This is a genomic window from Vogesella fluminis (genome assembly GCF_014652335.1).
GTDB lineage: Bacteria > Pseudomonadota > Gammaproteobacteria > Burkholderiales > Chromobacteriaceae > Vogesella > Vogesella fluminis.
The window spans coordinates 1-55,773 of record NZ_BMYP01000009.1; the positions used below are offsets into that span (position 1 = coordinate 1).

Annotated in this window: 55 protein-coding genes and 1 tRNA gene (1 of these 56 only partly in view); 15 read left to right on the plus strand and 41 right to left on the minus strand. The window is 64.7% G+C overall.

Annotated features, from left to right (window positions below; all coding sequences use genetic code 11):
• Positions 1–311 (plus strand): hypothetical protein (locus IE083_RS04715; RefSeq protein WP_444545824.1); only part of this gene is annotated, 311 nt, incomplete at its 5' end.
• A 386-nt stretch (positions 312–697) separates the two neighbouring features.
• On the opposite strand, the gene IE083_RS04720 is transcribed toward IE083_RS04715, so the two are convergent.
• From IE083_RS04720 to IE083_RS04735, 4 genes are all read right to left on the minus strand, one after another.
• Positions 698–774 (minus strand) — tRNA-Pro (locus IE083_RS04720).
• A 105-nt stretch (positions 775–879) separates the two neighbouring features.
• Entirely contained in the window at positions 880–1,626 is a 747-nt protein-coding gene (locus IE083_RS04725) for a GntR family transcriptional regulator (RefSeq protein ID WP_189352481.1), read from the minus strand.
• Positions 1,627–1,761: 135 nt separating this feature from the next.
• Positions 1,762–3,189 carry an aldehyde dehydrogenase family protein gene (locus tag IE083_RS04730; protein ID WP_189352482.1) on the minus strand — a complete coding sequence of 476 codons (1,428 nt, stop codon included), beginning with the start codon at positions 3,187–3,189 and terminating at the stop codon, positions 1,762–1,764.
• Positions 3,190–3,328: 139 nt separating this feature from the next.
• Positions 3,329–4,231, minus strand: coding sequence for a dihydrodipicolinate synthase family protein (locus IE083_RS04735; protein ID WP_189352483.1), 903 nt, complete (start codon positions 4,229–4,231; stop codon positions 3,329–3,331).
• Between the two features lie 311 nt (positions 4,232–4,542).
• Here IE083_RS04735 and IE083_RS04740 point away from each other — a divergent pair, with 311 nt between their 5' ends.
• The 3 genes from IE083_RS04740 to IE083_RS04750 all read left to right on the plus strand — a co-directional run bounded on the left by IE083_RS04740 (position 4,543) and on the right by IE083_RS04750 (position 8,084).
• Positions 4,543–5,544, plus strand: a complete 1,002-nt coding sequence (locus tag IE083_RS04740; protein WP_189352484.1) for a 4-hydroxyproline epimerase — start codon at positions 4,543–4,545, stop codon at positions 5,542–5,544.
• 12 nt (positions 5,545–5,556) lie between these two features.
• Positions 5,557–6,801 carry an NAD(P)/FAD-dependent oxidoreductase gene (locus tag IE083_RS04745; RefSeq protein ID WP_189352485.1) on the plus strand — a complete coding sequence of 415 codons (1,245 nt, stop codon included), beginning with the start codon at positions 5,557–5,559 and terminating at the stop codon, positions 6,799–6,801.
• Between the two features lie 134 nt (positions 6,802–6,935).
• On the plus strand, positions 6,936–8,084 hold the full coding sequence (locus IE083_RS04750; protein ID WP_189352486.1) for a branched-chain amino acid ABC transporter substrate-binding protein: 1,149 nt from the start codon (positions 6,936–6,938) through the stop codon (positions 8,082–8,084).
• A gap of 187 nt (positions 8,085–8,271) precedes the next feature.
• On the opposite strand, the gene IE083_RS04755 is transcribed toward IE083_RS04750, so the two are convergent.
• Complete coding sequence (locus tag IE083_RS04755) at positions 8,272–9,060, minus strand: inositol monophosphatase family protein (RefSeq protein WP_189352487.1); 789 nt, start codon at positions 9,058–9,060, stop codon at positions 8,272–8,274.
• Positions 9,061–9,209: 149 nt separating this feature from the next.
• Here IE083_RS04755 and IE083_RS04760 point away from each other — a divergent pair, with 149 nt between their 5' ends.
• Positions 9,210–9,983 carry an RNA methyltransferase gene (locus IE083_RS04760; protein ID WP_189352488.1) on the plus strand — a complete coding sequence of 258 codons (774 nt, stop codon included), beginning with the start codon at positions 9,210–9,212 and terminating at the stop codon, positions 9,981–9,983.
• A gap of 108 nt (positions 9,984–10,091) precedes the next feature.
• On the opposite strand, the gene IE083_RS04765 is transcribed toward IE083_RS04760, so the two are convergent.
• The 8 genes from IE083_RS04765 to dapC form a co-directional block, all read right to left on the minus strand.
• Positions 10,092–10,871 carry an MlaA family lipoprotein gene (locus IE083_RS04765; protein ID WP_189352489.1) on the minus strand — a complete coding sequence of 260 codons (780 nt, stop codon included), beginning with the start codon at positions 10,869–10,871 and terminating at the stop codon, positions 10,092–10,094.
• Positions 10,868–11,164: an STAS domain-containing protein gene (locus tag IE083_RS04770; RefSeq protein WP_189352490.1), complete on the minus strand. Its 297-nt coding sequence runs from the start codon at positions 11,162–11,164 to the stop codon at positions 10,868–10,870. Before IE083_RS04770 ends, IE083_RS04765 begins: the two co-directional genes overlap by 4 nt.
• A complete protein-coding gene (locus IE083_RS04775) occupies positions 11,161–11,769 on the minus strand; it encodes an MlaC/ttg2D family ABC transporter substrate-binding protein (protein ID WP_189352491.1) in 609 nt (202 codons plus the stop codon). The genes IE083_RS04770 and IE083_RS04775 overlap by 4 nt, the downstream gene beginning before the upstream one ends.
• A 44-nt stretch (positions 11,770–11,813) precedes the next feature.
• Positions 11,814–12,317 (minus strand): outer membrane lipid asymmetry maintenance protein MlaD, encoded by a 504-nt coding sequence (gene mlaD / locus IE083_RS04780; RefSeq protein ID WP_189352492.1) that lies wholly within the window; start codon positions 12,315–12,317, stop codon positions 11,814–11,816.
• Between the two features lie 12 nt (positions 12,318–12,329).
• Positions 12,330–13,115 (minus strand): lipid asymmetry maintenance ABC transporter permease subunit MlaE, encoded by a 786-nt coding sequence (mlaE, locus tag IE083_RS04785; RefSeq protein WP_189352576.1) that lies wholly within the window; start codon positions 13,113–13,115, stop codon positions 12,330–12,332.
• Positions 13,115–13,927 carry an ABC transporter ATP-binding protein gene (locus tag IE083_RS04790; RefSeq protein WP_229799612.1) on the minus strand — a complete coding sequence of 271 codons (813 nt, stop codon included), beginning with the start codon at positions 13,925–13,927 and terminating at the stop codon, positions 13,115–13,117. The genes mlaE and IE083_RS04790 overlap by 1 nt, the downstream gene beginning before the upstream one ends.
• Positions 13,928–14,089: 162 nt before the next feature.
• Positions 14,090–14,911: a 2,3,4,5-tetrahydropyridine-2,6-dicarboxylate N-succinyltransferase gene (gene dapD / locus IE083_RS04795; RefSeq protein WP_189352577.1), complete on the minus strand. Its 822-nt coding sequence runs from the start codon at positions 14,909–14,911 to the stop codon at positions 14,090–14,092.
• A gap of 55 nt (positions 14,912–14,966) precedes the next feature.
• Positions 14,967–16,157, minus strand: coding sequence for a succinyldiaminopimelate transaminase (dapC, locus tag IE083_RS04800; RefSeq protein WP_189352494.1), 1,191 nt, complete (start codon positions 16,155–16,157; stop codon positions 14,967–14,969).
• A gap of 47 nt (positions 16,158–16,204) precedes the next feature.
• Here dapC and IE083_RS04805 point away from each other — a divergent pair, with 47 nt between their 5' ends.
• The 4 genes from IE083_RS04805 (at position 16,205) to arsB (ending at position 19,308) form a co-directional block, all read left to right on the plus strand.
• Positions 16,205–17,122 (plus strand): DMT family transporter, encoded by a 918-nt coding sequence (locus IE083_RS04805; RefSeq protein ID WP_189352495.1) that lies wholly within the window; start codon positions 16,205–16,207, stop codon positions 17,120–17,122.
• A gap of 206 nt (positions 17,123–17,328) precedes the next feature.
• Positions 17,329–17,757, plus strand: a complete 429-nt coding sequence (locus IE083_RS04810; protein WP_189352496.1) for an ArsR/SmtB family transcription factor — start codon at positions 17,329–17,331, stop codon at positions 17,755–17,757.
• Positions 17,750–18,244: an arsenate reductase ArsC gene (locus IE083_RS04815; RefSeq protein WP_189352497.1), complete on the plus strand. Its 495-nt coding sequence runs from the start codon at positions 17,750–17,752 to the stop codon at positions 18,242–18,244. Before IE083_RS04810 ends, IE083_RS04815 begins: the two co-directional genes overlap by 8 nt.
• Positions 18,241–19,308, plus strand: coding sequence for an ACR3 family arsenite efflux transporter (gene arsB / locus IE083_RS04820; protein WP_189352498.1), 1,068 nt, complete (start codon positions 18,241–18,243; stop codon positions 19,306–19,308). The genes IE083_RS04815 and arsB overlap by 4 nt, the downstream gene beginning before the upstream one ends.
• A gap of 476 nt (positions 19,309–19,784) precedes the next feature.
• On the opposite strand, the gene rpoD is transcribed toward arsB, so the two are convergent.
• The 9 genes from rpoD to gmk all read right to left on the minus strand — a co-directional run bounded on the left by rpoD (position 19,785) and on the right by gmk (position 28,572).
• Positions 19,785–21,713, minus strand: coding sequence for an RNA polymerase sigma factor RpoD (rpoD, locus tag IE083_RS04825; protein ID WP_189352499.1), 1,929 nt, complete (start codon positions 21,711–21,713; stop codon positions 19,785–19,787).
• Between the two features lie 57 nt (positions 21,714–21,770).
• Complete coding sequence (gene dnaG / locus IE083_RS04830; RefSeq protein WP_189352500.1) at positions 21,771–23,576, minus strand: DNA primase; 1,806 nt, start codon at positions 23,574–23,576, stop codon at positions 21,771–21,773.
• A gap of 10 nt (positions 23,577–23,586) precedes the next feature.
• Positions 23,587–24,033, minus strand: coding sequence for a GatB/YqeY domain-containing protein (locus IE083_RS04835; RefSeq protein WP_189352501.1), 447 nt, complete (start codon positions 24,031–24,033; stop codon positions 23,587–23,589).
• A 105-nt stretch (positions 24,034–24,138) separates the two neighbouring features.
• Positions 24,139–24,351, minus strand: coding sequence for a 30S ribosomal protein S21 (gene rpsU, locus IE083_RS04840; protein WP_047967786.1), 213 nt, complete (start codon positions 24,349–24,351; stop codon positions 24,139–24,141).
• Positions 24,352–24,480: 129 nt separating this feature from the next.
• Positions 24,481–25,275 (minus strand): thiazole synthase, encoded by a 795-nt coding sequence (locus IE083_RS04845; protein ID WP_189352578.1) that lies wholly within the window; start codon positions 25,273–25,275, stop codon positions 24,481–24,483.
• Between the two features lie 22 nt (positions 25,276–25,297).
• Entirely contained in the window at positions 25,298–25,501 is a 204-nt protein-coding gene (thiS, locus tag IE083_RS04850) for a sulfur carrier protein ThiS (RefSeq protein WP_189352502.1), read from the minus strand.
• 2 nt (positions 25,502–25,503) lie between these two features.
• The gene (locus IE083_RS04855; protein WP_189352503.1) at positions 25,504–27,666 is read right to left on the minus strand and encodes a RelA/SpoT family protein; all 2,163 of its coding nucleotides are present in this window, start codon (positions 27,664–27,666) and stop codon (positions 25,504–25,506) included.
• Between the two features lie 8 nt (positions 27,667–27,674).
• Positions 27,675–27,881 carry a DNA-directed RNA polymerase subunit omega gene (gene rpoZ / locus IE083_RS04860; protein WP_189352504.1) on the minus strand — a complete coding sequence of 69 codons (207 nt, stop codon included), beginning with the start codon at positions 27,879–27,881 and terminating at the stop codon, positions 27,675–27,677.
• Between the two features lie 64 nt (positions 27,882–27,945).
• On the minus strand, positions 27,946–28,572 hold the full coding sequence (gmk, locus tag IE083_RS04865) for a guanylate kinase (protein WP_189352505.1): 627 nt from the start codon (positions 28,570–28,572) through the stop codon (positions 27,946–27,948).
• A 164-nt stretch (positions 28,573–28,736) separates the two neighbouring features.
• On the opposite strand from gmk, the gene IE083_RS04870 reads away from it, so the two are divergent.
• Positions 28,737–30,032 (plus strand): NCS2 family permease, encoded by a 1,296-nt coding sequence (locus IE083_RS04870; RefSeq protein ID WP_189352506.1) that lies wholly within the window; start codon positions 28,737–28,739, stop codon positions 30,030–30,032.
• 12 nt (positions 30,033–30,044) lie between these two features.
• Positions 30,045–30,602, plus strand: coding sequence for an adenine phosphoribosyltransferase (locus IE083_RS04875; protein WP_189352507.1), 558 nt, complete (start codon positions 30,045–30,047; stop codon positions 30,600–30,602).
• Between the two features lie 107 nt (positions 30,603–30,709).
• On the opposite strand, the gene IE083_RS04880 is transcribed toward IE083_RS04875, so the two are convergent.
• The 6 genes from IE083_RS04880 to IE083_RS04905 all read right to left on the minus strand — a co-directional run bounded on the left by IE083_RS04880 (position 30,710) and on the right by IE083_RS04905 (position 36,822).
• On the minus strand, positions 30,710–32,692 hold the full coding sequence (locus IE083_RS04880) for a methyl-accepting chemotaxis protein (RefSeq protein WP_189352508.1): 1,983 nt from the start codon (positions 32,690–32,692) through the stop codon (positions 30,710–30,712).
• 212 nt (positions 32,693–32,904) lie between these two features.
• Positions 32,905–34,164, minus strand: coding sequence for a UDP-N-acetylglucosamine 1-carboxyvinyltransferase (murA, locus tag IE083_RS04885; RefSeq protein WP_189352509.1), 1,260 nt, complete (start codon positions 34,162–34,164; stop codon positions 32,905–32,907).
• Positions 34,165–34,173: 9 nt separating this feature from the next.
• Complete coding sequence (locus IE083_RS04890; RefSeq protein WP_189352510.1) at positions 34,174–34,419, minus strand: BolA family protein; 246 nt, start codon at positions 34,417–34,419, stop codon at positions 34,174–34,176.
• Positions 34,420–34,473: 54 nt separating this feature from the next.
• Positions 34,474–35,229, minus strand: a complete 756-nt coding sequence (locus IE083_RS04895; protein ID WP_189352511.1) for an ABC transporter permease — start codon at positions 35,227–35,229, stop codon at positions 34,474–34,476.
• Positions 35,229–36,131: an ABC transporter ATP-binding protein gene (locus IE083_RS04900; protein WP_189352512.1), complete on the minus strand. Its 903-nt coding sequence runs from the start codon at positions 36,129–36,131 to the stop codon at positions 35,229–35,231. The genes IE083_RS04895 and IE083_RS04900 overlap by 1 nt, the downstream gene beginning before the upstream one ends.
• A gap of 40 nt (positions 36,132–36,171) precedes the next feature.
• Positions 36,172–36,822 carry a TetR family transcriptional regulator gene (locus IE083_RS04905; RefSeq protein WP_189352513.1) on the minus strand — a complete coding sequence of 217 codons (651 nt, stop codon included), beginning with the start codon at positions 36,820–36,822 and terminating at the stop codon, positions 36,172–36,174.
• 263 nt (positions 36,823–37,085) lie between these two features.
• On the opposite strand from IE083_RS04905, the gene IE083_RS04910 reads away from it, so the two are divergent.
• Genes IE083_RS04910 through IE083_RS04920 form a run of 3 tightly spaced genes read left to right on the plus strand, consistent with a single transcriptional unit; the run spans position 37,086 to position 42,777 of the window.
• Positions 37,086–38,261 (plus strand): efflux RND transporter periplasmic adaptor subunit, encoded by a 1,176-nt coding sequence (locus IE083_RS04910; RefSeq protein WP_229799606.1) that lies wholly within the window; start codon positions 37,086–37,088, stop codon positions 38,259–38,261.
• Between the two features lie 15 nt (positions 38,262–38,276).
• Entirely contained in the window at positions 38,277–41,405 is a 3,129-nt protein-coding gene (locus IE083_RS04915) for an efflux RND transporter permease subunit (protein ID WP_189352515.1), read from the plus strand.
• On the plus strand, positions 41,395–42,777 hold the full coding sequence (locus tag IE083_RS04920) for an efflux transporter outer membrane subunit (protein WP_189352516.1): 1,383 nt from the start codon (positions 41,395–41,397) through the stop codon (positions 42,775–42,777). The genes IE083_RS04915 and IE083_RS04920 overlap by 11 nt, the downstream gene beginning before the upstream one ends.
• Before the next feature lie 90 nt (positions 42,778–42,867).
• Here the strand turns inward: IE083_RS04920 and fnr are convergent, their stop codons facing one another.
• Positions 42,868–43,614, minus strand: a complete 747-nt coding sequence (gene fnr, locus IE083_RS04925) for a fumarate/nitrate reduction transcriptional regulator Fnr (protein ID WP_189352517.1) — start codon at positions 43,612–43,614, stop codon at positions 42,868–42,870.
• A 111-nt stretch (positions 43,615–43,725) separates the two neighbouring features.
• On the opposite strand from fnr, the gene hemN reads away from it, so the two are divergent.
• Positions 43,726–45,135 carry an oxygen-independent coproporphyrinogen III oxidase gene (hemN, locus tag IE083_RS04930; protein WP_189352518.1) on the plus strand — a complete coding sequence of 470 codons (1,410 nt, stop codon included), beginning with the start codon at positions 43,726–43,728 and terminating at the stop codon, positions 45,133–45,135.
• Between the two features lie 163 nt (positions 45,136–45,298).
• On the opposite strand, the gene IE083_RS04935 is transcribed toward hemN, so the two are convergent.
• The 12 genes from IE083_RS04935 to IE083_RS04990 form a co-directional block, all read right to left on the minus strand.
• Positions 45,299–46,720 (minus strand): alanine/glycine:cation symporter family protein, encoded by a 1,422-nt coding sequence (locus tag IE083_RS04935; protein ID WP_189352519.1) that lies wholly within the window; start codon positions 46,718–46,720, stop codon positions 45,299–45,301.
• Positions 46,721–47,070: 350 nt separating this feature from the next.
• The gene (locus IE083_RS04940; protein WP_189352520.1) at positions 47,071–47,520 is read right to left on the minus strand and encodes an Rrf2 family transcriptional regulator; all 450 of its coding nucleotides are present in this window, start codon (positions 47,518–47,520) and stop codon (positions 47,071–47,073) included.
• A gap of 53 nt (positions 47,521–47,573) precedes the next feature.
• Entirely contained in the window at positions 47,574–48,782 is a 1,209-nt protein-coding gene (hmpA, locus tag IE083_RS04945) for an NO-inducible flavohemoprotein (RefSeq protein ID WP_189352521.1), read from the minus strand.
• Positions 48,783–49,063: 281 nt separating this feature from the next.
• Positions 49,064–49,678 carry a uridine kinase gene (gene udk, locus IE083_RS04950; protein WP_189352522.1) on the minus strand — a complete coding sequence of 205 codons (615 nt, stop codon included), beginning with the start codon at positions 49,676–49,678 and terminating at the stop codon, positions 49,064–49,066.
• Positions 49,679–49,815: 137 nt separating this feature from the next.
• A complete protein-coding gene (locus IE083_RS04955) occupies positions 49,816–50,451 on the minus strand; it encodes a glutathione S-transferase family protein (protein ID WP_189352523.1) in 636 nt (211 codons plus the stop codon).
• A 272-nt stretch (positions 50,452–50,723) separates the two neighbouring features.
• On the minus strand, positions 50,724–50,918 hold the full coding sequence (iscX, locus tag IE083_RS04960) for a Fe-S cluster assembly protein IscX (RefSeq protein WP_189352524.1): 195 nt from the start codon (positions 50,916–50,918) through the stop codon (positions 50,724–50,726).
• Positions 50,919–50,945: 27 nt separating this feature from the next.
• Positions 50,946–51,287: an ISC system 2Fe-2S type ferredoxin gene (gene fdx / locus IE083_RS04965; protein ID WP_189352525.1), complete on the minus strand. Its 342-nt coding sequence runs from the start codon at positions 51,285–51,287 to the stop codon at positions 50,946–50,948.
• A 52-nt stretch (positions 51,288–51,339) separates the two neighbouring features.
• The gene (gene hscA / locus IE083_RS04970) at positions 51,340–53,199 is read right to left on the minus strand and encodes a Fe-S protein assembly chaperone HscA (RefSeq protein WP_189352526.1); all 1,860 of its coding nucleotides are present in this window, start codon (positions 53,197–53,199) and stop codon (positions 51,340–51,342) included.
• 68 nt (positions 53,200–53,267) lie between these two features.
• Positions 53,268–53,813, minus strand: a complete 546-nt coding sequence (gene hscB / locus IE083_RS04975) for a Fe-S protein assembly co-chaperone HscB (RefSeq protein WP_189352527.1) — start codon at positions 53,811–53,813, stop codon at positions 53,268–53,270.
• An 87-nt stretch (positions 53,814–53,900) separates the two neighbouring features.
• Positions 53,901–54,224, minus strand: coding sequence for an iron-sulfur cluster assembly protein IscA (iscA, locus tag IE083_RS04980; RefSeq protein ID WP_047966865.1), 324 nt, complete (start codon positions 54,222–54,224; stop codon positions 53,901–53,903).
• 47 nt (positions 54,225–54,271) lie between these two features.
• Positions 54,272–54,655: a Fe-S cluster assembly scaffold IscU gene (gene iscU, locus IE083_RS04985; protein WP_047966864.1), complete on the minus strand. Its 384-nt coding sequence runs from the start codon at positions 54,653–54,655 to the stop codon at positions 54,272–54,274.
• A gap of 62 nt (positions 54,656–54,717) precedes the next feature.
• On the minus strand, positions 54,718–55,773 hold the 3' portion of the coding sequence (locus IE083_RS04990; RefSeq protein WP_229799607.1) for an IscS subfamily cysteine desulfurase. 162 nt of this gene lie beyond the right edge of the window; only the last 1,056 of its 1,218 coding nucleotides appear in the window; the start codon falls outside the window, past its right edge; it ends in the stop codon at positions 54,718–54,720.

The window sequence follows — 55,773 nt, forward strand, 5'->3', positions numbered from 1 at the left end:
TCATCTCACCCCCATCCTCCAGACCTGCCCGCCGTTGCACTTACTCCCTGAATTCGCCAACCGAAATCGTCCGCCGTGTCGAAACGCTGTTCGCCTTTGCCGACCGCCTCGAAGCGCGCCTCGCCAGCGCCAGCGCCGCAGCCGAGCGGCTGACCCCGTCGCTGCTGGCCAAGGCCTTCCGCGGAGAACTCGTCCCGCAAGACCCGAACGACGAGCCGGCCAGCGAGCTGCTCAAAAGGTTGGCCGCAAGCCGTGAGTCGGCCGCGACAGCGCCAAAAGCAAAACGCGGTCGCAAACCGGCGGCAGCGTAGGGCACGGTCACCCCGCAGGGGCGACGTGCCGATGCCGGAGGGGAATGCCGTTCGCGGCGCGGTGTCGTTGGCGGCGCTAGCCGCCCTGGCCTGCCGTGGCGAGCTGGTGGTGCAAGGCCGGCCAGCGAGCGGCTCAAGCGCCTGACTTCGTCGTTCTGGCGGCTCTCGATGGACGACATGGTTCGCACGCCACAGGGTGAAGGCGCACGGTATAGGGCGGGGGAGTGGCGATGATGTTCCGCATGGTGCGGTGCTGGCGACAAGCGCCTGCAAATAGCGGGCAAGCTTTTTCCGCATGGGCAGCGGTGGCAAGTTGCCACGGATTTGCCACGGTTGGCGCAAAAAAAACAGCGGGTTAAGAAACCCGCTGTTTTTAAAGGAAATTCTGGTCGGGGTGAGAGGATTCGAACCTCCGGCCTCTACGTCCCGAACGTAGCGCTCTACCAGGCTAAGCTACACCCCGAATGCTGCGCATTTTAACCAGCTTGCCGCCTAAAGAAAAGCCCCTGCCGCAAGCTGGCCTCGCCCGGGAGTGCGCCGTATTTGCCGGCGGCAGGGTTTATTGCAGTCAAAACAAGGTCTTGTCCGTGTCCTTGTGGCCGGGTTCGGGCAGTGATTTTTTTTTGCGACGGGATGTTTTTTGCTGGCCGGCCTGGGCGCGATACCATGCTTCCAGTGCTTCTTCGGCGTTCATGATGTGCTGGCGCAGAAAAGCCGCCGCGCTGATGGCGTCCTTCTGCTTGCACAGCTCCAGCAGCCGGGTGTGCTCGTGGTGGGCGCGGTCGTTGAAGCCGGTGAGCAGGATCTGCATCCGCGTGTAGCGGTCGGTGCGGTTGTGCAGCTGCTCGATGATGGCCAGCGTCTGGTCACGCCCGGCGGCGCGGTACAGCGCCATGTGGAACTGCGCGTTGAGTATGCCCCAGGCGCTGATGTCCTTGTCGCGCAGCGCGATCTCGAACTTGGCCAGCAGCGCCTCGGCTTCGGCGATGTCGGCGCTGCTCTGGCGCGGGATGGCCTCCAGCAGCACGTCGCACTCCAGCAGCACGCGCACGCGCAGCAGCTCGACGATTTCCGGCAGCGACAGCTGTGACACCACCGCGCCCTTGTTGTCCTCGATATTGACCAGCCCTTCCGCTTCCAGCTGGCGCAGTGCCTCGCGCACCGGCACCCGGCTCATGCCCAGCTCGCGCGACAGCGCTTCCTGGCGCAGCTGGCTGCCGTCCGCCCATTCGCCGGCCAGGATGCGCTGGCGGATGGCGTCGGTGGCGATGGTGGTGAGTGACAGCGGTGCGCTGTCCTTGCTTTCCTGACTCATGGTGACCTCTTTCATGCAGGCGCTACCTTACCATAGCTGGCCGGCCGGCCACGCGCCTGTCATGGCTGGCGGTGACAAAAAAGCGCCCCGCAGGGCGCAAGGTGCAGTCAGGAGCGGCTGCACGCAGAGCAAGCATTACAGGCCGAGATAGGCGGTCTTGACCGTGGTGTAGAACTCCGCGGCGTAACGGCCCTGCTCACGCGGGCCGTGGCTGGAGCCTTTGCGACCGCCAAACGGCACGTGGTAGTCCACGCCGGCGGTGGGCAGGTTGACCATCACCATGCCGGCCTCGGCATGGCGGCGGAAGTGCGTGGCCAGTGCCAGCGACCGGGTGCAGATGCCGGCGGCGAGGCCAAATGGCGTGTCGTTGGCCAGCTGCAGCGCGTGCTCGTAGTCGTCGGCGCGCAGCACTGCCGCCACCGGGCCGAAGATTTCCTCGCGGCTGATGGTCATCTCAGGCGTGCAGCCGGCAAACAGCGCCGGCGACTGGTAATAGCCGCGCGTCGCCAGCTGCAGGCGCTCGCCGCCGCACAGCAGGCTGGCACCCTGGGCCTGGCCTTTTCCCACGTAGTCAAGGTTGGCCGCAAGCTGCGGCTCGCTGGCCACCGGGCCGATCTGGCTGGCGCTGTCCAGCGCGTGACCGACGCGCAGCGCCGCCGTGCGCTCGGCCAGCCGCGCGACGAAGGCATCGTGGATGCCATGGCAGACGATAATGCGGCTGCTGGCGGTGCAGCGCTGGCCGGTGGAATGGAACGCGCCGTTGATCGCGCACTCTACCGCCTGCTCCAGCTGGGCATCGTCAGCCACCAGCAGCGGGTTCTTGCCGCCCATTTCCAGCTGCACCTTGATGCCGCGCACCGCGCAGTCTGCGGCCAACCTTTGTCCGGTGGCCTGCGAGCCGGTAAAGCTCAGCGCGGCTATGCCGGCATCCAGCAGCGCCGGCCCCAGCACGCGACCGCTGCCCATCACCAGGTTGAACACCCCGGCCGGCAGGCCGGCGCGGTGCAGGATGTCGGCCAGCGCCCAGGCCGAGCCCGGCACCAGTTCCGCCGGCTTCATCACCACGCAGTTGCCGAAGGCCAGCGCCGGTGCGGCTTTCCACGCCGGAATCGCGATCGGGAAGTTCCACGGCGTAATCAGGCCCACCACGCCCACCGGCTCGCGGCTGATCAGCACCTCCACGCCCGGGCGTACCGAATCCAGCAGCTCGCCCTGCTGGCGCAGCGCCTCGCCGGCAAAGAATTTGAAGATATGCCCGGCACGGGTCACCTCGCCGATAGCCTCCGGCAGGGTCTTGCCTTCCTCGCGCGCCAGCAGCGTGCCCAGCTCCTGCTTGCGCGCCAGGATTTCGTTGCCGGCGGCGTCCAGAATGTCGGCGCGCTGCTGCGGCGTGGTGCGCGACCAGGCCGGAAAGGCCGCGCGGGCGGCAGCTACCGCCTCGCGCATGTCGTCGGCAGAGGCGCTGGCGTATTCGCCCACCACGTCATCGAGGTCGGACGGGTTGCGGTTGACGATGGCCGGCTGCCCGCCGCGCCATTCGCCGTTGATGAGATTGCAATGCATGGTGACTCCTGCTGGCTGCCGCGGGCACCCCCTGTCGCGCAGCCGAAAAAAATGGCCCTCCCGCCGCGGGGGCGGGGCGGGAAGGCATCGAGTGCGGTCAAGGTTGGCCGCAAGATCGGGGAGAGTACTGCGGTGATGCTTACACCGCCGGTAGTGCTGGACGGCTGGCGAGACCGGCCTTAATCACGGCGGCCACGCGCTCGCGCTCGGCGCCGGCCAGCGGCAGACGCGGGGCGCGCACATGCTCGGTGCCTACGCCAACCATGGCTTCGCACAGCTTCAGGTTCTGCACCAGCTTCATCGATACATCCAGGTGCAGCAGCGGCGCGAACCAGCGGTAGATGGCGCGGGCCTCTTCCAGGCGGCCGGCCTTGGCCAGTTTGTAGATGGCCACGGTCTCTTTCGGGAACGCCACCACCAGGCCGGCAACCCAGCCGTCGGCACCCATCACAATGCTTTCCAGCGCCAGGTCATCCACGCCGCTGAAGATGGCGTAGCGGTTGCCCACCGCGTTGATCACGTTGGTCAGGGTGCGGATGTCGCCGCTGGATTCCTTGATCGCCACGTACTTCGGCTCTTTCGCCATCTCTACGTACATTTCCGGGGTGATGTTCACGCCGTAAGCGATCGGGTTGTTGTAGATCATGATCGGCAGCGGGCTGGCATCGGCCACACGCTGGTAGTGATTGATGGTCTCGCGCTCGTCGGACACGTAGCGCATGGCCGGCAGCAGCATGATGCCGTCGGCGCCGGCGGCGTGCGCGGCCTGGGCCAGCGCGGCTGCGGCACGGGTGCTGTCTTCGGCCACGGTCAGCAGTACCGGCTTGCTGCCGGCCACTTCCTTGGCGGCCTTCAGGATGGCGATTTTCTCGTCGGCGGTGAGGGTGGAGGCTTCGCCCAGCGAACCACACACGATGATGCCGTCGGCGCCGCATTCCAGCTGCCACTCGATGTGCTTGACGGTGCCGGCCAGATCCAGCGATTCGTCAGCGTTGAACTTGGTAGTAACGGCGGGGAAAACGCCAGTCCAGAGATGTGCCATGAAGTGTGCTCCTTGCGGGTGTGCTGCAGCCGGGTGCTGCGTTCGGTTCCCATGCTAGGACTTTTTGTATCCAATCCTCAAGCTTTTTTGTATGCAATGTTTGCATTTTGTCGCGATGGAAAAATGCTGCACTGCGGCTGTGTTTTTTTGCGACAACGGCTGTAAGTGTTGATTTTGTTGGCGATGTGCCAGTTTTGTGTGAGTGGTGGTAGCGGACGGTGACTGTGTCATTTCGGCACAATGCATTCAGTTATTGCATTCAAAACGTCAAAATCCTACAGTGGGTTCAACGCAAGCAAGGAGCAAACGTGATGGCAGTAACAGAATTTGAATGCATAGACGGCCACACCTGCGGCAACCCGGTGCGGCTGGTCACCAAGGGCGCCCCGGAACTTACCGGCAATACCCAGGCCGAGCGCCGGCTGGATTTCCTGGCACGCTACGACTGGATGCGCACCGGCCTGATGGATGAGCCGCGCGGCCATGCGCAGATGTCCGGCGCCTTTCTGTACCCGCCCACCCGCGACGACTGCGACGTGGCGGTGCTGTACATCGAAACCAGCGGCTGCCTGCCGATGTGCGGCCACGGCACCATCGGCGTGGTCACCATGGCCATCGAGCACGGCATCGTTACCCCGAAAACCCCTGGTGTGCTGAACCTGGACACCCCGGCCGGCAAGGTGGTGGCCGAGTACACGCAGGTTGGCCGCAAGGTGCAGTCGGTGAAGCTCACCAATGTGCCGTCCTTCCTGTACATGAAGGACGTGGAGGTGGAGATCGCCGCGCTGGGCAAGCTGAAAGTGGATATCGCCTACGGCGGCAACTTCTACCCCATCGTGGAAGCGCAGCAGAACTACCGCGACATGGCCGACTACACCCCGGCGCAGCTGGTGGCGATGGGCAACGAGCTGCGCGATTACCTCAACGCGCACTTTGACATCGTGCACCCGCTGGATGCCAATATCCGCGGCGTGCGCCACGTGCAGTGGACCGGCGCGCCGAAAACGCCCGGCTCGCATGCGGCCAACGCGGTGCTGTACGGCGCGGCGGCACTGGACCGCTCGCCATGCGGCACCGGCACCTCGGCGCGGCTGGCGCAGCGCTACGGTCGCGGGCTGATGCAGGCCGGCGACGTGCTGGTGCACGAGAGCATTATCGGCAGCCAGTTCACCGGCACCATCGAGGCGGAATGCGAGGTAGCCGGCATCCCGGCCATCATCCCCGGCGTGGCTGGCTGGGCGATCACCACCGGCTACAACCGCATCCTGCTGGACGATGCCGATCCGTATGTACACGGCTTCGTGGTGGGTTGATTCGAGGTTCCCATGAGCAAACACGTCATCGTGGTCGGCGCCGGCGTGGTGGGCATCGCCACCGCGTTGCAGCTACGGCTGGCTGGCTGCCGCGTCACCCTGCTGGACCGCGGCGAGCCGGCAATGGAAACCAGCTACGGCAATGCCGGCGCCTTTGCGGTAAGCGACATCATTCCGCTGGCCGAGCCGGGGGTGCTGCGCAAGGTACCGGGCTGGATGTTCGACCCGCTGGGGCCGCTGGCACTGCGCTGGCGCTACCTGCCCAGCCTCACGCCGTGGCTGCTGCGCTTCCTGGCCGCCAGCCGCCCGCGCAAGGTGGCCGAGCTGACCACACAGCTGAACGCGCTGCTGTCGCGGGTGAATGCTGACTACGCGCCGCTGATCGCCCGCGCCGGGCTGGAGCCCATGTGGCGCCGCCACGGCAACCTCACCCTGTACCGCAGCGAAGCGGAATTCCGCGCCGCTACCGGCGCCTGGCACAGCAAGCGCCTGCACGGTGTGGAATGGCGCAAGCTGGCGCGCGCCGAGCTGGCCGCCCTCGCGCCGCAGATAGCCGACGAGTGGCAGGTGGCGGTGCAGGTGCCGCAGTGGTCGCATGTCGATGACCCCTATTTGTTCAGCCGCGGCCTGTTCGATGCCTTCATCCGCGAGGGCGGCCGTTTCATCCGGGACGAGGTGCTGGCCACCGCGGCCAGCGTTGGCCGCATCGTCGGTGTCGACACCGACGGTAACGGTCGGCTGCCGGCGGACACGGTGGTGATCGCCTGCGGCGTGTGGAGCGACCGCTTTGCCCGCCAGCAGCGCTGCCGCCTGCCGCTGGAGAGCGAGCGCGGCTACCACGTCACCCTGCCGCATGCCGGCGTGGCGCTGCATCACTTCATCCAGTGCGCCAGCGAAAGCTTCGTGATTCTGCCGATGGCGAACGGCGGCCTGCGCCTGGCCGGCACTGTGGAGCTGGCGCACCGCGACGCGCCGCCGAACTGGCAGCGCGCCCACATCCTGATCGAGCGCGCCCGCCGCATCGTCGGCGACTTCAGCACCGAGGGCATGAGCGTGTGGATGGGCAACCGCCCGTCGCTGCCGGACACCATTCCGGTGATCGGCCCGGCACCGGACAGCCCCGGCCTGTATTTCGCCACCGGCCACGGCCACCTCGGCCTGACGCTGGCGGCCACTACCGGTGCGCTGCTGACCGAGCAGATCTGCGCACTGGCGCCCAGCATGGACGCCAGCGCCTATCGGCCGGACCGTTTTTGAGGCATTTCCCGGCGCGGTATGCGCCGGGCTTTGTAGTGGCAAGCACGCGGCAGCAAGACCGCAAGACAGACCTTGGGCAATAAACAGCCGCCCCTGCGGCCAACCTTCAGTCGTGAACACAAAGGAGAAACAGCATGAAGCATTCCATCGCACCACGCGCACTGCATCTGGTCCTGGCCCTGGGCGGCATGATGGCCCCGTTCGCCATCAGCGCGGCACAGGCCGACACCGTGGTGAAACTCGGCTTTTCCTCGCCGCTGTCCGGCCCGCAGGCGCACTATGGCAAGGACAACGAGAACGCCACCCGCCTGGCCATCGACGACCTCAACGCCAGGCCGATCACCATCGGCGGCCAGAAGGTGAAGTTCGAGCTGGTGTCCGAGGATGACCAGGCCGACCCGCGCGTCGGCACCCAGGTGGCACAGCGGCTGGTCGATGCCGGCGTCAAGGCGGTGATCGGCCACTTCAACTCCGGCGTGTCGATCCCGGCCTCGCGGCTGTACGCCGACGCCGGCATCCCGCAGCTGTCGGTCGCCACCAACCCGGCCTACACCGCCGCCGGTTACAAGACCGCCTTCCGCCTGGTGGGCAGTGACAGCCAGATTGGCGGCGCGCTCGGCCGCTACGCGGTGATGCAGCTGAAAGCGCAGCGCATCGCGGTCATCGACGACCGCTCCGCCTATGGCCAGGGCATCGCCGATGAATTCATCAAGTCCATTGCCGGCATGGGCAAGAAGCCGATCAGGCGCGAGTACACCAATGACAAGGCCACCGACTTCACCGCCATCCTCACCGCGCTGAAGGCGCAGAACCCGGATGTGGTGTTCTACGGCGGCGCCGATGCACAGGCGGCACCGATGGCGCGCCAGATGAAGCGCCTGGGCATCAACGCGCGGCTGATGGGCGGCGACATGCTCAGCACGCCGACCTTCATCAAACTGGCAGGTGCCGATGCTGCCGGTCACTTCTCGGCGGTCGCCGGTGGCGAACTGGGCGCACGCCCGGCCGGCAAGGACTTCGAAAGCCGCTACAAGGCGCGCTTCAAGCAGGAGGTGGTGCTGCTCGGGCCGCAGTTCTACGACGGCGTGATGATCGTGGCCGACGCGATGAAACACGCCAACTCCACCGAGCCGGCCAGGTTCCTGCCGCTGATCGCCAGGACCGGCTACAAGGGCGTCACTGCCGACTTCAGCTTCGACGGCATGGGCAACCTGAAGAACGCGCCGGTGACCATCTCGGCGGTGGAAGGCAACGACTGGAAGGTGAAGTCCGTCGTGCAGTAGGCATGGCAGGCACTGGGCCTGACCCGGCACCGGCTGTTTTTGATGGAGCCACAGGGCAGGGACACACCGCTGCCATCGGGGAGCGCCGGTGGCAAGCCGGCGCACACGGCGGTACAAAACAAGACACCCCCGGCCGTGAGGCGCGGGGGTGTCTTGTGCTTGCGGCCAAGGTTGGCCGCAACGGGGATTACTTGACGTGCTTGCCGATGATGGGCAGCAGTTGGCCCAGCACTTTCGGCGGCGCAGCCACGATGTCGCCGCTTTCCAGCCAGGTTTGCTCGCCGAGCATGTCGGTGACGATGCCGCCTGCTTCTTGCACGATCAGGCTGCCGGCGGCGATGTCCCACGGCTTGAGATTGAATTCGAAGAAACCGTCAACGCGGCCGCAGGCCACGTTGCACAGGTCCAGTGCGGCAGAGCCTTCGCGGCGCGCGCCGGCGGTCTTGCCCAGCACGTCCTTCAGGATGGCGAAGTGGGTGTCGAGCATGCTCTGGTCCACCACCGGGAAGCCGGTGGCAATCAGGCATTCGTTCATGTTGATGCGTTTGGAAACGCGGATGCGGCGGTCGTTGAGGAAGGAGCCCACGCCGCGGCTGGCGGTAAACAGGTCGTTGCGGTTCGGGTCGTAGACCACGGCTTGCTGGATCTGGCCGCGATGCGCCATCGCGATGGAGATGCAGTATTGCGGGTGGCCGTGCAGGAAGTTGGTGGTACCGTCCAGCGGGTCGATGATCCATTCGTATTCGGACTCGCCGATGCCTTTGGCGCCGGACTCTTCTGCTAGAATCGCGTGCTTCGGATAGGCTTCCATGATCACATCAATGATCGCTGCTTCGGCGGCACGGTCTACGTCGGAAACAAAGTCGTTGTGCTTCTTGTTTTCGACACGAACGGATTCCATGTTCAGCGATGCTCGCTGGATGATGTTGCCCGCACGGCGTGCTGCTTTGATGGCGATGGTGAGAATTGGATGCATTGATAGCCTCTGAATGAATCATCTGGGCAGGCGCGCGGGCGGGGTCGCCACGGCGCGGCTGCCATATCACTGGTCGATGTTAAGGAACAAAAAAACCCCGCGCGGTGCGGAGTTTTTGAATAAACCGCGATTCTACGCAAAAGCAGCCAATGAATAAACCCCAAGTACCTGATTTTTTGAAGAACATTCGCGTCGTGCTGGCGCGTCCCAGCCATCCGGGCAATATCGGCTCGGCGGCGCGGGCGATGAAAACCATGGGCCTGACCCGGCTGTATCTGGTCGAGCCGAAGGCCTTCCCGCACGAGGAGGCCAATGTGCTGGCCTCCGGCGCGGTGGACGTGGTGGAAAACGCCATCGTGGTGTCCAGCCTGGCCGAGGCGCTGGCCGATGTCAGCGTTGCCTGCGCGCTGACCAGCCGCCGCCGCGAACTGTCCACCCCGCTGTCCACCCCGCGCGAGACCGCGCCGGAGCTGATGGCACGGGCGCGCGACGGCGAGCAGGTGGCGCTGGTGTTCGGTAACGAGACCTTCGGCCTGTCCATCGACGAGGTGGAGCAGTGCAACCGGCTGGTGACGGTGCCGGGCAATCCGGACTATTTCTCGCTCAATCTGGCGATGGCGGTGCAGGTGATGACCTACGAGCTGTTCAGCCACAGCGGCGTCAGCGTCGACTACCTGAAGCCGGAAGACCGGACCGCGACGCTGGGCGAGGTCGACAGCTTCTGCGGCCACCTGGAGGCGGCGATGGCCGACGTCGGCTACCTGGAGCACCGCAACAGCGAGCGCCTGCTGCGCCGCATGCGCACGCTGTTCCACCGCGCCGCGCTGCAGCGCGAGGAGATCGACATCCTGCGCGGCTTCTTCAAGCAGGCGCAGCGCTTTGCTGACGGCACGCTGCCGCCGCGCAAGAAAAGCGGCGACTGACATGCTTGCGGCCAACCTTGGCCGTGGCGGCGGACCGCACGGCGCCAGGCTGAGGCAAGGAAAAAGCCACCGCAGTAGTCGGTGGCTTTGCTTGTAGCGGGGGCCGGCTCAGGACGCGCTGGCGGTGCCGGTGTTGGCGTCGTTCGCCACTGGCGCGCTGGCATCCGCGTCGTTGACCAGATCGTCGATGTTCAGGTCTTCTTCCTGCTGCTGCTTGCCCTGCGGCAGGCCCAGCTGGTGGGCACGCATTTGCAGGAAGCCGTCACGCATATAGCTGTAGCTGTCCAGTGCCGCGCCGTTGACCACGTCCTCCAGTCCCAGCAGCCTTTCGCGGGTGTTGACCGCATTCAGCACCCGCGCCGCAGTGGCCTGGGTGTGGGTCTGGAACACGCCGGTGGCCGGCTCCAGCGAGTTGCTGATCAGCATGCCGCTGCCGTCGCGCACCGTGGACGGCCCCAGCAGCGGCAGCACCAGGTAGCTGCTGTCCTGCCAGCCGTAGTGGGCGAAGGTGTCGCCCAGCGTCGCCTTGCTGCTCTTCAGCCCCATCGGCGTGGCGATGTCGATCAGGCCGAACAGGCCGAAGGTGCTGTTGAACGACACGCGCAGCACGTCGGTGAGTGCCAGTTCCGCCTTGCCCTGCAGGGTGTTGTTGGCGGCGCTGTACACGTCGAGCAGGTTGTCGAAGAAGTTGCCGACCCCGGTACGCACCGGCTGCGGCGTCACCTTCCGGTAGGCCTGCGCCACCGGCTTCAGCACCGCCTTGTCCGCGGCGTCGTTGAAACGGTAAACGGCGCGGTTCAGCGGCTCCAGCGGGTCCTGCGGATGGCTGGGGGTACTGGCACAGGCGGCCAGCAACAGGCAGCAGCCGACGACAAGCAGACGTTTCATGATCGGTTTTCCGGGGGCAGTTCCAGCAGCGGGGTCAGTTCGTAGAGCCGGGCGAGGCCGTACAGGCTGGCCGGGATGTGGCTCAGCTTGATGTTGCGCGCGTCCTTGCGCCGGCGCAAGGCCAACAGCAAGGCCAGTGCCGCGGAGTCGCAGTGGCTGACGCCGGAAAAATCCAGCGTCATGGCACCGTTGACCAGCATCCTGTCCAGCTGCAGCTGGGTGTCGGCGACGCTGTCCATGGTCAGCGCGCCGTCAAGGCGCACCACGCCGCTCTGGGTTTCAGACAGTTTCATGCCGCTTTGGCACCGCTGTTCTTGTCCTGCAGCGACTTGATCAGGCCGTCGATGCCGCTCTTGCGCACCTGTTCGCCGAACTGGTTGCGGTAGATGGTGACCAGGCTGCCGCCTTCAACGGTGACGTTGAACACCTTCCAGCCCTGTGGCGTCTTGTACAGGGTGTAGTCGACGTTGATCGGCTTCTTCTCGGCCGAGCCCGGCAGCGTCACTTCCGACTTCACCACCGCCTCGCGGCCTTCGTTGTTGAGCAGCGCGTTCGGCTTGATGTCGATCTGCGCGTTCTTGAAGCGGGTCATGGTGGCGGAGTAGGTGCCGACCAGCAGGGTCTCGAATTCCTTGGCCAGCTGCTGTTTCTGCGCCGGGGTAGCGGCGCGCCAGTCCTTGCCGACGGCCAGTGCGGTCATGCGCTGGAAGTCGAACTTCGGCGTCACCATGCTGATCAGCTGCTCGCGAACCTTGGCGCTGTTCTTGCCATTGTCCTTGCTCAGCATTTCCAGCGCCTGGCGCGAGGTGTCACGGACCAGATCCACCGGGGTATCGGCGGCGTGGGCCACGCTGCTCAGGCCGAACAGCAGGGCAAAACAGGCAAACAGCTTTTTCATGATGGTTTTCCGTATCTCGGGTAACAAGGGCTTGGAGGGTTTTTTCAGGGCGCAGTTTCCGCAGCGGCGGCATCGGCCGCGGCGGCTTTGTTGTTGCCTTCGGCAAAGCTGGTCATGAACTTGCCGATCAGCTGTTCCAGTACCAGTGCCGACGAGGTCAGCTGCACGCGGTCGCCGGGCTTCAGGTTTTCTTCCTCGCCGCCCTGTACCAGGCCGACGTACTGTTCGCCGAGCAGGCCGGCGGTGAGGATTTCGGCACTGGTGTCGCGGCTGAAGTGGAACTGGTCGTTCAGGGTCAGCGTGGCGCGGGCGACGTAGCGCTGGGTGTCCAGCTCGATATTGCTGACGCGGCCGACCACCACGCCGGACGACTTCACCGGCGCCTTCACCTTCAGGCCGCCGATATTGTCGAATTCGGCGATCAGGGTGTAGCTGTTGTTGTCGCCTTGCGGCGTCAGGTTGGCCACTTTCAGCGCGAGGAAGGTCACCGAGGCGAGACCGATGGCGACGAAGATGCCGACCCACAAATCAATGATGGAGCGTTTCATGATGACGTATTCCTAAAACATGAAGGCGGTCAGGACAAAGTCCAGCGCCAGGATAACCAGGGCCGAGGTCACCACGGTACGGGTGGTGGCAGAAGAGACGCCGGCGGCAGTGGGCGTGGCGTCAAAGCCTTCGAACACCGCGATCAGCGTCACCGCGATGCCGAAGAACAGGCTCTTGATCAGGCCGTTGATCACGTCGAAGTGCAGATCCACGTTGTTCTGCATCTGCGACCAGAAGGTGCCTTCGTCCAGGCCGATCATCACCACGCCGACCAGATAGCCGCCGAAGATGCCCATCACGTTGAACAGCGCGGCGAGGATGGGCATCGAGATCACGCCGGCCCAGAAGCGCGGCGCCACCACACGGGCGACGGGATCGACCGCCATCACGCTCATCGCCTCCAGCTGCTCGGTGGCCTTCATCAGGCCGATCTCGGCGGTCATCGCACTGCCGGAGCGGCTGGCGAACAAGAGCGCGGCCAGCACCGGGCCCAGTTCGCGCAGCAGCGACAGCGCCACCAGCGCGCCCAGCGCGTCGGCGGAACCGAAGCGCGACAGCGTGTTGTAGCCCTGCAGGCCCAGCACCATGCCGACGAACAGGCCGGATACCACGATGATGATCAGCGACAGCACGCCGGCGAAGTACACCTCGCGGATGGTGAGCTGGAAGCGCAGCAGGCTTTGCCCGGAGTGGGCGAGGATGGCCAGCAGGAAGCGGCTCATCATGCCCAGCTTCCAGATGGCGTTGATGGTGCTGTGGCCGAGGTGGCGCAGCGGGGCGAGCAGATTGTCCAGCATCATGCGCCCTCCAGGCCGAAACTGCCGGCGAGGCTCTGCTGCGCCGGGTAGGCGAAGTGCACCGGGCCGTCGGCCTCGCCGTGGATGAACTGGTGTACCCACGGCGAATCGGAGGCGCGCACCTCGTCCGGGGTCCCGGCGGCGGCGATCTTGCCGCCGGCGATGAAGTAGACGTAGTCGACGATTTCCAGCGACTTGTGCACGTCGTGGGTGACCATCACCGCCGAGGTGCCCAGCGCGTCGCTGAGTTTCTTGATCAGGAGCGCGATGGTGGCCAGCGAGATCGGGTCCAGGCCGGTGAACGGCTCGTCGTAGAGCATGATTTGCGGGTCGAGCGCGATGGCGCGCGCCAGTGCGATGCGGCGCGCCATGCCGCCGGACAGTTCGGCCGGCATCAGCGCCTCGGTGCCGCGCAGGCCGACGGCGTGCAGCTTCATCAGCACCAGGTCGCGCACCATCTGCGGGCTCAGCGAGGTGTGCTCGCGGATCGGGAACGCCACGTTGTCGAATACCGGCAGGTCGGTGAACAGCGCGCCGAACTGGAACAGCATGCCCATGCGGCGGCGGTGCTGGTACAGCTCGCGCTGGTTCATGCGGCCAACGTCGCGGCCATCGACCAGTACCTGGCCCTCTTGGGCGCGGATCTGGCCGGAGATCAGCCGCAGCAGCGTGGTCTTGCCGCTGCCGCTGCCGCCCATGATGGCGACCAGCTGGCCACGGTCGATTTTCAGCGAGATGTCCTGCAGGATGAGACGGTCGCCGTAGCCGAAGCTGACGCGCTTGAATTCGATGAAACTGTCGTTTTGCACGATGTGGTGGCGAGTCCTTGGGGGGAACAGGTAAGGGGATCGTATCCACGATCCCCTCTGCTTTGCCCTGCCATTGTACCCGCCTGTGCTGCATGGCGCAAAAAGGCGGCGCCATGACGTGTGCAACTGTGGCGGGCCGGTGCACAGTGCGGCACCGGCGCCAGCTTACACGCCGCGCAGCAGTTCGTTGATGCTGGTCTTGCTGCGCGTCTGCGCGTCCACCTTCTTCACGATCACCGCGCAGTACAGGCTGTGGCTGCCGTCTTTCGATGGCAGGTTGCCGGACACCACCACCGAGCCTGGCGGAATGCGGCCGTAAGTGACTTCGCCGGTTTCACGGTCGTAGATCTTGGTCGACTGGCCGATGTAGACGCCCATCGAGATCACCGAACCTTCGCCGACGATCACGCCTTCCACCACTTCGGAGCGCGCGCCGATGAAGCAGTTGTCTTCGATGATGGTCGGATTGGCCTGCAGCGGCTCCAGCACGCCGCCAATGCCGACGCCGCCGGAGAGGTGCACGTTCTTGCCGATCTGCGCGCAGCTGCCGACGGTGGCCCAGGTGTCGACCATGGTGCCTTCGTCAACGTAGGCGCCGATGTTCACGTAGGACGGCATCAGCACGGTGTTCCTGGCGATGAAGCTGCCCTTGCGCGCCACGGCGCCCGGTACCACGCGGAAGCCGGCGTCCTGGAAGCGCTGCTGGTTCCAGTCGTTGAACTTGGTGTCGACCTTGTCGAAGTAGCGGCTCACGCCGTCGTCCAGCACTTCGTTGTCGCGGATGCGGAACGACAGCAGCACCGCCTTCTTCACCCACTGGTTGACCACCCAGTCGCCGTCGATTTTCTCGGCGACGCGCAGGCTGCCGCTGTCCAGCTCGTTGATGACCTGTTCGATCGCCGACTTCAGCTCGACGGAGACGGTGGCCGGGGTGATGTCGGCGCGTTTTTCAAAAGCTTCTTCGATGAGGGCTTGAATCGGGTGCATGTGGCTCAGTCCTTTGGCAAGGTGGATTTCAGACATGATGGGTCTTCTATTTGGTTTAGTTGTAATGCTGCAAAAACTGTTCGATGCGCGCGGCGGCGGCGACGCAGTCCGCCAGCGGCGCCACCAGCGCCAGGCGCACGCGGCCGGCACCGGGGTTGACGCCGTGCGCGTCGCGGGCGAGGAAGCTGCCGGGCAGCACGGTGATGTGCTGCTGCGCGAACAGCTCGCGGGCGAAGCGGGCATCGTCACCGCCGGGCACCGCCGCCCACAGGTAGAAGCCGGCGTCCGGCCGCGTGACGTCCAGCACCTGCGCCAGGCGCGGGGTGACGGCGTCGAATTTGGCAGTATACGCGTCACGGTTGGCCGCAACATGCTCTTCGTCGTTCCAGGCGGCGATGCTGGCCTGCTGGATGGTGACGCTCATCGCGCTGCCATGATAGGTGCGATACAGAAGGAATTTTTCCAGCACTTTGGCATCGCCGGCGACGAAGCCGGAGCGCAGCCCGGGAGCGTTGGAACGCTTGGACAGGCTGGTGAACATCACCAGCCGCTCGAAGCCGCGGCCGAGCTGTTGCGCCGCCTGCAGCCCGCCCAGCGGCGGGGTGCCCAAGTGGATCTCGGAGTAGCACTCGTCGCTGGCGATGATGAAGCCGTAGCGGTCGGACAGCGAGAACAGTGTGTTCCAGTCGGCAAGCGACATCACCGCCCCGGTCGGGTTGCCCGGACTGCATACTACGACCACCTGCGTGCGCTGCCAGATGGCCTCCGGCACCGCCGTCCAGTCCGGCTGGTAACGGTTGGCGGCCAGGCAATTGACATAGTAGGGTTCGGCCCCGGCCAGCAGCGCGGCGCCTTCGTAGATCTGGTAGAACGGGTTGGGCGAGATCAGCACCGGCTTCTGTTCACCGCGCGCATCGATCACCGCCTGCACGAAGGAAAACAGCGCCTCGCGGCTGCCGCACACCGGCAGGATTTCGCGGGCGGCGTCCACGGTGACGCCGTAGCGGCGCTGCAGCCAGCCGGCGCAGGCGCCGCGCAGCGCGTCGCTGCCCAGGGTGGCCGGGTAGGCGGCCAGGCCGTCGAGGTTGGCGACGAGCGCCTGCTTCACCACTTCCGGCGTCGGGTGCTTCGGCTCGCCGATCGACAGGTTGATGTGCGACAGGTCGGCGGGAGGCGTCACGCCGGCCAGCAGGCCGCGCAAACGCTGGAACGGGTAGGGCTGCAACAGTTCGAGGTGGGGATTCAACGCCGCTTCCTTGCAATGCAACAAAACGACAAGTGTAAGAAAAGACTATGAATCTGGCAAAACAAAAGCTGCTGGCGGTGAGCTGTGCACTGACCACGGCCCTGGTGTGGGGGCTGATGTGGTTCCCGTTTCGCGCGCTGCACGAGGCCGGTTTTTCCACCGCCGCCACCTCGCTGACGGTGTACCTGGTCGCCGCCGCGCTGGGTGTGGTGCTGTTCCGCGAGGTATTCCGCCGCGAGGCGCGCTTCGAGTTCGTCCTGCTGCCGCTGGCGCTGCTCTATGGCTGGTGCAACTTCAGCTACACCTGGGCGGTGTCGGAAGGGCAGGTGATGCGCGTGCTGCTGCTGTTCTATCTGTCGCCGTTGTGGAGCGCGCTGTTCTCCTGGTTGCTGCTGCACGAGCGCCTGAGCCGCATCGGCTGGCTGGTGATCGCCATGTCGCTGGGCGGCATGATGGTGATCCTGTACCGGCCGGGGCTGTTCAGCGGCGACTTCTTCTCCAGCCGCGCCGACTGGCTGGCGCTGTCCGGCGGCATCAGCTTCGCGCTGGGCAACGTGCTGTCCAAGAAGGCGCACGCGCTGCCGGTGGCGCTGAAGTCGGCGATGGTATGGCTGGGCGTGGCCATCTGCGGCCTGGCCTCGCTGCTGTGGCAAGGCCAGCTGGGTGCGGAACTTATGCTGCTGCACGGCGAGGTGCTGCTGATCGTGCTGGTGCTGGGCGTCACGCTGCTGGCCACCAGCATCATCTCCATGCACGGGCTGTCCATCCTGCCGGCGACGCAGGTGATGACGCTGATGCTGATGGAGCTGCTGTTCGCCGCCATCTCCGCCTACCTGCTCGCCGGCGAGCGCATGCAGCTGCAGGAGTGGATAGGCGGTGCGCTGATCGCCAGCGCCAGCCTGCTGTCCGGGCATATCGTCGCCAGGCCTAAGCCGGCGGCACCGCCGCTGCCGCAGGCGGCGTAAAGACCTTGAACAGGTTCTAAGACAAGGTTGGCCGCAGGCCTTGCGGCCAACCTTGTGCCGGTTCATTCCGCCATTTCACGCCAGCCCGGCACGCGGCGCCTGTGTTGTCGTGCTGCCACTTACTTCCCCGAGTTGCCTCCTTCGCCACTTGTGTTTCGTCGCAGCCTTGGCGATAATCAATTCAATATTTCAACGATTGTCAAAATATGGAAACGAAATCTGCCGTCAGGATGCTGGCCGCGCTGGCGCAGGAGACCCGCCTCGCGGTGTTCCGCCAGCTGGTGGAGGCCGGCCCCGCCGGTCGCGCCGCCGGCGAGCTGGCCGAGGCGCTGGGCTGCGCGCCGGCCACGCTGTCCTTCCATCTGAAAGAACTGTCCAACGCGGCGCTGATCGAGGGCCGTCAGGATGGCCGCTTCGTGATCTATGCCGCCAACTTCGCCGCCATGAACGGCCTGCTGGGCTATCTCACCGAAAACTGCTGCCAGGGGCAGGCAGTGGCCGAGTGCGGCGGGCCGCCGCACTGTGAGCCGGCGCCTGCCGTACCCGCCGCAGAAAAGAAACACCCCTCCGGCCTGCTGATCGGCCGCAGGAACATCGAAGCCATTGTTTCCAGGGAAAGGAAGTCCCGTGACTGACAAGGTCTACAACGTACTGGTGCTGTGCACCGGCAACTCGGCGCGCAGCATCCTCGGCGAAGCGCTGGTCAACCATCTTGGCCACGGCCGCTTCCGGGGCTACAGCGCCGGCAGCCGGCCTGCTGGCGAGGTCAACCCCTACGCGCTCAAGACGCTGCAGAAGCACGGGCTGGACTCAGCCGGCTACCGCAGCAAGAGCTGGGACGAGTTTGCGCAGCCGGATGCGCCGCAGATGGATTTTGTGTTCACCGTCTGCGGCAGCGCCGCCGGCGAGGCCTGCCCGGTGTGGCCCGGCCACCCGATGCGCGCACACTGGGGTGTGGACGATCCGGCTGGCGTCGGCAGCAACGACGAAGAGGCGATGGCGGCATTCGCCAAGGCGTTCATGATCCTCAAGCGGCGCGTCGAGCTGTTCATGTCGCTACCGGTGGACAAGCTGGATGCGCTGGCGCTGAAGCAGCAACTGGCGGAGATCGGTCAGCAATGAGCCAGACACAAACCATCGCGCAGCCGGCGCCGCAGGGCGGCATCGGCAGCTTCGAGCGCAATCTGACCTGGTGGGTGCTGGGCTGCATCGTGGTCGGCATCGGCGCTGGCCAGCTGGCACCGGATGCCTTCCAGGCACTGGGCGGCCTGAAAGTGGCCGAGGTCAACCTGCCGGTGGCGGTGCTGATCTGGCTGATGATCATCCCGATGCTGGTGAAGGTGGATTTCGCCGCCATGGGCGAGGTGATGCGCCACGCGCGCGGCATCGGCGTGACGCTGGCGATCAACTGGCTGGTGAAACCGTTCTCGATGGCGTTGCTGGGCTGGATCTTTATCCGTCACTTGTTTGCCCCGTACCTGCCGGCGGCGCAGATCGACAGCTACATCGCCGGCCTGATCCTGCTGGCGGCGGCGCCGTGCACGGCGATGGTGTTCGTGTGGAGCGGGCTGTGCCGTGGCGATGCCAAGTTCACCCTCAGCCAGGTGGCGATCAACGACCTGATCATGCTGTTCGCCTTCGCCCCCATCGTCGGGCTGCTGCTGGGGCTGTCCAGCATCAGTGTGCCGTGGGACACGCTGGCGGTGTCGGTGCTGTTGTTCATCGTGGTACCGGTCGTCATCAGCCAGCTGCTGCGCCGCGTGTTGCTGGCGCAGGGCGGCGAGCCAAGGTTGGCCGCAGTGATGACGAAGATCGGCCCGCTGTCGCTGGCGGCGCTGCTGCTGACACTGGTGCTGCTGTTCGCTTTTCAGGGGCCGCAGATCATCGCCCAGCCGCTGGTGATCGCGCTGCTGGCGGTGCCGATCCTGATCCAGGTGTACTTCAACTCGATGCTGGCCTACTGGCTGAACAAGCAGCTGAAAGTGGCGCACTGCGTGGCCGGCCCGTCGGCGCTGATCGGTGCCAGCAATTTCTTCGAGCTGGCGGTGGCCACCGCCATCGCGCTGTTCGGCTTCGAGAGCGGCGCGGCGCTGGCCACGGTGGTGGGTGTGCTGATCGAGGTGCCGGTGATGCTGTCGGTGGTCGCCGTTGTCAACCGTAGCCGGCATTGGTATGAGCAGGGCTGAGTCTGCCGTGCTGGCCGCAAACCGGTGATGCCGGTGCCGGTTTCTGTACGGTTTGCGGCCAACGTTGGCCGCAAATGAAAAGCCGCCGCGTGAGGGATCACGCGGCGGCTCTGATTTTGGTGGGCCCCCCGGGAGTCGAACCCGGCACCAACGGATTATGCTTACCAGCTATGGCTTTCGCCACCCCTTTCAGGTTTGTGGTCTGGACTGTCTCTTGTCTTTACGACCTGCCCGTACAGTCTCTACACGTTCTCCCTGACGAGAGCTTCGCTCGGGATTGCCACGCCGCTTGCGCAACAGAGGTTTCCCCGAATTTGAGCAGTTCTACCACGGGGCAGAGTGAACTTACCCCAAGGCAACCCATATTTGTACCATCCGTATTCTTGCGAACCGCAGGACGGCACAGCGTAAGTCCGCTGCTCTAACCAAGCATGAGCTAGAGGCCCAAACGGCGGCCATTATAGCAGGATATTGGCTTACTGGTTGCCCGGCTCGTTGTCGAGGAAGCTGCGCAGGCGCTCGGAACGGGTCGGGTGACGCAGCTTGCGCAGTGCCTTGGCTTCGATCTGGCGAATCCGCTCGCGGGTGACGTCGAACTGCTTGCCGACTTCTTCCAGCGTGTGGTCGGTATTCATGTCGATGCCGAAGCGCATGCGCAGGACCTTGGCTTCACGCGGGGTCAGCGAGTCCAGCACTTCCTTGGTCGCGTCGCGCAGGCTGGAGTACATCGCCGCTTCCGCCGGTGCCACGGTCACCGAATCCTCGATGAAGTCGCCTAGGTGGGAGTCGTCATCGTCGCCGATCGGGGTTTCCATCGAGATCGGCTCTTTGGAAATCTTCATGATCTTGCGGATCTTGTCTTCCGGCATTTCCATCTTTTCCGCCAGTTCGGCCGGGTCCGGTTCGCGACCGGTTTCCTGCAGGATCTGACGGCTGATGCGGTTCATCTTGTTGATGGTTTCGATCATGTGCACCGGAATGCGGATGGTGCGTGCCTGGTCGGCGATGGAGCGGGTAATCGCCTGACGGATCCACCAGGTGGCGTAGGTGGAGAACTTGTAGCCGCGACGGTATTCGAACTTGTCCACCGCCTTCATCAGGCCGATGTTGCCTTCCTGGATCAGGTCGAGGAACTGCAGGCCGCGGTTGGTGTACTTCTTGGCGATGGAGATCACCAGACGCAGGTTGGCCTCGATCATCTCGCGCTTGGCCAGGCGAGCCTTGGTCTCGCCGGACGACATCTGGCGATTGATTTCCTTCAGCTCGTTGATGGTCAGCATCGACAGCGTCTGCAGCTCGGCAATCTTGCCCTGTTTCTCGATGATCGCGTACTTGAAGCGCGACAGCACGTCGGACCACGGCTTGCCGGCCGCGATTTCGCGCTCGACCCAGTCCGGGTTGCACTCGTTGCCGGGGAACTGGCTGACGAAGTGCTTGCGGTCCATGCGCACACGGCTGACGCAGATGTCGAGGATTTCACGCTCCAGCTTGCGGATGTCGTTGACGCTGCTGCGCAGGCTCTCGCACAGGCTTTCGATCTGGCGGGTGGAGAAGCGCACCAGCATGAACTGCGCGGAAATCGCGTCCTGCACCTCGTTGTACTGCTTGCTGCCAAAGCCGTGCTTGGCCAGCGCCTTCAGCAGCTGCTCGTAGAGGGTGCGCACTTCGGCAAAGTGGGCCAGTGCCTGCTGCTTCAACTCTTCCAGATTGGCTTCGTTGATGCGCGCCTGGTTGGCTTCTTCGTCCTCTTCGCTTTCTTCCTCTTCATCCTCGTCCAGCTCCTCGTCGGAGGCCGGTTCGGCGAACGGGACTTCTTCGGTGGCTTCTTCGGCGTTCGGGTCGATGATGCCTTCGATGATTTCGTCGATGCGCATCTCGCCGGCTTCGACCTTGCTGATCAGGGCCAGCACCTGCGCGACGGATCCCGGGCATGCCGAGATCGCCTGGATCATGTTCTTCAGGCCTTCCTCGATGCGCTTGGCGATGACGATTTCGCCCTCGCGCGTCAGCAGTTCGACCGAACCCATTTCGCGCATGTACATGCGTACCGGGTCGGTGGTACGGCCGAATTCGGCGTCCACGGACGACAGCGCGGCTTCCGCTTCTTCCACCGCGTCTTCATCGGCTACCGCCGGCGTCGAGTCGGACATCAGCAGGGTTTCCGCGTCCGGTGCCTCGTCATAGACCTGGATGCCCAGGCCGCCGATCATGGTGACGATGTTCTCGATCTGCTCGGTGTCGGAGACGTCCTCGGGCAGGTGGTCGTTGATCTCGGCGTAGGTGAGATAGCCACGCTCTTTGCCCAAGGCAATGAGCATGCGAAGCCGCTTGCGCTGCTCTTCGATGCTCATTGGCTCGGTTGCCGGTTCGTTATTCTGTTTCTTGATGTCGGGAGAAGCCGCCATTTGGTTTCCTGCTCAAAAAAAGCCGAAAAAAACAATTGATTATATCACAACCCGGTATCACCCGTTGCGGGGAGCCGCGCCGGAGGGCGCCAGCTTTCTGGCAAGCAGGGTGCGCAGCAGTTGCAACTCCTCGCTGCTCAGGTGTTCGTAGCCTTTGGCCGACAGGCCGGAGATCAGGTCGTCGTCGTAACGGTCGGTCAGGCGGATAAAGCCCAGCCGGAAGTTTTCGCGGTCGTTCTGATCCGGGTTGGAGAATTCTTCCGGTTCGCGCATGGTGTCCGACAGGACGGAGTCGATCGTGAGCTCGTGTGGGCTGTGCCGGAAAAATTCTGCCAGTCGTGCTGTCGTCAGTTCGCTGTCACTGGCCTGTATTGCTTCCACGATGGCCACCAGGGTGGCCATCTCGTTTTCGTAGGGCCGATTGTCACTTACCAGGACATCGTGCGCCCACGCGGGGTTCATCAATAGCCACTTGATCTGCTTGCGCACCATCGAGCTGCTGCCGGGGCGGTTCGACTGTTCGGGTAGCTGGTAATCGCGACGCCCCTTGCGCTCCGGACGGCTGTGTCCGGTGAGCATGTCGAATTCGTCGACATCCATGCCGGCCAGTTCGGCCAGCCTTTTCTTAATGATATAGCCCAAGGTGGGGGCGGCAATCTGTTCCAACAGGGGCTTGGCCTGACGGACCAGATCGGCACGCCCTTCCGGGGTGCTCATGTCGACGCGGGCGGTCAGCTCCTGCGTGAAATACGCCGACAGCGGCACGCTTTGCTCTTTCAGCGCGGTTTCGAAGGCCTCGCGGCCGAATTCGCGGATGTAGCTGTCGGGGTCGTGCTCTTGCGGCGGGAACAGGAAGTGCAGCGCCTTGCCGTCGACCAGCTGCGGCAGGCTGTTTTCCAGCGCCCGCCACGCCGCCTTCTGCCCGGCCTTGTCGCCGTCGAAGCAAAAGTAGACGTGGTCGGCGTGGCGCAGCAGCTTGCGCACGTGCTCGCCGGTGGTGGCAGTGCCGAGGGTGGCCACCGCGTACGCCACGCCGTACTGTGCCAGTGCCACCACGTCCATATAGCCTTCCACCACCAGCACCGCATTCGCGTCGCGGATGGCCTGGCGTGCCTCGTACAGGCCGTACAGCTCGCGGCCCTTCTCGAACAGCGGCGTTTCCGGCGAGTTCAGGTACTTCGGCGCATTGGGCGCCTTGTCTTTCGACAGGATGCGGCCGCCGAAACCGATGATGCCGCCACGCTGGTTGCGGATCGGGAACATCACCCGTTCGCGGAAACGGTCGTAGCGGCGGCCGCCGTCCTCGGCATCGATGACCAGGCCGCACTCGGCCAGTACCGGGCTCAGGTATTCGGGAAATACGCTGGCGAGGTTCTGCCGGTTGTCCGGGGCGTAGCCCAGGGCAAAGCGGGCGGCGATTTCGCCGGTCAGGCCGCGCCCCTTCAGGTAGTCGATGGCAACCGGCGCCTGTTTCAGCTGCTGCTTGTAGTAGCGGGCAGCCTGTTCCAGCGCGCCCTCCAGCGACAGCTTTTTCTCGCGCGCCGCGCGGCTGGCCTCGGGGTTGGCCGCACGTTCTTCCGGCACCGGCAGGCCGATGCCTTCGGCCAGCGTCTTCACCGCGTCGACAAAGGGCAGCCCCTGGTACTCCATCACGAAGCCGATGGCGGAGCCGTGCGCGCCGCAACCGAAGCAGTGGTAGAACTGCTTGCTGGGGCTGACGGTGAAGGACGGCGACTTTTCCTTATGGAACGGGCAGCAGGCCAGATAGTTCTGGCCGGCCTTTTTCAGCGGGACGTAACGATCCACCACGTCGACGATGTCGACGCGGGACAGTAGCTGGTCGATGAAATCCTGCGGGATCATCCGGCGGGGATCAGCCTGCCAGCTTTGCCTTGATGCGGGCGGAGACAGCAGCCATGTCGGCGCGGCCGGCCATGTGCGGCTTCAGCAGCGCCATCACCTTGCCTATGTCCTGCATGCCGGCGGCGCCGCTGCTGAGGATGGCGCCTTCGATCATGGTGTCGATCTCGGCATCGCTCAGCTGCTGCGGCAGGTAGGCCATCAGCACTGCCATTTCCGCCTTTTCCTTGTCGGCCAGGTCCTGGCGCTGGGCGGCTTCGTACTGGCTGATCGAGTCACGGCGCTGTTTCAGCATCTTGTCGACCACGCTGGTAATGGCGGCGTCGTCCAGCTCGATACGCTCGTCGACTTCCTTTTGCTTGATCGCGGCCATCAGCAGGCGGATGGCGGCCAGGCGTTCGGTTTCGCGGGCTTTCATCGCCGATTTCATGTCGTCTTGGATGCGTGCTTTCAGGCTCATGATCGTGTCCGTACTTGAGGGGAGAACGTTGGCCGCATGCGGCCAACGTATAAATGGCAAAACCGCAGGACAGGCCTGCGGTCTTCATGCGTACAACCGGGAAGCTTAGTACAGCTTCGGTGGCAGCATCTGGCTGCGGATACGCTTGTAGTGGCGCTTAACGGCAGCCGCTTTCTTGCGCTTGCGTTCTGCAGTCGGCTTTTCGTAGAACTCACGAGCACGCAGTTCGGTCAGCAGACCGGTTTTTTCGATCGCGCGCTTGAAGCGACGCATGGCAACTTCGAACGGCTCGTTCTCTTTAACGCGAATATTCGGCATTTAGCGAAGGTCCTTAAAATCTTGGCTTGAGGCGTAAAACCGCCCCGAGGAAAATGAGTATTGTAAACAACGTCGTAGCTTTTGTAAAAGCCTGATGCAGGGCAAAGGGTATTTGTGTGCCTGAATGCATCATCCCTTGCGGGAAGAAATCACCCCCTCGAGTGGCGAAGACGGAGTCGCCGAATAAAAGCGTCGAGGCATGCGGCCCGCCAGATGGGCTTCGCGGCCTGCTTCGACAGCAAGTTTCATTGCCCGTGCCATACGCACGGGGTCTTGTGCTGCGGCAATGGCGGTGTTCATCAACACACCATCACAGCCTAATTCCATACCGATGGCGGCATCGGATGCGGTACCGACGCCGGCATCGACCAGAACAGGCACCGAGGCCTGTTCGATGATCAGTTGCAGGTTCCACGGATTGAGGATGCCCATGCCGGAGCCGATCAGGCTGGCCAGCGGCATGATCGCGCAGCAGCCGATCTGTTCCAGCTCGCGTGCGGCAATCGGATCATCCGAGGTGTACACCATGACGTCGAAACCTTCCTTCACCAGTGTTTCTGCGGCTTTCAGGGTTTCGCGCATATTGGGATACAGATTGTTCGGGTCGCCCAGCACTTCCAGCTTCACCAGTCTGTGGTCGTCCAGCAGTTCGCGCGCCAGGCGCAGCGTGCGCACGGCATCGTCTGCCGAGTAGCAGCCCGCCGTGTTGGGCAGCAGTGTATACCGGTTTTTCGGCAGAAAGTCCAGCAGGTTCGGCTCGCCGGCAGTCTGTCCCAGGTTGACGCGGCGGATGGCGACGGTGACGATTTCGCAGCCGGAGGCATCCAGGGCGTCGGCGGTCTGCTGGAAATCCCGGTATTTGCCGGTGCCGACCAGTAGTCGCGATTGATAGGATTTTCCTGCGATGGTCAGAGCGTCCTGCACGGTGTCTTTCTCCTTGATTGGGTTAGCCGCCACCAACGGCAACGACGACTTCCAGCGTGTCGCCGTCGCTCAGCCGGGTGTGCGCATGCTGGCTGCGCGGCACGATTTCGCCATTGTGTTCGATGGCGATGCGCTTGCCGCGCAGGGCGAGGGTGTCGATCAGCGTGTCCAGCGTGCCGATTTCGTCAAACTGGCGCGTCTCGCCGTTGATGATGAGCGTGGTCATGGTTATTGGCGTCGTTCGGCCTGCAATACGACAGGGACCTGCTGGATCGCGGTCAGCACGTTTTCCAGATGGGTCAGGTTATCGACCTGCAGGCGGAAGTGGATGTGGATGAAGCCGTCGCCGCCATGGTTTTCCTGGGTGTCGACCGTTTCGATATTGGCCGAGGCGTGCGAGATGGCGGCGGCGATTTCGGCCAGCGCGCCGCGCTGGTTGTGCGCCAGCACGCTGATGTTGACGCCGAACATGCGGTCCTTCTGCGGCTCCCAGTTCACTTCCAGCAGCTTTTCCGGGTCGATGCGCGCGGCATTGCCACAGCCCTTGCGGTGCACCAGCAGCCCCTGGCCCTTGCTGATCACGCCGATGATGACATCGCCCGGGATCGGGTTGCAGCAGCTGGACAGTTGCACCGCGCCGCCCTCGTTGCCGCGGATGGTGACCGGGCCGACGTCCGGGGTCTGCCCCAGCTGTTCGCCGGACAGTTCGAACAGCTTGCGCGCGATCACGATCGCCAGCTGTTTGCCGGTGCCGATATCGGCCAAGAGGTCGTTGAAGCTGCGCTGGCGTTCACCCAGCGCGTGCAGCAGGCTGTCTTCCAGCTTCGGCGAGATGTCCAGCGGCGTCGGCGACAGCGCGCTGGCCGCCTGGCGCAGCAGCTTTTCGCCCAGCTGCACCGCGTCCTTCTGTTGCAGCGTTTTCAGGTAGTTGCGGATGCCGGAGCGGGCGCGGCCGCTCTGCACGAAATTGAGCCACGACGGGTTGGGCTTGGCCTGGGTAGAGGTGATGATCTCGACGGTGTCGCCGTTGCGCAGCACGGTGCGTAGCGGTACCAGGTTGAAATTGACGCGGCCGGCGATGCAGCGGTGGCCGATGTCGGTATGCACCGCGTAGGCAAAGTCGACCGGGGTGGAACCTTGCGGCAGCACCATGATCTTGCCCTTCGGCGTGAAGACGTAGACTTCGTCCGGGAACAGGTCGATCTTGATGTGTTCCAGGAATTCGATCGCGTCTTCGCTTTCTTCCTGCATGTCGAGGATGCTCTGCAGCCACTGGTGGGTGCGCTGCTTGGCGGCGTCGATGCTGGCATCGCCGGACTTGTACATCCAGTGCGAGGCGACGCCGGCCTCGGCGACGGCGTTCATCTCCTGGGTACGGATCTGCATTTCCACCGGCGTGCCGTAAGGGCCGAACAGGGTGGTGTGCAGGCTCTGGTAACCGTTGCCCTTGGGGATGGCGATGTAGTCCTTGAACTTGCCGGGGATGGGCTTGTACAGGCTGTGCAGCGCGCCCAGCGTCAGGTAGCAGCTGGCGTTGTCCTTGACCACGATGCGGAAGCCGTAGATGTCGAGCACCTCGGAAAACGACAGGTGCTTTTCCTGCATCTTCTTGTAGATGCTGTACAGGTTCTTCTCGCGGCCCTTGATGGTGGCCTCGATATTGGCCTCGCCCAGCTTGTGGGTGACGGCCTGCAAAATCTTGTTGACCACTTCGCGGCGGTTGCCGCGCGCGGCGCGTACCGCCTTGGACAGCACGCTGTAGCGGTGCGGGTGCAAATGTTTGAACGCCAGGTCCTGCAGCTCGCGATAGACCTTGTTCAGGCCGATGCGGTTGGCGATCGGGGCGTAGATTTCCAGCGTTTCCAGCGCGATGCGCTGGCGCTTGTCCTCGCGCATCGCGTCCAGGGTGCGCATATTGTGCAGCCGGTCGGCGAGCTTGACGATGATGACGCGGATGTCGCGCGCCATTGCCAGCACCATCTTGCGGAAGTTCTCCGCCTGCGCCGATTCCTTGGTCTGGTATTCCAGCCGCTCCAGCTTGGACAGGCCGTCGACCAGGTCGGCGATGGTGCGGCCGAACTTCTCGCTCAGCGTCGGCTTGCTGACGCCGGTGTCTTCCAGCACATCGTGCATCAGCGCGGCGGCCAGGCCCTGCGCATCGAGGCGCCAGTCGGTGAGCATCGCCGCCACCGCCAGCGGGTGGGTGATGTAGGGCTCGCCGCTCTTGCGGGTCTGGCCTTCGTGCGCCTCGCGCGCGGTGGCGAACGCCTGCCGCAGCAGTTGCACGTCCTCCGGGCGCAGGTACTGGTTGGCCGCGTCGAACAGGGCTGCCGCCTCGGTATTAACGAGGACGTTGTAGTCGATGTGTTCGGCGGCGCTGTCCTGGCTCATGTTGCGGCTTACGACTTGTTGCGGGTCAGGATCTCGCGGCCGATGTGGCCGGCGGCGATTTCACGCAGCGCGACCACGGTCGGCTTGTTGCGGCCCTGGTCCACGAAGGTGGTGGCGCCGGAGGCAACCTGGCGGGCGCGGTAGGAGGCGGCCAGGGTCAGGTCAAAGCGGTTATGGATGCGGTCCAGGCAATCATCAACGGTAATGCGGGCCATGAAGGGTGTCTCCCGAGAAGGTAATGCAAAAAATAATGGGGTTGTGGCGGTGGCTCTGCAAGTATCAGGCCGGCGTCTGCATTGCGGCAATCGCTGCCTGATGGTGACGGCATTGCCGCTCGCCGCGCAAGCGCTGGCTGCGGATGACGCTGATCAGGTCCAGTCGCGCCTGTTCGAAATCGTCGTTGACGATCAGGTAGTCGTACTCGGCGACCTGGTCGATCTCGGCGCGCGCTTCGGACAGGCGGCGGGCGATGACCTCCTCGCTGTCGGTGGCGCGGCCGCGCAGGCGGGTTGCCAGTTCCGTGATCGACGGCGGCAGGATGAACACCGACACCGCGTCCGGGAATGCCTCGCGCACCTGGCGCGCGCCCTGCCAGTCGATCTCCAGCAGGATGTCGCGGCCTGCGGCCAACCTTTCGCGCAGCCAGCGCTTGCTGGTGCCGTAGTAGTTGCCGTAGACCTCGGCGTATTCGAGGAAATCACCGGCGGCGATCATGTTTTCGAACGTGGCGCGATCGCTAAAATGGTAGTGCCTGCCGTTTTCTTCACCGGTGCGCGGGGCGCGGGTGGTATAGGACACGGAGAGTTCGACACTGGGTTCAGCTTGCAGCAGCGCGCTGACCAGCGAGGTTTTGCCGGCTCCGGACGGGGCGACCACGATGAAAATCGTGCCGTTTGTTTGCGACATGAGGCTTCCTGCCAACGATCGGAAATAATATTTCAGGATACCACAAGGGGCATTGTTGGTTAAGTGCCGCGCAGCAGTGCATCTCGCCGAGCGTGAAACGGGCGTTTCAGTTAAAATCGCGCGTTTTGTCAGAAACTTGTCTGCGTAATCTGAGGGATAACACAATGCTGCTGGAAAGCTTTTTCAAGCTGAAAGAGCACGGCACCGACGTGAGAACGGAGGTCATCGCCGGCTTTACCACCTTCCTGACCATGGCCTACATCGTCATCGTCAATCCGGCAATCCTGTCGCTCACCGGCATGGATTTCAATGCCGTGTTCGTGGCCACCTGCCTTGCGGCGGCGCTGGGCACCGGCATCATGGGCCTGGTCGCCAACTACCCGATCGCGCTGGCGCCGGGCATGGGCCTGAACGCCTACTTTACCTTCACCGTGGTGCAAGGCATGGGCGTGCCGTGGCAGGCGGCGCTGGGCGCGGTATTCATCTCCGGCATCGTGTTCCTGGCGGTGAGCCTGTTCAAGGTGCGCGAGGCGATCGTCAACGCCATTCCGCAGTCGCTGAAGTTCGCCATCTCCGCCGGTGTCGGCCTGTTCCTCGCCATCATCGCACTGAAGAATGCCGGCGTGGTGGCCGATCATCCGGCCACGCTGGTGACGCTGGGCAACCTGCACGACCCGAAAGTGCTGCTCGCCATCCTCGGCTTCTTCATCATCGTGGCGCTGGAATATCGCCGCGTGCACGGCTCCATCATCATCGGCATCCTGGCGGTGACGGTGCTGTCGGTGGCGCTGGGCCTGTCCAGCTTTGAGGGCGTGGTGGCGCCGGTGCCGAGCATGGCGCCGACGCTGATGGCGATGGACCTGAATGGTGCGCTGACCGCCGGCCTCTTGGGCGTGATCTTCGTGTTCTTCTTTGTCGACCTGTTCGATACCACCGGCACCCTGGTCGGCGTGTCGCACCGTGCCGGCCTGCTGGACAAGGACGGCAAGTTGCCGCGCCTGAAGCGTGCGCTGATGGCCGACTCAATCGCCATTACCGCCGGTGCGGTGATGGGCACTTCGTCGACCACCGCCTATATTGAATCGGCAGCCGGTACCGCCGTCGGCGGCCGTACCGGGCTGACTGCGCTGGTGGTGGCGATCCTGTTCCTCGCCTGCCTGTGGATCTCGCCGCTGGCGAAGACGGTGCCGGCCTACGCCACCGCGCCGGCGCTGTGCTACGTCGCGGTGCTGATGACGCGCGGCCTGGCCGAGATCGACTGGGACGACCTGACCGAATCGGCACCGGCGGTGATGACCGCGGTGGCGATGCCGTTCACCTTCTCCATCGCCGACGGCATCGCCTTCGGCTTCATCAGCTACGCCGTGATCAAGATCCTGGCCGGCCGTTTTGCCGACCTGAAGCCGGCGGTGCTGGTGATCGCCGGGCTGTGGGTCGTGAAACTGGCATTCTTCCACTAAGGCACCGAATTGATGGAAAACCTGAGCAATCTGGACTACGCCAGCTACCTGAAGGGCTGGATCCGTACCGTACCGAACTGGCCGAGCGAGGGGGTGATGTTCCGCGACATCACGCCGCTGCTGCAGAACCCGAAGACCTTCCGCATGCTGATCGACATCTTCGTGCACCGCTACATGGGCGAGCGCATCGACATGGTGGCGGGGCTGGACGCGCGCGGCTTCATCATCGGCTCGGTGCTGGCCTACGAGCTGAACGTCGGCTTCGTGCCGATCCGCAAGAAGGGCAAGCTGCCGTTCACCACCGTGGCCGAGGAGTACGAGCTGGAGTACGGCAACGCCACCGTGGAGATGCATACCGACGCGGTGAAGCCGGGCGACCGCGTGGTGCTGATTGACGACCTGATCGCCACCGGCGGCACCATGATGGCCGGCTACAAGCTGCTGCAGCGCCTGGGCGCCGAGGTGGTCGAGACCGCCGGCATCATCGAGCTGCCGGAGTTGGGCGGCGGCGAACTGATGCGCGATCTGAACATCCCGCTGTTCACGGTGTGCTCGTTCGACGGCCACTGAGCGTGATGACAGCCTGAACCGACAACCGGCAGTGCCCTCTTGGGGCCTGCCGGTTTTTTTATGGCCAAGGTTGGCCGCAAGGGCTTGCGGCCAACCTTGGCGTGCCGTTACAGCTTGAAGCGCTCGATGCGCTGCTGCAGCTCGTCCGCCAGCTGGCGCAGCTGCCCGGTGGCACGGGTGGCGTGCAGCACCGACTGGTCGGTGCCGTCTATCATGTCGTGGATCTGCGCCACATTGCGCGCGATGTCGTGGCTGGCACCGGATTGCTGGGCGGTGGCGCTGGCGATGCCGACCACGGTGCGCATCACCTGCTGGTTGTGGTGGTGGATGCCGGCGATGGCGGCGGCAGCGCGTTCCGCCTGCTGCACGCCGGTTTCCACCTGGCGGATGGCGGCGTTCATGCTGTCGTTGGCGTTGCGGGTCTCGTCCTGCACCTGGCGGATGCTGGCGGCGATTTCCACGGTGGCGCCGGCGCTGCGCTCGGCCAGCTTGCGCACCTCGTCGGCGACCACGGCGAAGCCGCGCCCCTGTTCGCCGGCGCGCGCGGCCTCGATCGCCGCGTTCAGCGCCAGCAGGTTGGTCTGCTCGGCGATGTCGCGGATCACCTGCACCACGTGGCTGATCTGGCCGGAGCGCTGTTCCAGCCCGGCCAGCACGCCGCTGAGCTGGCGGATGGTGTCGGCGATGCGCGCGATCCCGCTGGCGGTGGCGTGCACGCTGTCGGCGACCTGTTCCGCCTCCTGGCCGGCCTCGCGCACGCTGTCTTCGGCGACGCGGGCGGAGTCGGCGATGTGGCTGATGCTGACCGACAGCTGCTCGATGGCGGCGGCGGTGGCGGTGGCGGCCACCGCTTGCTGCTGCGAGCGGGCGCTGATGTCGCCGGTTTCGCCGGCCAGCGCGCGGGTGGCGTGGTGCACGGCGCCGACCCGTTCGCGCACCTCCAGCAGCATCTGGCGCAGCGACTGACTGAAGCGGTTGAAGGCGCCGGCGGAGGCGCCGATCTCGTCGCGGCCGCGGATCGCCAGCTCGCGGGTGAGGTCGCCGTCGCCGGTGGCCAGCGCGCTCAGCGCCTGCTGCAGCCGCGTCAGCGGGGCGGTCAGCCGGTGCAGCAGCGTGCCGAGCACCAGCAGGATCAGCAGCAGCGCGCCGAGGCTGAACAGGATGGTGTCGCGGGTGGCGGCACGGCTGTCGGCCAGCGCGCTGTCCAGCGGGATCGAGATGCGTACCGCCCACGCGTTGCGGATGTTGCCGACGCGCATCGGCTCGATGTAGTGCAGCACCTGTGCGTCGTCGACGTACTGCAGGCTGGCGCCGCTGCGGATCGCGCGCCGCGCTGCCGCCGGCAGCCCCGCGTCCGCCTTGCCGACCAGCGTCTTGTCGCCGGCGCCGAGCACCATGCCCTTGCCGGAGTAGATGGTCATGAAGCCGCTGTCGTAGGGCTTGATCGCGGCGGCGACCGCCTGCAGCTGCTCCAGGCTGAAGTCGAGGCCGGCGACGCCGACGAAGCGGCCGTCATCAAGGATGGGGTAGGACAGCGTCGCCATCAGCACCTTGATGTCGTGGTCCTCGTACGGCTCGGTCAGCACCGGCTGCAGGCTGTGCTTCGGCCCGTCGTAGTACTCGCTGCCGTCGGTGTCCTCCGAGCCCCACACCACGTCCTCCTGGCCGCCCTTGCGGAACCAGTAGCTGCCGGCGCGGCCGCTGGCGCCGTTTTCCGGCTGCCCGGCCAGCTCGCTGTCGCGCCCGTCCAGCGCGTTCGGCTCCCAGCCTAGGAACACGCCGATGGCCTGCGGGTTGGTCTGCATCAGCCGGCGGGTGTGGGCGCCGGCAAGGGTGCGGGCGTTGGCCGGCGCGCCGCGTTTAAGCACCAGTGCATAGGCGGCGAGGTCCTTGGCGGTGGTGTAGGCGGCTTCCAGGCGCTGGTTGAGTTTGGCGGCCTCGTTGGCGGCCAGCAGGCGGGTGGCGGCCAGCACGTGCTGTTCCGCCTGTTGCGCGGAGAGGCGGGCGTTGACGCCGATGATCAGGCTGAAGCCGCCCAGAACGAGCAGGCCGGTGCCCAGCAGCAGCTTGGCCTTGATGGTGTCGAACATGGTCTTCCTTGTCGCGGCAGCGGGGTTGTGGTGGTGCGGGTCGGCTGATGATAGGCGGCGGCGAGGCGGAAGATAAAGCGACGAGTGTTTAATATTTTAAATTAATGCGTGACGAATGACGTTTGTGCAACAGTTTTGTTAAACGCAAATGGCCGTAAAAGAACCGCCGTGACTGCTGTTGCAGTCACGGCGGCGGTGTGGCTGTTTAAGATTTAGCTCGCGACGCGGGTGATGTTGGCACCGACGGCATTGAGCTTGGCCTCGATGTGCTCGTAGCCGCGATCGAGGTGGTAGATGCGGTCGACGATGGTCTCGCCCTCGGCGGCGAGGCCGGCGATCACCAGGCTGGCGGAGGCGCGCAGGTCGGTGGCCATCACGGTGGCGCCGGACAGCTTGTCCACGCCCTTGACGATGGCGGTGTTGCCTTCCACCTCGATATTGGCGCCCATGCGGTTCAGCTCCGGCACGTGCATGAAGCGGTTCTCGAAGATGGTCTCGGTCATCACCGCCGCGCCGTCGGCGATGGTGTTCAGCGTCATCATCTGTGCCTGCATGTCGGTCGGGAAGGCCGGATGCGGCAGGGTGCGCACATTGACCGCTTTCGGGCGGCGCTTCATGTCCAGCGAGATCCAGTCGTCGCCGCACTCGATCACGGCGCCGGTTTCGGTCAGCTTGTCGAGGATCACGTCCATGCTGCGCGGTGCGGCATTGCGCAGCACCACGTGGCCCTGGGTCATGGCGCCGGCGACGAGGAAGGTGCCGGCCTCAATGCGGTCCGGCATGATCGCGTGTTCGGCGCCATGCAGGCGCTCGACGCCTTCGATGATCAGCTTGTCGCTGCCGATACCCTGGATCTTGGCGCCCATCGCCACCAGGCAGTGGGCAAGGTCAACCACTTCCGGCTCGCGCGCGGCGTTTTCCAGGATGGTGGTGCCTTCGGCCAGTACCGCCGCCATCAGCAGGTTTTCGGTGCCGCCGACGGTGACCATGTCCATCACGATGTGGGCGCCGCGCAGCTTCCTGGCGCGCGCCTTGACGTAGCCGTGCTCGATGGAGATCTCGGCGCCCATGGCGACCATGCCCTTGATGTGCTGTTCCACCGGGCGCGAGCCGATGGCGCAGCCGCCGGGCAGGGATACGGTGGCTTCGCCGAAGCGGGCCAGCGTCGGGCCCAGCACCAGGATGGACGCGCGCATGGTTTTCACCAGCTCGTACGGCGCCACCAGGGTGTCAAGGTTGGCCGCAGTGATCTCGAACTCGTGCACGTTGTCGGTCATCACGCGTACGCCCATGCCCTGCAGCAGCTTTTGCGTGGTGGCCACGTCGCGCAGCATCGGCACATTGGTGAGTTTCAGCGTGTCGGCGGTCAACAGGCCGGCGCACAGGATGGGCAGGGCGGCGTTCTTGGCGCCGGAAACACGGATTTCACCGTTGAGCGGGCCGTTACCGCCTTGAATGACCAGTTTTTCCATTTTCGTGATTTAGCCTTGTTGCTGTGCCCATTCTTCCGGGCTGAGGGTTTTCATTCCCAGTGCGTGGATTTCGGCACGCATGCGGTCGCCGAGTGCCTGGTACACCAGTTGATGACGCTGGACACGGTTGCGGCCGGAGAATTCCGCGCTGACGATCACCGCCTCAAAGTGGCTGCCGTCATCGCCACGTACGTCGATGTAGTCACAGGCAAGTCCGGCGAGAATGACTTCCTTGATATAGTCTGCACTTACCATTTTGGGTCCTGTCTTCAGATAGTTGTCATGGTGCGGCACGCGGGGTGCCGCTGTTCAATGGCGAAGCTTGTAGCCGCTGACGATCAGCCGCATCAACCACGCCGACAGCGCGACGAAGCAGCCGCCGACCACCGCCAGCGACAGCCACGGTGAGACATCGGCCTGGCCGAAGAAACCATAGCGGAAGCCGTCGATCATGTAGAACACCGGGTTGAGGTGGGAGACGCCGCGCCAGAGCGGCGGCAGGCTGTTGATGGAGTAGAACACGCCGGACAGGAAGGTCAGCGGCATGATCAGGAAGTTCTGGAATGCGGCCAGCTGGTCGAACTTGTCGGCCCAGATGCCGGCCATGATGCCCAGTGCGCCGAGCACGCCGCAGCCGAGCACGGCAAAGGCCAGCAGCCACAGCGGTTGCGCCGGCAGCGGCAACCCGAACCCGGCAGTGACCAGCAGCACGCCAGCGCCGACGGCCAGCCCGCGCACGATGGATGCCAGCAGGTAGGCGCCAAAAAATGCCGGCGCGCTCAAGGGCGGCAGCAGCAGGAATACGATACTGCCGGTGATCTTGGACTGGATCAGGCTGGACGAGCTGTTGGCGAACGCATTCTGCGCCATCGACATCATCGCGAGGCCGGGGATCAGGAAGGCGGTGTAGCTGACGCCGGGATAGGCTTCGACATGCTGCGACAGCACGTGGGAGAAGATCATCTGGTATAGCAGCGCGGTCAGCACCGGTGCCATTACCGTCTGGAAGCCGACCTTCCAGAAGCGCAGGATCTCCTTCTTCAGCAGGGTCACAAAGCTGTACATCAGGCCTGGCCTCCATGCATCAGTTTGACGAAAACCTGCTCCAGGCCGGTTTCGTGCACCGTCAGTTCGCGCACTTCCACTGCGGCCAACCTCAGTTCGCCCAATACCCGCTCCAGTTGGGAGATGTCCGGCAATGCCAGGATGTGGCGGCCGTCCTGCTGGCGCAGGTACAGCGGCCGCAGGCTGGCGGGCAGCTCGCCGGACAGCTGCAGCGACACTTCGCGCGCCGCGCTGCGCGACAGCAGGGTGTCCTTGTTTTCCAGCGCGATCAGGCGGCCTTTTTTCATCATTGCAATGCGGCTGCACAGCGCTTCGGCTTCTTCCAGATAGTGGGTGGTCAGTACGATGGTATGGCCGGCGGCGTTGAGTTCCTTCACGAACGTCCACAGGCTCTGGCGCAGTTCGACGTCGACGCCGGCAGTCGGTTCATCCAGCACGATCACCGGCGGGCGGTGTACCAGTGCCTGCGCCACCATCACCCGCCGCTTCATGCCGCCGGACAGTGCGCGCATGTTGACGTTGGCCTTGTCGGTCAGCCCCAGCTTGTGCAGCAGTTCGTCAACCCAGGCATCGTTGCGGCGGATGCCGAAATAGCCGGACTGGAAGGTCAGTGTCTCGCGCACGCTGAAGAACGGGTCGAACACCAGTTCCTGCGGCACCACGCCCAGTTTCATGCGCGCGTCACGTGTTTCTGTCACGGTATCGAGGCCCATGATGCGGATCCGGCCGCTGTCGGCGCGCGACAGCCCGGCCATGGCGGAAATCAGCGTGGTCTTGCCGGCGCCGTTGGGGCCGAGCAGGGCGAAGAACTCGCCGTGCTCTACCGTGAAGCTGATGCGGTCCAGTGCCTGCAGCGACGCGAAGCGCTTGCTGACAGCATCGATGCTGATGGCGTGAGTCATGTACAGGGGGGCGGAAGGCGTAAAGACGCGGAGTATAACGCTATTCAGCAGCGCATGGCAGGGGTTGCAGCCAGCAGCGCTCCTTGAAAATGCCTTCAAAATAAGGGCTTAACAGCGCGGACAGATTATGGTGGATGGTGCGGTCGTCCTGTGCCAGCAACCAGCTGTGAATCAGGCCGCCGTACAGGCTGTGCAGGCCGATGGCGGCCAATTTGGGATCGATATCGTCGCGCAGCAGATGCTGTTCCTGCGCACATTGCAGCACCTGCTGCAGCTTGGCCTGTTTTTCCTGGGTCCAGCTGATCTGCTCCAGCAGCAGCGGCGCCATTTCGCCGACCTGCTCGCAGCCGAGGTGGTGAATGCCGCAGATGCGGCGGAGGCGCGGATTGTCGTGCAGCAGCGCGAACATGGCGTGGCCGTGCTGCCACAGCCGCGTTGCCGGGTTGACGTTGCTGTCGAGCAGGCGCGCGTCGAGGATTTCCAGCTCCGGGATGATGCGGTCGCACAGCGCGTTGAACAGGTCGAGCTTGTTGGAAAAGTGCCAGTAGATCGCGCCGCGGGTCAGCCCGGCGGCGGCGGCGATGTCGGCAAGCGAGGTCCCGGCGACACCTTTTTCCCAGAATACCTGTTCGGCGGTATCCAGCAGCAGGTGGCGGGTTTGCTCGGCTTCTTCTCGGGTTTTGCGTGCCATGTTCTCGAAAGGGTTATTCAACGCGGCGTAAGGATAGCGTTAAAGCCACCATTGCGCTGGTTGATTTGTTTACATACATACACGAATGTATGTATTATGGCGCAAATTTGTCGCATTGTCTGTACCGGAATTCGGAAACGCGTCCTGGCAAGCGGCTGTCCAGCACGATTGCATGTTATATGGCCGGTTGGCATTTTTTGACCGGCACGCAGCGCGCAGACGGCTGTTGCCTATGTACGACGCACACATCAAGGAGATCTCGGGTGAGTTCTTTCAATAATCATAAATGGACGCTGGCGCTGTTGCCGCTGGCAGTGATGCTGACCGCCTGCGGGCAGCAGGGCGAGCAGGCTGCCGGCCACGGGGCGATGCCGCCGCTGCCGGTCAGCGTGGTGAAGATGGCTGCCGCCGATGTGCCGGTGGTCACCGAGTACGTCGGCCAGGCGGTCGGCTCACGCGAGGTGGAAGTGCGTGCCCGCGTCTCCGGCATTCTGCAGAAGCGCGCCTACACCGAGGGTGCCAGCGTGCGCGCCGGCGACGTGCTGTTCCAGCTCGACGCCGCACCGTACCAGGCGGCACTGGAGCAGGCGGAGGCGACGCTGAAGCTGGAAGAGGCCAAGCTGATCCGCGCGCAGCAGGATTACGACCGCGTGCTGCCGCTGTTCAAGGAAAACGCCGTCAGCCAGAAGGACCGCGATGACGCGGTGGCCGCGCTGGCCAGCGCCAAGGCCTCGGTCGCTGCCGCCCGCGCCGCGATGAAGTCGGCGCAGATCAACCTCGGCTACACCCGCGTCACCGCGCCGATCTCCGGCGTGACCAGTGCCGAGGCGCGCTCCGAGGGCAGCCTGGTGCAGCCGGGCGATGCCGGGCTGCTGACCAAGATTTCCCAGCTGGACCCGATCTACGTCAAGTTCTCGCTGTCCGACAACGACGTGCTGAAGAACCAGCAACTGGCGGCCAGCGGCAAGCTGCGCCAGCCGGAAGGCGGCCGCTACATCGTGTCGCTGAAACTGCCGGACGGCAGCACCTACGGCCGTGAAGGCCGCATTAACTTTGCCGATCGCGTCATCGACCCAACCACCGGCACCTCGGCGGCGCGCGCCAGCTTCGTCAATCCGGAAGGCACCGTGCGTGCCGGCCAGTTCGTGCGCGTCGAGCTGAAGGGCGCGGTGCGCCTGAATGCGCTGGTGGTGCCGCAGAAGGCGGTGCTGACCTCGCAGCAGGGCAAGATGGTGTGGGTGGTCGGCAAGGACAACACCGTCGAGGCCCGTCCGCTGCAGATCGGCGACAGCGCCAATAACGGCTTCATCGTCGAGAGCGGGCTTGCAGCCGGCGACCTGGTGATTACCGACAACCTGATCAAGCTGCGCCCGGGTGCCAAGGTGGTGCCGCAGGCGGCTGCGGCCAACGTTGCCGCCCCGGCAGCGGCCCAGGGCTAAGGCGAGGAATAACACATGTTTTCATCTTTCTTCATCCGCCGGCCGATCTTTGCCAGCGTGCTGTCGATCGTGATCGTGCTGGCCGGTTTCTTCGGTATGCGCGCGCTGCCGATCGAACAGTACCCGCAGATCGTGCCGCCGTCGGTGGCGGTGACCACCTCCTATCCCGGCGCCTCCGCCGAGGTGATCGCCGATACCGTGGCCTCGCCGCTGGAACAGGCGATCAACGGCGTCGACGACATGCTGTACATGCAGTCCAGCAGCGCCAGTAACGGCCGGCTGACCATCAACGTCACCTTCAAGATCGGCACCAATCCGGACCAGGCGTCGATCAATGTCAACAACCGTGTGCAGTCGGTGCTGTCGTCGCTGCCGGAAGAGGTGCGCCGCCAGAGTGTCAACGTGCGCAAGCAGGCGGCGACCTTCCTGCAGGTGATCTCGCTGTACTCGCCGGACAAGCGCTACGACACGCTGTTCATGAGCAACTACGCGCTGCTCAACGTGGTCGACGAGATCAAGCGCATCCCCGGCGTCGGCCAGGTCACCAACTTCGCCGGCAAGGACTACGCGATGCGGGTATGGCTGCGGCCGGACCGTCTGGCGCAGCTGAAGCTGACCCCAAGCGACGTGGCCACCGCCATCCGCGAGCAGAACGCGCAGTTCGCCGCCGGCAAGATCAGCGCCGAGCCGAACGCCGGCAAGCCGGACTTCACCTACACCATCACCACCAAGGGCCGACTGACCGAGGCCAGCGAGTTCGAGAACATCATCGTGCGCGCGGCTGCCGACGGGGCCAAGGTGCGGCTGAAGGACGTGGCGCGGGTGGAGCTGGGCGCGCTGGGCTATGACTTCTACGGCAAGCACAACGGCCGTCCGAGCATCCCGATCGGTATCAACCTGGCGCCGGGCGCCAACCAGCTGGACACCGCCAAGGCGGTGCAGGCGAAGATGGACGAACTGGCGGCGAAATTCCCGGCCGGGCTGTCCTACTCCATCCCTTACGACACCACCCGCTTCGTCGAGGTGTCGATCCAGGAAGTGATCACCACGCTGATGGAAGCGATGGTGCTGGTGTTCGCCGTGGTGTACCTGTTCCTGCAGAACTGGCGCGCGACGCTGATTCCGGGCCTTGCGGTGCCGGTGTCCATCGTCGGCACCTTTGCCGGCATGTACCTGTTCGGCTACTCCATCAACACCCTGACGCTGTTCGGCATGGTGCTGGCGATCGGTATCGTGGTCGACGACGCCATCGTGGTGCTGGAGAACGTCGAACGCATCATGATGAAGGAGGGCAAGCCGCCGCGCGAAGCCACCATCCAGGCGATGAAGGAAGTCAGCGGCCCGGTGGTCGCCATCGTACTGGTGCTGTGCTCGGTGTTCATCCCGGTGGCGTTCATGGGCGGCATCGCCGGCCAGATGTACAAGCAGTTCGCCATCACCATCGCGATGTCGGTAACCATCTCCGGCATCGTGGCGCTGACGCTGACCCCGGCGCTGTGCGCGGCGATGCTGAAGTCCGAGCATCAGCACAGCAACGCCTTCTTCGACGGCTTCAACCGCCTGTTTGACCGCATCACCCGGCGCTACAGCAGCGGCGTGGCCTTCCTGATCAAGCGTTCCGTGCTGGCACTGGTGCTGTTCGGGCTGCTGATCGGCGCCTCGGCGTGGCTGTTCAAGCTGATTCCGTCGTCGCTGGCGCCGGAAGAAGACCAGGGCTACGTGATCTCCGCCACCATCCTGCCGGATGGCGCGGCGATCAACCGTACCGTGGACACAATGGACAAGCTCGACCGGGAAATTGCCAAGAACCCGGCGGTGAAGGACGTGATGAGCTTTGCCGGCTTCGACATCCTGTCCGGCTCCAACCGCACCAACACCGGTGTTACCTTCATCACCCTGAAGCCGTGGGACGAGCGCAAGGCGCCTGGCATGTCGGCGCAGGCGGTGGTCGGCGACGTGTTCATGAAGGGTGCCGGCATCAAGGAAGGGCTGGTGCTGGCCTTCAACCCGCCCCCGATCTCCGGCATGTCCTCCACCGGCGGCTTCGAGGCCTACGTGCAGAACCGTGTCGGTGCCTCGGCCGGCGAGCTGGCGGCCCAGGCGCAGGCGCTGATGATGGCGGCGGCGAAACGGCCGGAACTGGCCGGCGTGCAGAGCACCTTCTCGGCCAACGTGCCGCAGGTCAACGTGCAACTGGACCGTGAAAAGGCCAAGGCGCTGGGCGTGCCGATCGACGACGTGTTCGATACCATGCAGAGCACCTTCGGCGCGCTGTACGTCAACGACTTCAACAAGTTCGGCCGCATCTTCACCGTGCAGCTGCAGTCGGAGGCCGAGTTCCGCAAGAGCGTGGACAACCTGCGCACCGTGTTCGTGCGTGCGCAGAACGGGCAGATGATTCCGCTGTCCAGCCTGGTGACGGTGGAACAGGCCACCGGCCCGGAAATCGTCGAGCGCTACAACGCCTTCCCGTCGGCCAAGCTGGTCGGCGGCCCGGCACCGGGCTACAGCTCCGGCGAAGCGCTGGCGGTGATGGAACAGCTGGCCCGCGAAACGCTGCCGGACGGCTACACCCTGGCATGGACCGGCTCCGCCTTCCAGGAGCAATCCACCGGCGGTGCCTCGTCGACGGTGTTCGTGATCGCGCTGGTGATGGTGTTCCTGATCCTGGCGGCACAGTACGAGCGCTGGACACTGCCGATCGCGGTGCTGACCGCGGTGCCGTTCGCGGTATTCGGCGCGCTGCTGGCCAACTGGCTGCGCGGGCTGGAGAACGACATCTACTTCCAGGTGGCGCTGGTGACGCTGATCGGCCTCGCGGCCAAGAACGCGATCCTGATCGTCGAGTTCGCGGTGCTGAAGATGGAGGAAGGACGCTCACTGGCCGAGGCGGCGGTGGAGGCGGCCAAGCTGCGTTTCCGCCCGATCGTGATGACCTCGCTGGCCTTCATCCTCGGTTGCGTGCCGCTGGCGATTTCCAGCGGCGCCGGCTCCGCCAGCCGTCACTCGATCGGTACCGGCGTGATCGGGGGCATGTTGGCCGCCACCTTCATCGCGGCACTGTTCATCCCCCTGTTTTTCAAACTGATTATGCAGTGGAGCCAGCGCAAGCCGGCGCCACAAGGAGAGCAGCATGATGCTTAAGCAAGCGCTGTTGCCAATGCTGGTCGCCGCCGCGCTGTCGGCGTGTGCGGTCGGCCCCGACTACCAGCGTCCGCAGCTGGAGATGCCGCAGGCGGCGGCCAACGTGGCGCCGGTCGCCAGCGACTGGTGGCGCAGCTTCGGGGATCCGGTGCTGGACGCGATGATAGACGAAGCGCTGCGCTACAACCGTGATCTGGTGCAGGCCGCGGCGCGGGTGGAAGAAGCCGCCGCCGCCGCCGGGGTGGCGCGTGCCGGCCTGCTGCCACAGGTCAGCGCCAGTGCCGGCAGCGGCCGCAGCCAGACCTCGACCTACAGCAGTGGCGCCGGCGCACTGGTCGACAGCCGCCAGGCCGGGCTGACCGCCAGCTGGGAGCTGGACCTGTGGGGCAAGCTGCGCCGCGAGCGTGAGGCGGCGCTGGCCGACGTCAGCGCCAGCGAGCGCTCGCTGGCCGCATTGCGGCTGTCGCTGGGCAGCCAGGTGGCCAAGAGCTACTTCCAGCTCGCCAGCTACGACGCCCAGCTCGCCAGCGCCCGCGCCACGCTGCAAAGCCGCGAGCAGTCGCTGCAGCTGCGCCGCAAACGCTTCAACGGCGGCATGACCTCCGAGCTGGAGCTGCGCCAGGCCGAGGCCGAGGCCGCCAGTGCGCGCGCCACCGTGCCGCAGCTGGCACAGGCGGTGACGCAGACCGAGCACGCGCTGGCGGTGCTGCTGGGCCGCTCGCCGCGTGACATTGCGGCCAACCTTGGCCGCGGCAAGGCCTTGTCGGCGCTGGCCGAGCCGGAGCAGATCCCGTCCGGGCTGCCGTCCGACCTGCTGCTGCGCCGTGCCGACGTGGCGGCGGCGGAAGCCAGCCTGATCGCGGCCAATGCCCGCATCGGCGTTGCCCGCGCCGCCTACTTCCCGAGCATCAGCCTGTCGGCCGGCATCGGCAGCGCCAGCACCGCGCTGGTCGACCTGTTCAGCGGCCCGGCGCAGACCTGGAACTTCGCGGCCAACCTGACCGCGCCGATCTTCAACGCCGGCCGCATCGCCGCCGGTGTCGATGCCGCCAACGCGCGCCAGAAGCAGGCGCTGGCGGTGTACGAGAAGACGGTGCAGCAGGCGTTTGCCGATACGCTGGACGCGATGTCGGCGGTCAGCACCACCCGCGCCACCGAACAGGCGCAGCTGCAGCAACTGACGGCACTGCGCGAGGCGCTGCGCCTGGCGCAGCTGCGCTACGATAACGGCTACTCCAGCTATCTGGACGTGCTGGACGCCGAGCGCGGCGTGTTCCAGGTGGAGCAGGCACTGTCCAGCGCCCGCCTCGCGCGACTGTCGGCGGTGGTGTCGCTGTACGCGGCACTGGGTGGCGGCTGGCAGGTCGGCTGAGCCCGCAGCGTTACGATGCAAAAAGCCCGGATCGGTTGATCCAGGCTTTTTTGTCGGCAGCGCGCCAGCGGGCTGCGCGATGGTATGGGCTTAGCCGGCGCTGTTGGCCTGCGAACAGCCGGCTACCAGCGCCTTCAGCTCTTCCGGGCGTAGCAGCTGGATGTGCTTGTGATCGACCCGGATCCAGCCCTGCTGCTGGAATTTCGACAGCGTGCGGCTGACGGTTTCCAGTTTCAGGCCGAGAAAGCTGCCGATCTCCTCGCGGCTCATGCGCAGGATGAAGTCGTTGGCGGCAAAGCCACGGCTGGCCAGGCGTTGCGACAGGTTGAGCAGGAAGGCGGCCAGGCGTTCTTCCGCCTTCATGTTGCCCAGTAACAGCATCACCGACTGGTCGCGCACGATCTCGCGGCTCATCAGGCGGAAGAAGTGGTGCTGCAGGCTGGGGATGTCGCGTCCCAGGCTCTCCATGCGGCTGAACGGCAGCTCGCACACATCGCTATCCTCCAGTGCGATGGCATCGCAGCCGTGGGTATTGGCGGAAATGCCGTCCAGCCCCATCAGTTCGCCGGACATGTAAAAACCGGTAGCCTGCTCGCGGCCATCCCGGCTGGAAACACAGGTCTTGAAATAACCGGTCCGAACCGCATATAAAGAGCGGAAACCGTCACCGGTGCGGAACAGGTATTCGCCGCGCTTGAAGCGGCGACTCTGACGGATAACGGCATCCAGCTGTGCCATTTCGTCACGATTCAGCCCTATCGGCAGACACAATTCGCGCAGGCTGCAGTTGGTACAAGTGACTTTCAGCGAGTGCAGGGGTGAGGACAGATCGTTCATACCGGGAGCCGGGTTCCAGAAACTGATAGGCTTGCTTGACAGGTGTCAATGCGAATCAAGGCGTGATTGCGCAAATTTACCAGCCCCCCACCAGATTTCCAATCAAAATATATGATGACTGACCACGAGGCATTCATGCCCACCCAGTGCGTTTTTGACCGGACCCTGATCGAGACCCTGGAAGGCTCCGGTCCGCGTTATACCTCCTACCCGACCGCCGACCGTTTTCATGCCGGCTTCGGGGTGAGCGATTACGAGCATTGGCTGGAGCAGCGCGCCATCGGTGCCAACCACCGCGGCATTTCGCTGTACGTGCACATCCCGTTCTGCAACACCATCTGCTACTACTGCGGCTGCAACAAGATCATCACCAAGGACAAGAGCCGTGCCGATGCCTACCTTGACTACCTGGAAAAGGAAATCGCGCTGGTGGCGGCAAAGCTCGGCTGTCGCGAGAAGGTGATCCAGCTGCATTTCGGCGGCGGCACGCCGACCTTCCTGTCCGATGCGCAGCTGGACCGGGTGATGGGCGTCATCAACCGCCACTTCGAGCTGCTGCCGGAAGGCGAGTTCTCCATCGAGATCGACCCGCGCAAGGTTGGCCGCGACACCGTGCTGCACCTGGGCCGGCTCGGCTTCAACCGCATGAGCGTCGGCATCCAGGATTTCGATCCGGCGGTGCAGCAGGCGGTGAACCGCATCCAGAGCGAAGAAGAAACCCGGCTGGTGATCGACGCTGCGCGCGAGGCCGGCTTCAAGTCGGTGAGCGTGGACCTGATCTACGGTCTGCCGCTGCAGAGCGCGCACTCGCTGGAAAGCACCGTCAACAAGGTGATCGCGATGGCGCCGGACCGCATCGCGCTGTACAACTACGCCCACCTGCCGACCGTGTTCAAGCCGCAACGCCGCATCAACGAGGCCGATCTGCCGTCCAGTGCCACCAAGCTCGACATCCTGCAGAACTCGGTGCAGCAGCTGAGCGATGCCGGCTACGTGTTCATCGGCATGGATCATTTCGCCAAGCCCGGTGACGAGCTGACGCGCGCGCTGGAGCAGGGCCGCCTGCAGCGCAACTTCCAGGGCTACTCCACCCACGCCGACTGCGACATGATCGGCTTCGGTGTGTCGTCGATCGGCAAGGTCGGCCCCTGTTACAGCCAGAATGAAAAGGACATCGACGCCTACTATGCGGCGCTGGACGCCGGCCGCCTGCCGGTGATGCGCGGCATGACGCTGACCCAGGACGACATCCTGCGCCGCAGCGTGATCCAGGCGCTGATGTGCCGCTTCTCGCTGTCGGTGGAGGCGATCGAGCAGACCTTCACCATCGATTTTGCCGACTACTTTGCCCCGGAGCTGGTGAAAATCCGCGAGTTCCAGCAGATGGGCCTGCTGACGTTCGACGGCGACTTCCTGATGGTGGCGCCGAAGGGCCGCTTCCTGATCCGCAATATCGCGATGGCGTTCGACCGCCACCTGCGCGAACGCGAAACGCACGCGCGCTATTCGAAAACCATCTGACGCGCGCCGCACGGGCGGCGTGACGACAGGCACACAAGGTTGGCCGCAGCGATGCAGCCAACCTTTTCTTTTGCTGGTCTTGCCACGGCGGGCGGGTGCCGCCGCCGGGCGCAAAAAAGCCCGCCAGTGGCGGGCTCGGTCGGGACAAGGTTGGCCGCAAGGCTTACCACACGTCCTTGTGGATCCGGGCTTCGATTTCCGGATACTGCTTGATGTCGAACACCGGCTGTTTCACGCCGGCCTTCAGCTGTTGCTGGTAGTCCTTCAGCAGCACGAACACGTACTTGGACAGCAGCACGATGGCAATCAGGTTGATGATGGCCATCAGCCCCATCGCCAGATCGGCCATGTCCCAGACCAGCGGCACGCTGCCCAGCGCGCCGAACAGCACCATCGCCAGCACCAGCAGACGGAACAGCAGCATCACCGTCTTGTTGTTCTTGATGAACTCGACGTTGCCTTCGGCGTAGGCGTAGTTGCCGATGATGGAGGTAAAGCAGAACAGGAACAGCGCGATGGCCAGGAAGTGGCCGCCCCAGTCGCCCAGCGTCAGGCTCAGTGCCTTCTGCGTCAGCTGTACGCCTTTCAGCTCGGCACCCGGCACGAAGGCGCCGGACAGCAGGATGATGAAGGCGGTGCAGGAGCAGACGATGATGGTGTCGATGAACACGCCAAACATCTGCATGATGCCCTGCGATGCCGGGTGACGCGTGGTGGCCGCGGCGGCGGCGTTCGGTGCCGAGCCCATGCCGGCCTCGTTGGAGAACAGGCCGCGCTTGATGCCCATCATCATCGCCTGGCTGATGGCGTAACCGGCAAAGCCGCCAGCGGCCTGTTCCAGACCGAAGGCGCTCTTCACGATCAGCAGCAGCACGTCCGGCAGCAGACTCAGGTTGCTGCCGATCACGTACAGCGCCATCAGCAGGTAGATGACTGCCATCACCGGCACCATCCATTCCGCCACCTGCGCCACCTTGCGGATACCACCGAAGATGATCGGTGCGGTAATCAGTACCAGGCCGATGCCGACGTAGTACTTGTCCCAGCCCCAGGCACCTTCGGTGGCGGCGACGATGGAGTTGGCCTGTACCGCGTTGAACACCAGGCCGAAGGCCAGGATCAGCGACAGCGCGAAGGCGATGCCGAAGCCGCGCGAGCCGAGGCCCTTCTGGATGTAGTAGGCCGGGCCGCCACGGAAGGTGTTGTCGTGGTGGTTGACCTTGAACAGCTGCGCCAGCGTGGATTCGGCGAAGGCGCTGGCCATGCCCAGCAGTGCCGTCATCCACATCCAGAACACGGCACCGGGGCCGCCCAGCGCGATGGCGGTGGCGACGCCGGCGATGTTGCCGGTACCGACGCGACTGGCAAGGCCGGTGGCGAAGGCCTGGAAGGCGGAGATGTCATTGGCGGCGCTGATGTGGCCGCGACCGCCCATCATTTCCTGCCAGCCACGTGGCAGCAGGCGCAGCTGGACAAAGCCCATGCGCAGGGTGAAGAACAGGCCGACGGCGATCAGCAGATAGATCAGCAGCTGGCCCCAGACCAGATCATTGCCGACGTTAATCCAGCCATGAAGTAATTCCATATGTGCTCCTAATACATGTCGAGCGCAACACGGCCGGCCGCGCTTGTGGCGTTGCCGGCTACGGTAACGGGCTCAGGGTGTTGTTTGGACAATTGCCGCTCAGGCGGTCTTGTTGTTCCGGTTTCCCAGTACCGATTGGTACTGAAGGGACGGCATGATAGCGTAAATCGCAGCGGGGATGTGTTCGTTTGTGGTGATTTTTGATAGTAAAAACACTATTTTACGTAATTCTTTATCGTTATGGCGCTTGTCTGATTGAAAACGAAACAAAACGAATAACCGGTGCGTATTGCGCGGCAGTGTACGGCGGCCATGGCCCCGCTTGGCGAGGCGGCCGGTTCCGCTTGCCTTCAGCGCTGTGCGTACGGCGACATGCGGTGCAGGATGGCGATGGCCTGGCTGGTCGGCGTGCGCACCGCATCGGCCAGCGTGTAGCGGTCCAGCGCGCTGAAAAAGGCCTGCAGTGCCTCGTCCAGCATGCCTTTCAGCTGGCAGCTGCCGCGCAGCTGGCACGGCGGTTCGGCGCAGTCGATCAGCTCGGTGATGTTTTCCAGCCGGCGGATCACCTGTCCCAGCGGGTAAAGGTTGGCCGCACGCGAGAGCGCCAGGCCCCCGCCCTTGCCACGGCTGGTGGTCAGCCAGCCTTGTTGCGACATGAAATGCACCACCTTGACCAGATGGTTGCGCGACACGGCGAAGCGCTCGGCGATCTCGCCGATGGTGACCGGTGTCGTACGCGATTCGTCGGTGAGATACATCAGGACGCGCAGGCCAAGGTCGGTGAAGTGGGTCAGTTGCATGCAGGCAGTATCCGGGTGAGCGGCAGGCCGCAGCGGCGGCCTGCCGTGCGCGATTATAGCGCGGTGCCGCCGGTGCCGAAGGCTTCGGCGTGAATGCGCCCGGCGTCGACGCCCAGTGCCAGCAGCGCCTGCTGCTGTGCCTGCATGAACGGCAGCGGGCCGCACAGGTAGTAGTCGGCATCGGCGACGATCGACTCTGCCGTCAGCGCGAGGCGGCCGGCGTGGTGGTAGTGCACGCCCGGCTGGTCTTCGGTGCGCGGCGCTTCATAGTAGATGCGGCTCTCCAGCTGCGGATACTCGGCCGCCAGGTTGGCAACGTGCTGGCGAAAGGCGTGCACGCTGCCGTCGCGACAGGCGTGCAGAAAGTGGATACGGCGCGGGCTGTCCTGCTGCAGCAGCTGCTCCAGCATCGCCAGCAGCGGCGTGATGCCGACGCCGCCGCTGATCAGCACTACCGGCGTGCGGCGCTCCTGGTGCAGGAAGAAGTCGCCCATCGGCGGCGCCAGGTCCAGCAGCGCGCCGACTTCGATCGCGTCGTGCAGCACGTTGGACACCATCCCCGCCGGGCGGCTGTCGTCGCCGGCCTCGCGCTTCACCGAGATGCGCAGCGCCGTGCCGCCGGGCGCGGCCGACAGGCTGTACTGCCGCGGCTGCATCATGCCCAGATGCGGCACCGCCAGCCGCAGCGACACGTATTGCCCCGGCAGGTAGTCCGGCAGCGCGCCGCCATCGGCCGGCTGCAGATAGAAGGAGGTGATTTCCGCGCTCTCCGCCACCTTGCGGCCAACCTTGAACGCGCGCCAGCCGCTCCAGCCGCCGCGCTGGGTGGCGGCCTGCCGGTATAGCCTGTTTTCCTCCGCGATCAGGATGTCGGCCAACTGGCCGTAGGCGGCGGCCCAGGCGGCGATCAACTCGTCGCTGGCGGCGTCGCCCAGTACCTCGCGGATCGAGGCCAGCAGGTGGCCGCCGACGATAGGGTAGTGCTCGGCGCGGATGCCGAGGCTGGCGTGCTTGTTGGCCACCAGCGTCAGCACCGGCGCCAGCACCGACGGATCGTCGATGTGCTCGGCGTAGGCGGCCACCGCCATCGCCAGCGCCTGTTGCTGGCTACCGGCCTGCTGGTGACCCTGGTTGAAGATCTGCTTCAGTTCCGGATTGTGCTGGAACATGCGCGCGTAGAAATGGCGGGTGAGGGTGACGCCGTGTTGTTTCAGGACCGGGGCGGTGGCCTTGACCAGTTGACGGGTGTGCTGATCCAGCATCGTGCTTTCCTTTTTAATGTGTGAAAAATACATGTTATTTGCCGCAATCGTCATGGTATCGCCAACATCCAAGCCTGTTTTGACTGTTATCTGACGCGTGGGTGTGATTCATTTTTTAAAACATGTGCAAATAATACATGTTCGCAGGCGCGGTGTCAGCCCTGGCATGCGCCATCATGGCGAGGGCCGCCGATGCCGGCGGTGCCGCGGCAAGGTTGGCCGCAAAAAAAGGGCGTGCCTCCCATCGGGAGACACGCCCTTGTCGCGTGTGCGCTGGCGCGTCAGGCGATCAGGCTGGCCACCTTGGTGGTGATGATGTCCACCGCCGGATCGTTGGCGCCGTGCGGCAGGATCACGTCGGCAAAGCGCTTGGTCGGCTCGATGAACTGGTTGTGCATCGGGCGCACCGTGGCCAGGTACTGCTCGATCACGCTGTCGGTGGTGCGGCCTCGTTCGCTGATGTCGCGTTTCAGGCGGCGGATGAAGCGCACATCCGGATCGGTGTCGACAAAGATCTTCAGCGACATCATTTCGCGCAGCGCGGCGTCGTACAGCGGAAACAGGCCCTCGACCACGATCACCGGCGCCGGCTGCACGCGGATGCTCTCCTCGGCACGGGTGTGGCGTGCGAAGTCGTACACCGGCATGTCGATGGCGATGCCGTTGCGCAGGTCGTCGATGTGCTCGATCAGCAGCGGCCAGTCGAAGGCGTGTGGGTGGTCGTAGTTGGTGGCGAGACGCTGCTCGAAGCTGAGGTGGCTCTGGTCGCGGTAGTAGTAGTCCTGCACGATCACCGCCGCCATCTCTGCGCCTATGGTTTCCAGTACCTTGCGGGTCACCGTGGTTTTGCCGCTGCCGCTGCCGCCAGCGACGCCGATGATGAACGGAGTCGTCATGTTGTCTGTGTCCGATCGAAATGAAAAACCCGCCATTCTAATGATTTGCCGCCATTTTCTCCATCGGCAATGCCGGCTGCGGCCAGCAGATATGCCAGAAAACAGCCATCTCGGGCCATTTTCCGGCGATGGCATGGTCAGGCGTCGGTAGCGGCCTGTTCCAGCTCCGCGTCTTCCAGCCATTGCTGCATGGCCGACAGGCTCAGCACATTGTCGGCGTAGGCTTGCGACACCGGGTCCAGCATCACGCCGTAGCTGACAAAGCGCAGCACCACCGGTGCGAACATGGCGTCGGCGATGCCGAAGTGGCCGAACAGGAAGTCGCCGTCGGCGACGAAACGCTGGCGCAGCTGGCGCCAGATGGTGGTGATGCGCGCGATGTCGGCGGCGCAGTCGGCCGATGGCTGCAACTGGGTGCGCAGGCAGGCGTTCATCGGCATCTCGCTGCGCAGCGCGGTGAAGCCGGCGTGCATCTCGGCGCTGATGGCGCGCGCCTCGGCGCGGTCGGCGCGCTCCTGCGGCCACAGCCGCGCCGCCGGGAACAACTCGGCGAGGTATTCGCAGATCGCCAGCGAGTCGTGCACGCGCAGCAGGCCGTCTTGTAGTACCGGCACCTTGCCGGCGGGGCTGACGGCCAGCAGCTGCTGTTTGCTGTCCGGGTGGTAGAGGTGGATGTGTTTCTCGGCGAACGGCTCGCCCAGCTGTTTCAGGACCAGCCACGGCCGCAGCGACCACGACGAAAAGTTCTTGTTGCCGATGACGAGGGTCAGCATGATGGCTCCAGTGCAGGATTGAGGGTCATGCTGCATTACAGCCCAGCACCGGCATCAGGACAAGCAAAACGCCCTGCCGGGGCGGGCAGGGCGTGACGGCTGTTGCGGCCAACGTTGTCAGGGTCTGTTCAATGTCTGCTGCGACTGCTCTCGACATGGGGCGATACGGCGTTGAAAACGGCCTCGGCATGCTGGTTTATATCTGGATAAACGCTGCTTCCTCAGCCGTTTTCGCCTTGTCTCACTCTAGCTCGCGAGACCTTGAACAGGACCTAGTCGGCTTCGTTGATCCAGGCCTGCTGGATCGCTTCCAGCACCTTTTCGCCGCCGCGGCTGTGGTCGTCGTCAAAACCGGGCAGCGCTACCACCCAGTTGTGCAGGTCGACGAAGCGGATGGTGGTCGGGTCGATGTCCGGATGCGCCTCGTACAGTTCGATGGCGATATCGTTGATGTCGGTCCATTTCATGGCACGTCTCCTTGGCTGCGGCGTGGCTCAGTGGTGTTCGCGGGCGTGGTTGATGGTGTAGCGCGGGATCTCCACCACCAGGTCTTCGCCGCTGACGATGGCCTGACAGGACAGTCGCGACTGCGCTTCCAGCCCCCACGCCTTGTCCAGCATGTCGTCTTCCAGGTCGTCGGATGGCGGCAGCGAGTTGAAGCCTTCGCGCACGATGACGTGGCAGGTGGTGCAGGCGCAGGACATCTCGCAGGCGTGTTCGATTTCGATATCGTGGGCGAGCAGGGCTTCGCACACGGTGGTGCCGGTGGCGACATCGTCGAGTACGGCGCCCTCGGGGCACAGGTCGGCGTGTGGCAGCACAATGATACGCGGCATGGTCAATCCTTCAGGTGTCGTTCTGCGTTGCGGCCAACGTTGGCCGCAACGCTTACAGGGTTTCGATGTTCTTGCCGGTCAGCGCGCGCTGGATGTTGCGGTCCATGCGGCGCGCGGCAAACGGTTCACTGGCCTGGTTGAGGCGGTGCGAGCAGGCGTTGATGTCCTTGGTGCTCTCGGCGGCGATGGCGTCGCGCAGCGCCTGCATCGCCTCGTCCAGCGCGGCGCGTTCGGCATCGTCCAGCAGGTCGGCGTCACTGGCCAGCGCCACGTCCAGCGCGTCCAGCAGGCTGTCGGCGTCGACCATCGCCTCGCGCAGCTTGCGCGCGTTGATGTCGTCGGCGACGTGGGCGATGGAGTCGCTGAGCATGCGCGTGATCTCGTCATCGGACAGGCCGTAGGACGGTTTCACCTCGATGCTGGCTTCGACACCGGAGATCATCTCGCGCGCGGTCACCGCCAGCAGGCCGTCGGCGTCGACCTGGAAGGTGACGCGGATGCGTGCGGCGCCGGCCACCATCGGCGGGATGCCGCGCAGCACGAACTTGGCCAGGCTGCGGCAATCGGACACCAGTTCGCGCTCGCCCTGCAGGATGTGCACGGAGAGGGCGGTCTGGCCGTCCTTGAAGGTGGTGAATTCCTGCGCCCGCGCGATCGGGATGGTGCTGTTGCGCGGGATGATCTTCTCGGTGAGGCCGCCCATGGTTTCCAGCCCCAGCGACAGCGGGATCACGTCCAGCAGCAGCCACTCGTCGTCGCCCTTGTTGCCGGCCAGCACGTTGGCCTGGATGGCGGCGCCCAGCGCCACCACCTTGTCCGGGTCGAGGTTGGTCAGCGGCGGGCGGCCGAAGAAATCGCCGACCGCCTTCTGTACCTGCGGCATGCGCGTGGCGCCGCCGACCATCACCACGCCCTTGACGTCCCCGGCGCCGATCCTGGCGTCGCGCAGCGCCTTGCGTACCGGCAGCAGCGTCTTGTCGATCAGCGTCTTGCTGATGGCGTGGAAGGTGGTCTGCGACAGTTGCAGGTCGATGGTCTGGCCGTCGGCCAGCACGGCGGTGATGCGGGTGTCGGCGTGCTCGGTCAGCGCTTCCTTCGCCTCGCGGGCGCGGGTCAGCAGCAGGCGGGTGTCGTGCGCGGACAGGCCGTGCAGGCCGGCCTGTTCCAGGATCCAGCAGTAGATGCGGTGGTCGAAATCGTCGCCGCCCAGCGAGGAGTCGCCGCTGGTGGCCAGCACCTCGAACACGCCGCGGGTCAGCGCCAGCACCGACACGTCGAAGGTGCCGCCGCCGAGGTCGTACACCACGTAGGTGCCCTCGGCACCGTTATCCAGCCCGTAGGCGATGGCGGCGGCGGTCGGCTCGTTCAGGAGGCGCAGCACGTTGAGGCCGGCCAGGCGCGCGGCGTCCTTGGTGGCCTGGCGCTGCGCGTCGTCGAAGTAGGCCGGCACGGTGATCACCGCGCCGATCAGCTCGCCGCCGAGGCTGGCCTCGGCGCGTTCACGCAGGTTCTTCAGAATGTCGGCGGACACTTCCACCGGGCTCTTGTGGCCGGCGCGGGTCACCAGTTGCACCATGCCCGGCGCGTCGACGAAGCGGTAGGGGCTACGGCCAACGTCCTGGATATCGGCGAGGCCACGGCCCATGAAGCGCTTCACCGACACGATGGTGTTGTTCGGGTCGCGGCTCTGTTCCGCCTGCGCCTCGAAACCGACGATGGTGCGGCCGTCGTCGCGGTAGCGCACCACCGACGGCAGCAGGCTGCGGCCGTGCTCGTCCGGCAGCACGGTGGCGGCACCGCTTTTCACGGTGGCGACCAGCGAGTTGGTGGTGCCAAGGTCGATCCCGACCGCCAGACGATGCTGGTGCGGGGCGGCGGATAAGCCGGGTTCGGTGATTTGCAGTAGGGCCATGGCTGCTAGCTACTCTTTATTCAATGATTCCGGGCTGGCCGCGGTATTGCGGCCAACCTTGGGTATGCTCAAAACAGCAACGCCTCGATGGCGTCGCCGATTTCCTGATCCAGCTTTTCCAGAAAGCGCAGCTTGCGCACCAGCAGCGCGGCGCTGGCGTGGTCGTGCTGCTCGTCCAGCGCCTCGCCCAGCTCGTCTTCCATCGCGCGCACGTCCAGGCGCAGCTGGCGCGACAGCCGCTCCAGCGCGTCGACATCGTGGCCGTGGCGGGCGTCCTCGATCGCCTCGCGCCATTCCATCTGCGCCATCAGGAAGGCCGGCGGCATGCTGGTGTTGGTTTCCTCGGCGGTGTCGATGCCGGCCAGCCGCAGCAGGTAGCGCGCGCGCGCCAGCGGCGATTTCAGCGTCTGGTAGGCTTCGTTGACGCGGGTGGCGGCCATCAGCGCGATGCGCTTTTCGGCGTCGCCGGCGCTGGCGAAGCGGTCCGGGTGTACCTGCGCCGCGGCACTGCGCCACAGTGTGTCCAGCGCGGCGCCGTCCAGCGCAAAGCGGCGCGGCAGGCCGAACAGGGCAAAGTGGTCCTGCTGGAAATCGGAGAACAGGTCGGCGGTCATGGAGGCTTTCTGCGGGCAATACCCGAGGCGGGCTCGGGATGCGACAGCGGCCCCTGTCAGACAGGGGCCGTCAGCGCGACAAGGAAATCAGACGTTGAAGCTCTCGCCACAACCGCACTCGTTTTTCACGTTCGGGTTGTTGAACTTGAAGCCTTCGTTGAGACCTTCCTTGGTGTAGTCCAGCTCGGTGCCGTCAAGGTAGGCGAGGCTCTTGGCGTCGGTAAACACCTTGACGCCGAAGCTCTCGAACGCGATGTCGTCATCGCTGGCGACATCGACGAATTCCAGCTTGTAGGCCATGCCGGAACAGCCGGAAGTCTTGACGCCGAGGCGGACGCCCAGCCCCTTGCCGCGCTTGGCGATGAAGTTGCTGACGTGACGGGCGGCGTTTTCGGAAAGCGTGATAGCCATAGTGCGTTTGCCTTCAGGATTAAGAGGGCGGCCGCGGCCGCCCGGAATCATTTAGCGTGCTTTTGCTTGTAGTCGGCGACGGCCGCCTTGATCGCGTCTTCGGCCAGGATCGAGCAGTGGATCTTGACCGGCGGCAGCGCCAGTTCTTCGGCGATCTCGGTGTTCTTCAGCGCCATCGCCTGGTCCAGCGTCTTGCCCTTGACCCATTCGGTCACCAGCGAGCTGGAGGCAATGGCGGAGCCACAGCCGTAGGTCTTGAACTTGGCGTCTTCGATCACGCCCTGTTCGTTGACCTTGATCTGCAGCTTCATCACGTCGCCACAGGCCGGCGCGCCGACCATGCCGGTGCCGACCGATTCGTCGCCCTTGTCGAAAGCCCCCACGTTACGCGGGTTCTCGTAGTGGTCCATTACCTTGTCGCTGTATGCCATGATTTTCTCCTTGTCGATGCGGCCGGCCGCCATAAGGTTGGCCGCATCCTTTTAACCGTTGCTCAGTGTGCCGCCCATTCGATGCTGCCCAGGTCGACGCCATCCTTGAACATCTCCCACAGCGGGGACATCTCGCGCAGCTTGCCGATCTTTTCCTGCAGCAGCTTGATCGCGTAGTCGATATCGGCCTCGGTAGTGAAGCGGCCGATGGAGAAGCGGATCGAGCTGTGCGCCAGTTCGTCGTTGCGGCCCAGCGCGCGCAGCACGTAGGACGGTTCCAGCGAGGCCGAGGTACAGGCCGAACCGGACGATACCGCCAGGTCCTTGATCGCCATGATCAGGCTCTCGCCTTCGACGAAGTTGAAGCTCACGTTCAGGTTGTGCGGTACGCGGGCGTCGATGTCGCCGTTGAGGTAGACCTCCTCGATGTCCTGCAGGCCGGCCCACAGGCGGTCGCGCAGCATGCGGATACGCTCGTTTTCGGCGTGCATGCTCTCGCGGGCGATGCGGTAGGCCTCGCCCATGCCGGCGATCTGGTGCGTGGCCAGCGTGCCGGAGCGGAAGCCGCGCTCGTGACCGCCGCCGTGCATCTGCGCTTCCAGGCGCACGCGCGGCTTGCGGCGGATGTACAGCGCGCCGATGCCTTTCGGGCCGTAGGTCTTGTGCGCGGAGAAGCTCATCAGGTCGACCTTGAGCTTGTCCAGGTCGATGTCGATCTTGCCGGTGGCCTGCGCCGAATCCACGTGCAGCAGGATGCCGCGGCTGCGCAGCATGTCGCCGATGGCCGGGATGTCCTGGATCACGCCGATCTCGTTGTTCACGAACAGCACCGACACCAGGATGGTGTCCGGACGCAGCGCCGCTTCCAGTGCCGCGAGGTCGAGCAGGCCGTTTTCCTGCACGTCGAGGTAGGTGACCTCGAAGCCCTGGCGCTCCAGCTCGCGCATGGTATCCAGCGTGGCCTTGTGTTCGGTCTTCAGCGTGATCAGATGCTTGCCCTTGCTCTTGTAGAACTGGGCGGCGCCTTTGAGCGCGAGGTTGATCGATTCGGTGGCGCCGGAGGTCCACACGATTTCCTTCGGATCGCAGTTCACGAGGGCAGCGACCTGGGTGCGGGC

Coding starts and splice junctions, on each gene's coding strand:
- IE083_RS04890 (WP_189352510.1), bottom strand. CDS start 34,419: ATGGTAAGTGCAGACTATATCAAGGAAGTCATTCTCGCCGGACTTGCC.
- dnaG (WP_189352500.1), bottom strand. CDS start 23,576: ATGATCCCGCAGGATTTCATCGACCAGCTACTGTCCCGCGTCGACATC.
- rpoZ (WP_189352504.1), bottom strand. CDS start 27,881: ATGGCCCGCATTACCGTTGATGATTGCCTGGACCGCATCCATAACCGC.
- hscB (WP_189352527.1), bottom strand. CDS start 53,813: ATGACCGCCGACCTGTTCTCCGATTTCCAGCAGGACCACTTTGCCCTG.
- gmk (WP_189352505.1), bottom strand. CDS start 28,572: ATGTCGCAAACAAACGGCACGATTTTCATCGTGGTCGCCCCGTCCGGA.
- IE083_RS04750 (WP_189352486.1), top strand. CDS start 6,936: ATGAAGCATTCCATCGCACCACGCGCACTGCATCTGGTCCTGGCCCTG.
- iscX (WP_189352524.1), bottom strand. CDS start 50,918: ATGAAATGGACCGACATCAACGATATCGCCATCGAACTGTACGAGGCG.
- IE083_RS04745 (WP_189352485.1), top strand. CDS start 5,557: ATGAGCAAACACGTCATCGTGGTCGGCGCCGGCGTGGTGGGCATCGCC.
- IE083_RS04940 (WP_189352520.1), bottom strand. CDS start 47,520: ATGCAACTGACCCACTTCACCGACCTTGGCCTGCGCGTCCTGATGTAT.
- IE083_RS04835 (WP_189352501.1), bottom strand. CDS start 24,033: ATGAGCCTGAAAGCACGCATCCAAGACGACATGAAATCGGCGATGAAA.
- IE083_RS04895 (WP_189352511.1), bottom strand. CDS start 35,229: ATGTACAGCTTTGTGACCCTGCTGAAGAAGGAGATCCTGCGCTTCTGG.
- fnr (WP_189352517.1), bottom strand. CDS start 43,614: ATGAACGATCTGTCCTCACCCCTGCACTCGCTGAAAGTCACTTGTACC.
- IE083_RS04810 (WP_189352496.1), top strand. CDS start 17,329: ATGGAAACGAAATCTGCCGTCAGGATGCTGGCCGCGCTGGCGCAGGAG.
- IE083_RS04770 (WP_189352490.1), bottom strand. CDS start 11,164: ATGAAACTGTCTGAAACCCAGAGCGGCGTGGTGCGCCTTGACGGCGCG.
- IE083_RS04875 (WP_189352507.1), top strand. CDS start 30,045: ATGGAAAACCTGAGCAATCTGGACTACGCCAGCTACCTGAAGGGCTGG.
- dapD (WP_189352577.1), bottom strand. CDS start 14,911: ATGCACCCGATTCAAGCCCTCATCGAAGAAGCTTTTGAAAAACGCGCC.
- mlaE (WP_189352576.1), bottom strand. CDS start 13,115: ATGCTGGACAATCTGCTCGCCCCGCTGCGCCACCTCGGCCACAGCACC.
- IE083_RS04765 (WP_189352489.1), bottom strand. CDS start 10,871: ATGAAACGTCTGCTTGTCGTCGGCTGCTGCCTGTTGCTGGCCGCCTGT.
- IE083_RS04920 (WP_189352516.1), top strand. CDS start 41,395: ATGATGCTTAAGCAAGCGCTGTTGCCAATGCTGGTCGCCGCCGCGCTG.
- thiS (WP_189352502.1), bottom strand. CDS start 25,501: ATGACCACGCTCATCATCAACGGCGAGACGCGCCAGTTTGACGAAATC.
- IE083_RS04760 (WP_189352488.1), top strand. CDS start 9,210: ATGAATAAACCCCAAGTACCTGATTTTTTGAAGAACATTCGCGTCGTG.
- hemN (WP_189352518.1), top strand. CDS start 43,726: ATGATGACTGACCACGAGGCATTCATGCCCACCCAGTGCGTTTTTGAC.
- IE083_RS04900 (WP_189352512.1), bottom strand. CDS start 36,131: ATGACTCACGCCATCAGCATCGATGCTGTCAGCAAGCGCTTCGCGTCG.
- IE083_RS04740 (WP_189352484.1), top strand. CDS start 4,543: ATGGCAGTAACAGAATTTGAATGCATAGACGGCCACACCTGCGGCAAC.
- IE083_RS04915 (WP_189352515.1), top strand. CDS start 38,277: ATGTTTTCATCTTTCTTCATCCGCCGGCCGATCTTTGCCAGCGTGCTG.
- IE083_RS04935 (WP_189352519.1), bottom strand. CDS start 46,720: ATGGAATTACTTCATGGCTGGATTAACGTCGGCAATGATCTGGTCTGG.
- udk (WP_189352522.1), bottom strand. CDS start 49,678: ATGACGACTCCGTTCATCATCGGCGTCGCTGGCGGCAGCGGCAGCGGC.
- IE083_RS04955 (WP_189352523.1), bottom strand. CDS start 50,451: ATGCTGACCCTCGTCATCGGCAACAAGAACTTTTCGTCGTGGTCGCTG.
- IE083_RS04870 (WP_189352506.1), top strand. CDS start 28,737: ATGCTGCTGGAAAGCTTTTTCAAGCTGAAAGAGCACGGCACCGACGTG.
- mlaD (WP_189352492.1), bottom strand. CDS start 12,317: ATGAAACGCTCCATCATTGATTTGTGGGTCGGCATCTTCGTCGCCATC.
- rpoD (WP_189352499.1), bottom strand. CDS start 21,713: ATGGCGGCTTCTCCCGACATCAAGAAACAGAATAACGAACCGGCAACC.
- IE083_RS04730 (WP_189352482.1), bottom strand. CDS start 3,189: ATGCATTGCAATCTCATCAACGGCGAATGGCGCGGCGGGCAGCCGGCC.
- rpsU (WP_047967786.1), bottom strand. CDS start 24,351: ATGCCGAATATTCGCGTTAAAGAGAACGAGCCGTTCGAAGTTGCCATG.
- fdx (WP_189352525.1), bottom strand. CDS start 51,287: ATGCCGCGTATCATTGTGCTGCCACACGCCGACCTGTGCCCCGAGGGC.
- hscA (WP_189352526.1), bottom strand. CDS start 53,199: ATGGCCCTACTGCAAATCACCGAACCCGGCTTATCCGCCGCCCCGCAC.
- IE083_RS04735 (WP_189352483.1), bottom strand. CDS start 4,231: ATGGCACATCTCTGGACTGGCGTTTTCCCCGCCGTTACTACCAAGTTC.
- IE083_RS04725 (WP_189352481.1), bottom strand. CDS start 1,626: ATGAGTCAGGAAAGCAAGGACAGCGCACCGCTGTCACTCACCACCATC.
- IE083_RS04855 (WP_189352503.1), bottom strand. CDS start 27,666: ATGAGCCAGGACAGCGCCGCCGAACACATCGACTACAACGTCCTCGTT.
- IE083_RS04805 (WP_189352495.1), top strand. CDS start 16,205: ATGAATCTGGCAAAACAAAAGCTGCTGGCGGTGAGCTGTGCACTGACC.
- hmpA (WP_189352521.1), bottom strand. CDS start 48,782: ATGCTGGATCAGCACACCCGTCAACTGGTCAAGGCCACCGCCCCGGTC.
- IE083_RS04755 (WP_189352487.1), bottom strand. CDS start 9,060: ATGCATCCAATTCTCACCATCGCCATCAAAGCAGCACGCCGTGCGGGC.
- arsB (WP_189352498.1), top strand. CDS start 18,241: ATGAGCCAGACACAAACCATCGCGCAGCCGGCGCCGCAGGGCGGCATC.
- iscA (WP_047966865.1), bottom strand. CDS start 54,224: ATGGCTATCACGCTTTCCGAAAACGCCGCCCGTCACGTCAGCAACTTC.
- murA (WP_189352509.1), bottom strand. CDS start 34,164: ATGGAAAAACTGGTCATTCAAGGCGGTAACGGCCCGCTCAACGGTGAA.
- IE083_RS04880 (WP_189352508.1), bottom strand. CDS start 32,692: ATGTTCGACACCATCAAGGCCAAGCTGCTGCTGGGCACCGGCCTGCTC.
- IE083_RS04905 (WP_189352513.1), bottom strand. CDS start 36,822: ATGGCACGCAAAACCCGAGAAGAAGCCGAGCAAACCCGCCACCTGCTG.
- iscU (WP_047966864.1), bottom strand. CDS start 54,655: ATGGCATACAGCGACAAGGTAATGGACCACTACGAGAACCCGCGTAAC.
- IE083_RS04775 (WP_189352491.1), bottom strand. CDS start 11,769: ATGAAAAAGCTGTTTGCCTGTTTTGCCCTGCTGTTCGGCCTGAGCAGC.